57 protein-coding genes and 1 riboswitch (2 of these 58 cut by a window edge) are annotated in these 55472 nt (G+C 74.7%); of the genes, 29 read left to right on the top strand and 28 right to left on the bottom strand.

What is annotated here, in order from left to right; translation table 11 throughout:
- Positions 1-814, top strand: partial view of a CocE/NonD family hydrolase gene (locus CRP29_RS14715; protein ID WP_097195811.1) — the final stretch only. It extends 869 nt beyond the left edge of the window; 814 of the gene's 1683 nt are visible here — the last part of the coding sequence; its start codon lies off the left edge, out of view; its stop codon occupies positions 812-814.
- Here CRP29_RS14715 and CRP29_RS14710 read toward each other — a convergent pair.
- The 6 genes from CRP29_RS14710 to CRP29_RS14685 form a co-directional block, all read right to left on the bottom strand.
- The gene (locus tag CRP29_RS14710; RefSeq protein WP_097195810.1) at positions 795-2228 is read right to left on the bottom strand and encodes a patatin-like phospholipase family protein; all 1434 of its coding nucleotides are present in this window, start codon (positions 2226-2228) and stop codon (positions 795-797) included. The two genes, CRP29_RS14715 and CRP29_RS14710, sit on opposite strands and share 20 nt — an antisense overlap.
- A gap of 1 nt (position 2229) precedes the next feature.
- Positions 2230-3291 (bottom strand): ComEC/Rec2 family competence protein, encoded by a 1062-nt coding sequence (locus CRP29_RS14705; protein WP_097195809.1) that lies wholly within the window; start codon positions 3289-3291, stop codon positions 2230-2232.
- Between the two features lie 3 nt (positions 3292-3294).
- Positions 3295-5511, bottom strand: coding sequence for a hypothetical protein (locus tag CRP29_RS14700; RefSeq protein WP_097195808.1), 2217 nt, complete (start codon positions 5509-5511; stop codon positions 3295-3297).
- Positions 5512-5658: 147 nt separating this feature from the next.
- The gene (locus CRP29_RS14695; RefSeq protein ID WP_097195807.1) at positions 5659-6180 is read right to left on the bottom strand and encodes an HAD domain-containing protein; all 522 of its coding nucleotides are present in this window, start codon (positions 6178-6180) and stop codon (positions 5659-5661) included.
- 43 nt (positions 6181-6223) lie between these two features.
- Positions 6224-6565 carry a WhiB family transcriptional regulator gene (locus tag CRP29_RS14690; protein ID WP_425427091.1) on the bottom strand — a complete coding sequence of 114 codons (342 nt, stop codon included), beginning with the start codon at positions 6563-6565 and terminating at the stop codon, positions 6224-6226.
- 217 nt (positions 6566-6782) lie between these two features.
- Complete coding sequence (locus CRP29_RS14685; RefSeq protein WP_097195805.1) at positions 6783-7313, bottom strand: C40 family peptidase; 531 nt, start codon at positions 7311-7313, stop codon at positions 6783-6785.
- 15 nt (positions 7314-7328) lie between these two features.
- Positions 7329-7485: riboswitch (cyclic di-AMP (ydaO/yuaA leader) on the bottom strand.
- Between the two features lie 379 nt (positions 7486-7864).
- Here CRP29_RS14685 and CRP29_RS22800 point away from each other — a divergent pair.
- Complete coding sequence (locus tag CRP29_RS22800) at positions 7865-8008, top strand: hypothetical protein (RefSeq protein ID WP_176522981.1); 144 nt, start codon at positions 7865-7867, stop codon at positions 8006-8008.
- Positions 8009-8109: 101 nt separating this feature from the next.
- Positions 8110-9063, top strand: a complete 954-nt coding sequence (locus CRP29_RS14680; RefSeq protein WP_097195804.1) for a D-2-hydroxyacid dehydrogenase family protein — start codon at positions 8110-8112, stop codon at positions 9061-9063.
- Between the two features lie 93 nt (positions 9064-9156).
- Here CRP29_RS14680 and ilvA read toward each other — a convergent pair whose 3' ends face one another.
- On the bottom strand, positions 9157-10428 hold the full coding sequence (ilvA, locus tag CRP29_RS14675) for a threonine ammonia-lyase IlvA (protein ID WP_097196008.1): 1272 nt from the start codon (positions 10426-10428) through the stop codon (positions 9157-9159).
- 46 nt (positions 10429-10474) lie between these two features.
- Positions 10475-10900 (bottom strand): ATP-binding protein, encoded by a 426-nt coding sequence (locus CRP29_RS14670; protein WP_097195803.1) that lies wholly within the window; start codon positions 10898-10900, stop codon positions 10475-10477.
- 69 nt (positions 10901-10969) lie between these two features.
- On the opposite strand from CRP29_RS14670, the gene CRP29_RS14665 reads away from it, so the two are divergent.
- The 4 genes from CRP29_RS14665 to CRP29_RS14650 all read left to right on the top strand — a co-directional run bounded on the left by CRP29_RS14665 (position 10970) and on the right by CRP29_RS14650 (position 15297).
- Positions 10970-11335, top strand: a complete 366-nt coding sequence (locus CRP29_RS14665; protein ID WP_176522980.1) for an STAS domain-containing protein — start codon at positions 10970-10972, stop codon at positions 11333-11335.
- Entirely contained in the window at positions 11332-13521 is a 2190-nt protein-coding gene (locus CRP29_RS14660; RefSeq protein ID WP_097195801.1) for a SpoIIE family protein phosphatase, read from the top strand. Before CRP29_RS14665 ends, CRP29_RS14660 begins: the two co-directional genes overlap by 4 nt.
- A gap of 66 nt (positions 13522-13587) precedes the next feature.
- Positions 13588-14643, top strand: a complete 1056-nt coding sequence (locus tag CRP29_RS14655) for a DUF3048 domain-containing protein (RefSeq protein ID WP_217991607.1) — start codon at positions 13588-13590, stop codon at positions 14641-14643.
- 27 nt (positions 14644-14670) lie between these two features.
- Positions 14671-15297, top strand: coding sequence for a maleylpyruvate isomerase family mycothiol-dependent enzyme (locus tag CRP29_RS14650; protein ID WP_097195800.1), 627 nt, complete (start codon positions 14671-14673; stop codon positions 15295-15297).
- Positions 15298-15345: 48 nt separating this feature from the next.
- Here the strand turns inward: CRP29_RS14650 and CRP29_RS14645 are convergent, their stop codons facing one another.
- Positions 15346-16509, bottom strand: a complete 1164-nt coding sequence (locus tag CRP29_RS14645; RefSeq protein ID WP_097195799.1) for an RtcB family protein — start codon at positions 16507-16509, stop codon at positions 15346-15348.
- Positions 16510-16702: 193 nt separating this feature from the next.
- Entirely contained in the window at positions 16703-22636 is a 5934-nt protein-coding gene (locus CRP29_RS14640) for a DUF4011 domain-containing protein (protein ID WP_097195798.1), read from the bottom strand.
- Positions 22637-22819: 183 nt separating this feature from the next.
- Between CRP29_RS14640 and CRP29_RS14635 the strand changes: the two genes are divergently transcribed.
- Positions 22820-23278 carry a DUF1707 SHOCT-like domain-containing protein gene (locus CRP29_RS14635; protein ID WP_217991606.1) on the top strand — a complete coding sequence of 153 codons (459 nt, stop codon included), beginning with the start codon at positions 22820-22822 and terminating at the stop codon, positions 23276-23278.
- 9 nt (positions 23279-23287) lie between these two features.
- On the opposite strand, the gene CRP29_RS14630 is transcribed toward CRP29_RS14635, so the two are convergent.
- Together CRP29_RS14630 and CRP29_RS14625 are read right to left on the bottom strand one after the other, a co-directional pair.
- Positions 23288-23911, bottom strand: a complete 624-nt coding sequence (locus CRP29_RS14630; RefSeq protein ID WP_097195797.1) for a maleylpyruvate isomerase family mycothiol-dependent enzyme — start codon at positions 23909-23911, stop codon at positions 23288-23290.
- A gap of 75 nt (positions 23912-23986) precedes the next feature.
- The gene (locus CRP29_RS14625; RefSeq protein WP_097195796.1) at positions 23987-24274 is read right to left on the bottom strand and encodes a DUF2695 domain-containing protein; all 288 of its coding nucleotides are present in this window, start codon (positions 24272-24274) and stop codon (positions 23987-23989) included.
- A 138-nt stretch (positions 24275-24412) separates the two neighbouring features.
- Here CRP29_RS14625 and CRP29_RS14620 point away from each other — a divergent pair, with 138 nt between their 5' ends.
- From CRP29_RS14620 to CRP29_RS14580, 9 genes are all read left to right on the top strand, one after another.
- Positions 24413-25663, top strand: coding sequence for an HNH endonuclease signature motif containing protein (locus tag CRP29_RS14620; protein WP_097195795.1), 1251 nt, complete (start codon positions 24413-24415; stop codon positions 25661-25663).
- Positions 25664-25744: 81 nt separating this feature from the next.
- Complete coding sequence (locus tag CRP29_RS14615) at positions 25745-26539, top strand: enoyl-CoA hydratase/isomerase family protein (protein WP_097195794.1); 795 nt, start codon at positions 25745-25747, stop codon at positions 26537-26539.
- Between the two features lie 175 nt (positions 26540-26714).
- Positions 26715-27203 (top strand): DUF4234 domain-containing protein, encoded by a 489-nt coding sequence (locus CRP29_RS14610; protein WP_245852830.1) that lies wholly within the window; start codon positions 26715-26717, stop codon positions 27201-27203.
- A gap of 143 nt (positions 27204-27346) precedes the next feature.
- The gene (locus tag CRP29_RS14605) at positions 27347-27940 is read left to right on the top strand and encodes a DUF4234 domain-containing protein (RefSeq protein WP_245852829.1); all 594 of its coding nucleotides are present in this window, start codon (positions 27347-27349) and stop codon (positions 27938-27940) included.
- A 24-nt stretch (positions 27941-27964) separates the two neighbouring features.
- Complete coding sequence (locus CRP29_RS14600) at positions 27965-28441, top strand: NUDIX hydrolase (RefSeq protein ID WP_097195793.1); 477 nt, start codon at positions 27965-27967, stop codon at positions 28439-28441.
- 147 nt (positions 28442-28588) lie between these two features.
- Positions 28589-28792, top strand: a complete 204-nt coding sequence (locus CRP29_RS14595) for a hypothetical protein (protein WP_097195792.1) — start codon at positions 28589-28591, stop codon at positions 28790-28792.
- A 125-nt stretch (positions 28793-28917) separates the two neighbouring features.
- The gene (locus CRP29_RS14590) at positions 28918-29892 is read left to right on the top strand and encodes a hypothetical protein (protein WP_097195791.1); all 975 of its coding nucleotides are present in this window, start codon (positions 28918-28920) and stop codon (positions 29890-29892) included.
- A 141-nt stretch (positions 29893-30033) separates the two neighbouring features.
- Positions 30034-30441, top strand: a complete 408-nt coding sequence (locus CRP29_RS14585) for a hypothetical protein (RefSeq protein ID WP_097195790.1) — start codon at positions 30034-30036, stop codon at positions 30439-30441.
- 575 nt (positions 30442-31016) lie between these two features.
- The gene (locus CRP29_RS14580; protein ID WP_097195789.1) at positions 31017-31514 is read left to right on the top strand and encodes an LppU/SCO3897 family protein; all 498 of its coding nucleotides are present in this window, start codon (positions 31017-31019) and stop codon (positions 31512-31514) included.
- A 62-nt stretch (positions 31515-31576) separates the two neighbouring features.
- Here CRP29_RS14580 and CRP29_RS14575 read toward each other — a convergent pair whose 3' ends face one another.
- Both CRP29_RS14575 and CRP29_RS14570 read right to left on the bottom strand, forming a co-directional pair.
- Entirely contained in the window at positions 31577-31768 is a 192-nt protein-coding gene (locus CRP29_RS14575) for an acyl-CoA thioesterase domain-containing protein (protein ID WP_097195788.1), read from the bottom strand.
- Positions 31769-31824: 56 nt separating this feature from the next.
- Positions 31825-32337: a DUF421 domain-containing protein gene (locus CRP29_RS14570; protein ID WP_097195787.1), complete on the bottom strand. Its 513-nt coding sequence runs from the start codon at positions 32335-32337 to the stop codon at positions 31825-31827.
- Positions 32338-32393: 56 nt separating this feature from the next.
- On the opposite strand from CRP29_RS14570, the gene CRP29_RS14565 reads away from it, so the two are divergent.
- On the top strand, positions 32394-33278 hold the full coding sequence (locus tag CRP29_RS14565; protein WP_097195786.1) for a potassium channel family protein: 885 nt from the start codon (positions 32394-32396) through the stop codon (positions 33276-33278).
- On the opposite strand, the gene CRP29_RS14560 is transcribed toward CRP29_RS14565, so the two are convergent.
- Together CRP29_RS14560 and CRP29_RS14555 are read right to left on the bottom strand one after the other, a co-directional pair.
- Positions 33269-34495 carry a cation:proton antiporter domain-containing protein gene (locus tag CRP29_RS14560; RefSeq protein ID WP_097195785.1) on the bottom strand — a complete coding sequence of 409 codons (1227 nt, stop codon included), beginning with the start codon at positions 34493-34495 and terminating at the stop codon, positions 33269-33271. The two genes, CRP29_RS14565 and CRP29_RS14560, sit on opposite strands and share 10 nt — an antisense overlap.
- Before the next feature lie 29 nt (positions 34496-34524).
- Positions 34525-35223: a hypothetical protein gene (locus tag CRP29_RS14555; RefSeq protein ID WP_097195784.1), complete on the bottom strand. Its 699-nt coding sequence runs from the start codon at positions 35221-35223 to the stop codon at positions 34525-34527.
- A 148-nt stretch (positions 35224-35371) separates the two neighbouring features.
- Between CRP29_RS14555 and CRP29_RS14550 the strand changes: the two genes are divergently transcribed.
- The 8 genes from CRP29_RS14550 to CRP29_RS14515 all read left to right on the top strand — a co-directional run bounded on the left by CRP29_RS14550 (position 35372) and on the right by CRP29_RS14515 (position 43280).
- On the top strand, positions 35372-35797 hold the full coding sequence (locus CRP29_RS14550) for a YciI family protein (RefSeq protein WP_097195783.1): 426 nt from the start codon (positions 35372-35374) through the stop codon (positions 35795-35797).
- Complete coding sequence (locus CRP29_RS14545; RefSeq protein ID WP_245852828.1) at positions 35794-37101, top strand: RNA polymerase sigma factor; 1308 nt, start codon at positions 35794-35796, stop codon at positions 37099-37101. The genes CRP29_RS14550 and CRP29_RS14545 overlap by 4 nt, the downstream gene beginning before the upstream one ends.
- Before the next feature lie 95 nt (positions 37102-37196).
- A complete protein-coding gene (locus CRP29_RS14540; RefSeq protein WP_097195782.1) occupies positions 37197-38219 on the top strand; it encodes an iron ABC transporter substrate-binding protein in 1023 nt (340 codons plus the stop codon).
- A gap of 89 nt (positions 38220-38308) precedes the next feature.
- On the top strand, positions 38309-39808 hold the full coding sequence (locus CRP29_RS14535) for an ABC transporter permease (RefSeq protein WP_097195781.1): 1500 nt from the start codon (positions 38309-38311) through the stop codon (positions 39806-39808).
- Positions 39805-40887, top strand: a complete 1083-nt coding sequence (locus CRP29_RS23585) for an ABC transporter ATP-binding protein (RefSeq protein ID WP_097195780.1) — start codon at positions 39805-39807, stop codon at positions 40885-40887. The genes CRP29_RS14535 and CRP29_RS23585 overlap by 4 nt, the downstream gene beginning before the upstream one ends.
- Positions 40888-40954: 67 nt before the next feature.
- Entirely contained in the window at positions 40955-41752 is a 798-nt protein-coding gene (locus tag CRP29_RS14525) for a beta/alpha barrel domain-containing protein (RefSeq protein WP_097195779.1), read from the top strand.
- Complete coding sequence (locus CRP29_RS14520) at positions 41749-42600, top strand: NAD-dependent epimerase/dehydratase family protein (protein WP_097195778.1); 852 nt, start codon at positions 41749-41751, stop codon at positions 42598-42600. The genes CRP29_RS14525 and CRP29_RS14520 overlap by 4 nt, the downstream gene beginning before the upstream one ends.
- Entirely contained in the window at positions 42585-43280 is a 696-nt protein-coding gene (locus CRP29_RS14515; protein ID WP_245852827.1) for a glycosyltransferase, read from the top strand. The genes CRP29_RS14520 and CRP29_RS14515 overlap by 16 nt, the downstream gene beginning before the upstream one ends.
- 9 nt (positions 43281-43289) lie before the next feature.
- Here CRP29_RS14515 and CRP29_RS14510 read toward each other — a convergent pair whose 3' ends face one another.
- From CRP29_RS14510 to CRP29_RS14480, 7 genes are all read right to left on the bottom strand, one after another.
- The gene (locus tag CRP29_RS14510) at positions 43290-44756 is read right to left on the bottom strand and encodes an ArnT family glycosyltransferase (protein ID WP_097195777.1); all 1467 of its coding nucleotides are present in this window, start codon (positions 44754-44756) and stop codon (positions 43290-43292) included.
- 61 nt (positions 44757-44817) lie between these two features.
- Complete coding sequence (locus CRP29_RS14505) at positions 44818-45123, bottom strand: hypothetical protein (RefSeq protein WP_097195776.1); 306 nt, start codon at positions 45121-45123, stop codon at positions 44818-44820.
- A gap of 72 nt (positions 45124-45195) precedes the next feature.
- Positions 45196-45639, bottom strand: coding sequence for a GNAT family N-acetyltransferase (locus tag CRP29_RS14500; RefSeq protein WP_176522979.1), 444 nt, complete (start codon positions 45637-45639; stop codon positions 45196-45198).
- Positions 45640-45684: 45 nt separating this feature from the next.
- A complete protein-coding gene (locus CRP29_RS14495) occupies positions 45685-46164 on the bottom strand; it encodes a DUF6328 family protein (RefSeq protein WP_097195775.1) in 480 nt (159 codons plus the stop codon).
- Positions 46165-46265: 101 nt separating this feature from the next.
- Positions 46266-46718, bottom strand: coding sequence for a PGPGW domain-containing protein (locus tag CRP29_RS14490; RefSeq protein WP_176522978.1), 453 nt, complete (start codon positions 46716-46718; stop codon positions 46266-46268).
- An 80-nt stretch (positions 46719-46798) separates the two neighbouring features.
- On the bottom strand, positions 46799-47068 hold the full coding sequence (locus CRP29_RS14485; RefSeq protein ID WP_097195773.1) for a DUF2277 domain-containing protein: 270 nt from the start codon (positions 47066-47068) through the stop codon (positions 46799-46801).
- Positions 47069-47092: 24 nt separating this feature from the next.
- Positions 47093-47734: a hypothetical protein gene (locus tag CRP29_RS14480; RefSeq protein WP_097195772.1), complete on the bottom strand. Its 642-nt coding sequence runs from the start codon at positions 47732-47734 to the stop codon at positions 47093-47095.
- A 142-nt stretch (positions 47735-47876) separates the two neighbouring features.
- Here CRP29_RS14480 and CRP29_RS14475 point away from each other — a divergent pair, with 142 nt between their 5' ends.
- Positions 47877-48284 (top strand): hypothetical protein, encoded by a 408-nt coding sequence (locus CRP29_RS14475; protein WP_097195771.1) that lies wholly within the window; start codon positions 47877-47879, stop codon positions 48282-48284.
- A 65-nt stretch (positions 48285-48349) separates the two neighbouring features.
- On the top strand, positions 48350-49246 hold the full coding sequence (locus CRP29_RS14470; protein ID WP_097195770.1) for an SDR family NAD(P)-dependent oxidoreductase: 897 nt from the start codon (positions 48350-48352) through the stop codon (positions 49244-49246).
- Between the two features lie 16 nt (positions 49247-49262).
- On the opposite strand, the gene CRP29_RS14465 is transcribed toward CRP29_RS14470, so the two are convergent.
- Positions 49263-49499: a hypothetical protein gene (locus CRP29_RS14465; protein ID WP_097195769.1), complete on the bottom strand. Its 237-nt coding sequence runs from the start codon at positions 49497-49499 to the stop codon at positions 49263-49265.
- Between the two features lie 19 nt (positions 49500-49518).
- Here CRP29_RS14465 and CRP29_RS14460 point away from each other — a divergent pair, with 19 nt between their 5' ends.
- Positions 49519-50148 (top strand): hypothetical protein, encoded by a 630-nt coding sequence (locus tag CRP29_RS14460; RefSeq protein WP_097195768.1) that lies wholly within the window; start codon positions 49519-49521, stop codon positions 50146-50148.
- 1 nt (position 50149) lies between these two features.
- Here the strand turns inward: CRP29_RS14460 and CRP29_RS14455 are convergent, their stop codons facing one another.
- The 4 genes in view from CRP29_RS14455 to CRP29_RS14440 are tightly spaced (at most 30 nt apart) and all read right to left on the bottom strand, a layout consistent with a single transcriptional unit that may run on beyond the window.
- The gene (locus CRP29_RS14455) at positions 50150-50707 is read right to left on the bottom strand and encodes a dihydrofolate reductase family protein (protein ID WP_097195767.1); all 558 of its coding nucleotides are present in this window, start codon (positions 50705-50707) and stop codon (positions 50150-50152) included.
- 30 nt (positions 50708-50737) lie between these two features.
- Positions 50738-54070: a thiol reductant ABC exporter subunit CydC gene (cydC, locus tag CRP29_RS14450; protein ID WP_097195766.1), complete on the bottom strand. Its 3333-nt coding sequence runs from the start codon at positions 54068-54070 to the stop codon at positions 50738-50740.
- Entirely contained in the window at positions 54067-55086 is a 1020-nt protein-coding gene (gene cydB, locus CRP29_RS14445; protein ID WP_097195765.1) for a cytochrome d ubiquinol oxidase subunit II, read from the bottom strand. Before cydB ends, cydC begins: the two co-directional genes overlap by 4 nt.
- A gap of 13 nt (positions 55087-55099) precedes the next feature.
- Positions 55100-55472, bottom strand: partial view of a cytochrome ubiquinol oxidase subunit I gene (locus CRP29_RS14440; protein WP_245852826.1) — the final stretch only. The gene runs 1199 nt beyond the window's last position; 373 of the gene's 1572 nt are visible here — the last part of the coding sequence; the start codon falls outside the window, past its right edge; it ends in the stop codon at positions 55100-55102.

Here is a 55472-nt window from a genome sequence, read left to right as displayed (position 1 = left end):
CCTGCGCGACCGCGGCGTGGACGTCGCGCTGACCGTCGGCCCCTGGGCGCACCTGGGCATCGATCCGGCGGTGACGGTGCCGGAGAGCCTCGCCTGGCTGAACACCCACCTGCCCGTGGACGGCGCCCCGCCGGCACCGGAGCGGCCGGACCGGGTGCGCGTGCACGTCACCGGCGCCCGCACCTGGCGGACGATGCCCGACTGGCCACCGGCCGCCATCGAGCGCACCTTCTTCCTGGCCCCGGACGGGCGGCTGGACGACGACCCGCCCGCCCCGACCGAGGCCACGACGTTCACCTACGACCCGATGGACCCCACCCCGTCGGTCGGTGGGCGGGTGCTCGCCGGCAGCGCGGGGCAGCGGGACAACCGCGAGCTGGAGGCCCGCGACGACGTCCGCACCTTCACCACGCCCGCGCTGCGGAATCCGGTCGAGGTGCAGGGCGGGGTGCGCGTGCGGCTCGTCGTCGAGTCGGACAACCCCTACGCGGACCTCTTCGTCCGGCTCTGCGACGTCCAGCCGAACGGGACGTCGATCAACGTCACCGACCGGCTCGTGCGGCTCGACCCGGCGCCGGGGGAGGAGCCGGTCGCCGGGCAGCGGACGGTCGAGACGACGCTGCCCGACACCGCGCACCGCTTCCGCGCCGGGCACCGCATCCGCCTCCAGGTCTCCGGCGGCGCGCACCCGCGGTACGCCCGCAACCTGGGCACCGGGGAGCCGCTCGGCCAGGCCACGCACGGCGTCCCGGTCATGCACCGGATCTGCGCCGGCGGGGCGACGCCGTCGTCGCTCACGCTGCCGACGGTCTGACCCGCTCGGCCCTCCGCTGGACGCCGGTGTCGCCGAGCAGCCGGGCGAACCGGTCGCGGCCCGGCAGCTCCGTCAGCGGGAGGCCGAGCAGCACGTGCAGGTTGCACATCGCCAGCACGTAGGAGTGCTCGAGCAGGTCCAGCGTCGTCGCGCGGCCCAGCGCGCGCAGCACGGTGGGGACGCCGCTGCTCGCCTCGGCGCGGGCCGTCCAGGCGGCGCGGTTCTCCGCGGTGTCGCCGAGCAGGTCGAGCACGGCCCGCGCCCGCGCCGCGCGCTCCGGCCACTCCGCCGAGTCGCGGAACGCGTCGGCCACGGTGAACGGGGACTGCGAGATCTGCACCAGCGCTCCCCGCTGGCCAGCGCCGGTGCGCGCGGCGGCGTCCCAGGCGCGCACGTTCGCATGCCGCCGGCGCTCGGTCCCGACCTGGTACATCACGCTCTTCACCCGGAGCAGCGTCGTCAGCTCGCCGACGAGCAGCACCCGGGACCGGGGCATCCGCTCGCCGCTCGGCGCGCTGCTGTTCACCACGACGACGTCCTCGACCGAGCGCGCCTGCACCGGCAGCCCGGGCAGCCGGGCCACCCGGTCGGCCAGGCCGACCGGCCACTGGTCGGCCATGTTGTCGTAGACGCCGCCGTCGGTGAGCAGCAGATCCCGGGCCGGGTCGCGGGGGAGCCCGCGCACGTCCCGCGCCGTCGTCGGATCGAACCGGTGCGGAGCGCTCGGCAACCGCCGCGGGGAGAAGGCGCCGGGCAGGCAGGCCGAGGCCTGGACAGCCGTCGACAGGCGCAGGCCGGCCGGCTCGCCGACGCCGAACTCGTAGGAGTAGACGAACCCCGGCGAGAAGTAGAAGTGCCCCCCGGACTGGAGCTCGGTGGCGCAGAAGACGTGGTCCAGGCTGCGCCCGACGTCGGCGAGGCGGGTCGGCCGGCCGCCGGTCGAGTAGTGCGCCCCGGCCAGCGCCGAGTCGACGACGTCGGACCGCCGCTCGGCCCACCAGGCGGTGAGCGCCAGCAGGGCCGCGGCCGCGAGCAGGGGAACACCGGCCGCCCAGGTCAGGCCGTCACGGCACACGATGACGACGCCGGTGACGAGCGCGACGACGCCGGCGAGGAGCCCGCCGACCACGCTCAGCACGTACCGGTTCGTGCTCGGGCCCCAGAAGAACAGCCCGGTGTCGGCGACGTGCCGCACGAGCGGCACGGTCGCGGCGTCGACCGCGGCGGCGTCTGCCGTCCGGTAGTCGAGCTCGTGGGCGAGGACGCCGTTCGTGATCGAGCCGCCGGAGACCGAGGAGATCGCCGCCACGTCGCGGTTGGCGCCCACGTCGGCCAGGTAGAGCAGCGTGCCGAGCCCCCAGGCGCTGGCCCGGTGCCCGCCGCCGGACAGGGCGACGCCGATCGATCGGGGCATGTCAGACCTCCACGAGCGCGCCCGTGCCGTCCGGTGCGGGCGGGACCGGGGTGTAGCCGTACCGCTGGGCTGTCGAGCGCTTCAGCCAGCGCGCCGTCGTCGGGGCGGCGTAGTTGAAGACCAGTTCGAGCGACCGTGGGCGTTGCGGGTGATCGAGCACCTGCAGCAGCGCGGGCCGGTCCGGGTGCTCGTACCGGGCGCCGTTGGTGGAGACGAGGTAGCGCTCGGTCTCGACCAGGGCCAGCAGCTCGTCGGTGAGGTTCCCGCGGCTGCCGTGGTGTGGCAGCTTGAACGCACCGACCGGGAGGCGGGCCTGCCCGCGCTCGGCGAGCAGGCGGGTGATCCCGGAGACCAGCGGCGCGCTGTGGCTGTCGCCGGTCAGCAGCAGCGACCGGCCGTCGTGCTCGACCAGCAGGGAGATGCTGCTCAGGTTGGCCACGCTGTTGTCGGGCTTCGCGCGCCCGCCGAGGACGTCCACGCCGTCCAGGTCCGTGCGTCTGTCCAGTCGCTCCAGTGCCTCGTCGGCGCGGCCGGGCGTGACACCGGCGTCGGTCAGCACCTTCGTCCACGTCGACCGGAGCCTGAGCAGCTCCGGCTCGCCGGGGCCGAGCACGGTGACCGATGCCCCGCCGGGCAGCTCGACGCGGGGGAGGGGCGCCGGCGCTGCCGGCACCTGCACCGGGCCGCCGTCGAAGCTGGTGTTCCACGGGATGCCGTCCCGGTGCAGCAGCGCGCCCACCATCTCGCCGTAGTCGGCGCCCAGCAGGTCGCGCTGCGGGAGCTGCGGCCAGCCGTTGAACCACACCTCGCCGATGCGCAGACCCAGGGCGGCGCGGTCCTGCAGCAGCCGGATCACGCCCTCGATGTGGTCGCCGTCGACGTGGGTGACGACGAGGAGGTCCAGCTCCGGCGGATCGCCGAGCGCGGCGATGCGGTCGTGGACGGTCCGGTAGGTGCCCAGCGGTCCGGCGTCGACGAGCATCCGGTGCGGGTCGCCGTCGGTGCCCCAGGTGACCAGCAGCGCGTCGCCGTGCGCGGCGGGCAGCATCTCCAGGCGCAGCACCGGTCAGCCCGCCTCGGGCAGGCGCCAGCCGGTCTCGCCGAAGGCGACCAGCGACATGCCCAGGGTCGCGCCACCGGCCACCGCACCCCGGCGGAGGAGCTGCACCAGCTCGCCGATGGTCTCGGGCGTCTCGTGCCCGGATCCCCACATCAGCTGGGCGACGTGCCGGGCCAGCGGGGCGGCCTGGCGGCCGAGGATCTGCACGAGGGTGCCGATCACGACGCTGGCCCCGCGCCGGCGGAAGGCGGCCACCGCCGACTGCCACGGGATGTCGGTCACCGCCGTGTTGCAGCCCAGCAGCATCACCACGGGGCCGGCGCCACCTCCGGGGCCGACGACGTAGTCGTCGGTCATGGACTCGACCTCCCGGATGCTGGCGCGGCCGATCTGCAGCGCGACGAGGCCGTGGACCTGCTCGGTGTGCGGCAGCGACAGCAGCACGCTCGGCCGGTGCTCCCGCACGGCCCGGTGCCAGGCCCGCCAGGACTGCACCTCGACCGCCCCCTCGCCGAGGCACTCCTGCAGCAGCTCGACGGTGCGCCGGCGCTCGCCGGGGTTGAACTTGTCCACCTTGTCGCTGGCGGCGAACAGGATCCGGTCCAGCGGCGGCAGCGTCTGGCGTGTCGGGCTCATCTGCCCGGGTGACGGGTCGCCGCCGAGGGCGACCGCGGTGGTGCTCGCCACCTGGCGCTCGATGACGAAGCGGAGCCCCCAGAAGCCGAGCGGGCACACCGTGTTGACCGGGCCGGACCGCGGGCGGCAGCGGCACCGCCCGGTGGCCAGCGCGTCGAGCCAGTGGCGGCAGAGCCGGGCGGTGGGCCGGGGAAGGCCGAAGTCGTAGACGAACTCCAGCGGCACCACCTGGTCCTCGGGGGAGAGCAGCTGGATGCGCGGGCCGATCGTCGCGCCCTCCAGCTGGGGCTCCAGCACCTGGTAGAGGGTGTGTCCCTGGCGGGCCAGATCGCGCAGCAGCTCGACCTGCTGCTCGCTGCCCGGCTGGTTGCCGTGGACGTAGTCGGCGTCCACCGCGGCCCCGAGCGTCGTGATGAGCCCGTCGCGGAAGCGGTCCAGCTCCGGGAGGTGCAGCAGTCGGCCGGCGCGGTCCGGCTCGACGAGCAGCGCGTCGCCCCGGCCTCCGACGTGGAACGACAGCGAGGCGTCGACCTCCCGAGCGGGCGGTGCGACGTCCGGGGTGATCTCGGCGTCCGTCTCCAGCCGGATGCCGACGCCGTCCCGGGCCTCGTCGTCGTCGCCGACCGGGCCGCGCAGCTGGGCCGACAGCAGGACCGTCGCCCGCTGCAGCACCAGGACGGCGCCGCACACCTCCACCGCGTCGGCGGGCACCTCGACCGGCACCTGCACCTCGGTGCTCGCCCCCTGCGGTGGGAGGAACAGCGTGCGGTGCAGGGAGACGGTGCTGTCCGGCTGCTCGAGGACGACGACGACGGTGAGCTCGGCGCCGACGGCCGGATCGAAGGTGATCGACTCCTCGCGCAGCACGCTGGCGGTGACGATGCCGGTCGTGCCGGGGGCGATGCTCAGCGCGACCGTGTTCCGCTGACCGGGGGCGAAGGCGTGCCACCGGGGGCGGCCGGCGGCGTCGGTGACGGTGGCGTGCAGCCGGCGCGGTTCGCGGGTGGACGGCGACTCCGGGGCGCGAGGCCGGCGCGGGCGTCGTGGGCGGCGCGGGCGGGGGCGCTCGGGTGGGGCACCGGTGATCCCTGCGGCCGCCTTGAATCGGCGGTCGTCGAACGGATGGCCAAGGTCCAGGTCACGGTGCCGGTACCGGTGCAGGTCCAGGTCCAGGTCCAGGTCCGCGAGGACCGGCGCCGAGGGCGGCGGCGGGGGCGCCATCAGCGGGAGGACGATCCGGAGCAGCGGCTCGGCCCCCTCGGCGCTGAACTCCGTCACGGGGACGACCCGACCGGACTCCGGATCCGCCCATGCGGGCAGTTCCTCGGCGCGACCGCCGGGGAGGACCACCGGCACGATCGTGTGCCGATCGGTGTGGATCCGGGCGCTCAGCTCCGCGAAGCCAGGGGACGCCACCACGAGCACCCAGTGGACGGTGTCGTCGTCGAGCAGGGCCTGGAGCTCGCCCGCTCCGCCGGCCGTCACGAGTTCGAGCCAGGCCTCGACGCCGTGGAGCCCGAGGAAGGCGCAGAAGGCCCGCGCCTGCTCGCGGCCCTCGGCGGAGGTGGGCGCGGCCAGCACCAGCACGCGGCTGCACGGGCTCTCGGTTCGGTTCGGTGCAGTTCCGGCGTCCACGGTTCCCCCTGCGGCCCTCCGTGCGAAGGAGAGCGTGGCACCGCGCCGGCCGGCTGGACAGGGTCTTCGTCGCGGCCGGCAACGCGGTCGCGTAAGAGGTCAGCCGGCGTCGGCGAGCCAGCTCTCGATCCGGTCGAGCTCGGCGTGGGTGAGCCCGGTGGAGTAGTCCGGCGCGACGACCAGCACCTGGCCGTGGGCGGCGATCCACTCGCTGGTGTCCTGGGCCTGGTCGGCGAGGTCGTCGTCGATCCAGACGATGCGCCGGTCCGGTTCGGCCTCGGCGACGGACCGGGCCGCGGTGAGCTTCCACCAGCCCGCGACGCCGCCCAGCGAGCCGCCGAAGCCGGTCGGCAGCACGTCACGGCCGTGCGTGCGCAGCCCGCGGGGGAGTCCCAGTGGCTCGGCCAGCAGCCGGTCGGCCAGCTGGGTCCAGGTGGTCAGCCATTGCAGTTCCACCCGGTCGGACTCGTGCATCGCGCGCAGCCGCGCCACCACGGAGGGATCCCAGGAGAGCACGTAGCCGTTGAAGCGGCCGCGCTGCCAGCCCTCGGGGAGGTCGTTCCGGACGGCGTTGAGCACGCCGTCGACGTCGAGCAGCAGGACCGGCGGGGGAGGCGTCACGCAGGTCGTCCTACCCGGGCTGCCCGGTTCGATCGCGACCGGGTCAGGCGGTGATGGCGTCCCGGCGAGCGAGGCGCAGGCGACGGCGCTCGCGCTCGGACAGCCCGCCCCAGATGCCGAAGCGCTCGTCGTTGCTCAGGGCGAACTCGAGGCACTCCGCCCGCACGTCGCAGCCGGTGCAGACGCGCTTGGCATCCCGGGTGGAGCCGCCCTTCTCCGGGAAGAACGCCTCCGGGTCGGTCTCGCCGCACAGCGCCGACAGTCGCCACGACTCGTCGTCCGCGGCCGGGGGTGCCGTCCACGGGGTGCTCCACGACAGGTCGTCGGTCGTCTCGGCGGGGGCATCGGTGACCAGGGAGAGGAACGGGCGGTAGGACGAGGACACGGGAAGCTCCAGGGGAAGTGGCTGCAGGTGACGGACCGGTACGGGCCGACGTCTCTCCGTCACGTTATCCGCGCGTGACCTCGCGCGGCTCCGGCGCATTCATCCCGAAACGGGTCCGTCCGGTTGTCGCATTGTGTGGACTTGTCGAGGCGTCGCCATGTCGCCGAGTCGACACCGGGCCGGCGACGGCCCGGTGTCGACGTCGTGGCGCGCGGACTCAGGCGACGCGACGGGTGCTGTGGTACCCGGGCACCGAGTCGACCCGCACGACCGAGACCGGCTGGCCGTAGGTCGAGGAGTGCACCATCATCCCGTTGCCGATGGCCATGCCCACGTGCCCGACCGGGTCGTAGAAGAAGATCAGGTCACCCGGCTGCATCGCGTACCAGGGGATGTCGACGCCCGCGGTGGACTGCGCCCGCGAGGTGCGCGGCAGCTGCACGCCGGCCGCCTGGTAGGCGGAGTAGGTGAGGCCCGAGCAGTCGTAGCCGCCGGGGCCCGTGCCGCCGTAGACGTAGGGCTTGCCCTGCTGGGCGAGCGCCGCGCGTACGGCGACGTGTGCGTTCCAGCTCCCGCTCGGAGCGTTCCAGCTGACACTCGAGATCGGAGCGGTGGTGAGGACCGCCGGCGCGGCGGAGGCGGTGGAAGCGGTCAGCGGAGTGAGCGCGATGCCGGCTCCGGTGAGGAGCGCGAGCGACGCCGCCCGGAAGGAACGGCGACTGAACGTGGACGTGCGGGAAGTCGTCATGGACGACGCGTTCTCCTGTTCTCCATCAACCGCCTACCGAGTTAGCTGACGGGTTCGGGCGGGGAGATCGCCCGGCGGGTACCGGCAGGGCCGGTCGCGCTTCACCCCAGAACTGCGGTTGGGTCCCCGGTCCGGCGCCGACATGACGGCGCCGGTTCGGCGGTGTCCGGCCGGGTGCCACCGGAGGCGGTGGCGACAGGGCCTCGGCCGGACCGCGACGACGCTAGGTCGGTCGATCGGAGGCCACAAAAGGGCGCCGCACCCCGGTGGCGGCCGCCGCGAGGGGTCGCCACGCCCGGGTGCTCGGAACGCGACTCGCGGCCCGACCTCGCCAGTCCGTGGCGCAGTTCGCCCCTGCGCGTGGAGACACTTAGCGGAACGTGATCGACCGTTTACTTCCCCTCCGACGGCGCGGCGTCACCCGTCGCCACCCGGTGACCCGGCTCCGCAGCGCCTACCGCACCTCGTCCGGTCGACGGGCGGCCGTCCTGCGGTTGGCGGACGTCCTTCCGGGGCACGGTGCGAGTCAGTCCACAGCTGAGGAGGCGAACATGGCCGGAATGATCCGGAAGCTCATCGCGTCCGGGGTCGCCGCACGGGTGATCCAGGAAGCGCGCAAGCCGCAGAACCAGGCGAAGCTCAAGAAGATGGTCGCCGACTTCCAGAACAAGAACGGTGGGACCAAGCGCCGCTGATCTCCGCGCACGCCTCGACGGCCCCCGATCGCATCCCGCGGTCGGGGGCCGTCGGCGTCCGCGCCCGACCTCTGACGCGCGCGGTGTAGTAGACCGGGGGCGTGCACCGCATCGCCGTCCTCGACGACTACCAGTCCGCCGCCGCCGACTTCTGCGACTGGTCCCGCGTGCCCGGCCCGGTCCGCGTCGTGGAGTTCCACGACGCCGTCTCCGACGTCGACGCCCTCGCCGCGCGGCTCGAGCCGTTCGACGTCGTGGTCGCCATGCGCGAGCGCACCGAGTTCCAGCGCGACCTGCTCGCGCGGCTCCCCAACCTGCGGCTGCTGGTCACCACCGGCATGCGCAACCGGGCCATCGACGTCGCCGCCGCGACCGAGCTCGGCATCACCGTCTGCGGCACGGGGGCGAGTGCGGCGGCAACCGCCGAGCTCACCTGGGGGCTGATCCTCGCCACGCTCAGGCAGATCCCGCGCGAGGACGCCTCGGTCCGCGCCGGCGGCTGGCAGCAGACCCTCGGCGGCGACCTCGACGGCGCCCGGCTCGGCGTCGTCGGCCTGGGCCGGCTCGGCAGCCGGGTCGCGCGGGTCGGTCAGGCGTTCGGCATGGACGTCGTCGCCTGGAGCCAGAACCTCACCGACGAGCGGGCCGCGGAGGTCGGCGTCCGCAGGGTGGAGCGCGACGAGCTCTTCGCCACCGCCGACGTCGTCACGTTGCACCTGTTGCTGTCGCGTCGCACCCGCGGGCTGATCGGCGCCGACGACCTCGCCCGGATGAAGCCGACCGCCGTCCTGGTGAACACCAGCCGCGGGCCGATCGTCGACCAGCAGGCGCTGCTCGAGGCCCTGCACGCCGGCCGGATCGCCGGCGCCGGGCTGGACGTGTTCGAGACCGAGCCGCTGCCCCGCGACCACCCGCTGCGCACCGCGCCCCGCACCGTGCTCACCCCACACCTGGGCTACGTCACCCGCGGCACCTACGAGGTGTTCTACGGCGAGGCCGTCGAGGACGTCGCCGCGTGGGTGGCCGGCGAGCCGGTGCGGGTGCTGGAGAAGTAGGTCCGCGGACAGTCGGGCTCTGCCCACGTGGGGTGGGCAGAGCCCGACTGTCCGCAGACCAATCTGTCGTGGGGAGGGTCGGCTCGACGGGCGCTAGACGAGGAAGCGGTACGCCGTCGATCCCGGCGTGAGGTGCTCGATGCGCAGCGGGCTGCGCTCGACGCGCTCCAGCAGCTCCGGCAGGCCCTCGACCCGGCCGAGCCCGATACCGGTCAGCGCCGCACCGGTCTCGCGGTTGTCGCGCTTGACGTACTCGAACCGCACGATGTCGTCGTCCGGGCCGAGCACCTCGTCGAGGAAGCGGCGCAGCGCTCCGGGCTCCTGCGGGAACTCGACGAGGAAGTAGTGCTTGAGCCCCCGGTGCACCAGCGACCGCTCGATCACCTCGGCGTACCGGCTGACGTCGTTGTTGCCGCCGGAGAGCACGCAGACCACGGTCTGCCCGGGCTCCAGCGTCACCAGCCCACCGCTCAGCGCCGACGACGCCAGCGCCCCCGCGGGCTCGGCGATGATCCCGTCGGCCTGGTACAGGTCCAGCATCTCGGTGCAGATCTGCCCCTCCGGGACGGCGATCAGCTCCGCACCCGAGTCGCGCACCATCGGATAGGTCACGGCACCGGCCCGGCGCACGGCGGCGCCGTCGACGAAGGTGTCCATCTCGGCCAGGTCGACCGGCCCGCCGGCGGCCAGCGCCGCGGCCATGTTCGCCGCCCCGGCCGGTTCCACGCCGACCAGCCGGGTGGTGGGGGAGTGCGCGCGCAGCCAGGTGCCGGCGCCGGCCAGCAGGCCGCCGCCACCCACCGGGAGGACGACGAGGTCCGGCGGCTCGGGCAGCTGGTCGAGGATCTCCACCGCCACGGTCGCCTGCCCGGCCACCGTCGCGGGTGAGTCGAACGCCGGCACCAGCGTCGCCCCGGACGTCGCCGCGAACTGCGCCGCCGCGGCCGCAGCCTCGTCGTAGGAGTCGCCGGCGATGACCAGCTCGACCATGTCACCGCCGAGCGCGGCGATCCGCTCGCGCTTCTGCCGCGGCGTCGTCCCGGGGACGAAGACGCGCCCGCGCACCTGCAGCGCCCGGCAGGCGTAGGCGAGGCCCTGCCCGTGGTTGCCGGCGCTGGCGCAGACCACGCCCGCCGCGCGCTCGGCCTCGGACAGCGCCGAGATCATCGTGTACGCGCCGCGGATCTTGTACGAGCGGCCGAGCTGCAGATCCTCGCGCTTGAGCCACACGTCCGCGCCGGTCAGCGCCGACAGCCGCGCGTTCCGCTGCAGCGGCGTCCGCTCGGCCACGCCCTCCAGCCGGCGGACGGCGTCCTCCACCTGTGCGGCGAACCGATCGGGGGAGTCGTCGACCGCAGCGCTCACGCCGTCATCGTCGTCCACGCCGCCGGCGTGCCCGCAGGGAGGCCCGTCAGGACTGGAGCAGGCGCAGCTTCGGCTCGGCGCGGAGCCGCTTCTCCAGCGCGACGCGGTGCCGGCCGTCGTCGGAGCGGACGAACTGGAGGTCGTCGACCAGCGCCTTCATGAGCACGAGCCCGCGCCCGGCCTCGAGCGGCGAGCCCTCGGGTGCCGACGCCCGCTCGAAGTCGAAGCCCTGGCCGTCGTCGAGCACGCTGACCCGGCAGACGTCGTCGGTGATGGCGACGTCGACCTGGTACTCCTCGTGCTCGCCGGCGTGCTGCACGACGTTCGCGCAGGCCTCGGTGAGCGCCAGGACGATCTCCTCGATCGCCTGCGTGGAGACGTCCAGGTGCTCGAGCGCCTGCCGTAGGAGCCCGCGCATCAGGGGCAGGCTCCGGGCATCGCGCGGCAGCCGGACGCTGAACGAGATGTCCATGGCAGGAATGATCCCCTCGGCACCGATGTCCTACTCTCGACGGGACGACGAGGTGAGAGGGGCGGTGCAGTGCAGTTCGTTGTGGAGCGACGGACGGTCGCGGGCCGTGCGGCTCTCACCGTACGTGGTGAGCTCGATCTGTCGACCACGCCACAGCTCGAAGCGGCCGCCGACGAGGCCGTCGCCGGGCCGGACGCGGAGCTGGTCGTCGACCTCACGCACACCACGTTCCTCGACTCCTCCGGTGCCCGCACCCTGCTCGGCATCACCCGCAAGGCTGCCGCCGGCGGCGTCCGCCTGTACGTGCTGGCCCCCCGGTCCAACGGCCCCGTGCGGCTGACCATCGACCTGCTCGACCTCGGCGCCTACGTGCCGCTCGTCGCCTCGGCCGGAGAGATCCGCAGCACCGTCGCCGACCGCGACGCGGGACGGTGACCGCCGGACCGGTGGACGACGAGGCCCTCGCGCGCTGCGCCGACGAGCCGATCGCGATCCCCGGGGCCATCCAGCCGCACGGCGTGCTGCTCGCCGTCACCGAACCGGGTCTCGACGTCGTCGTCGCCTCGGCCAACGCGACCGAGCTGTTCGGGCGAGCCGCCACCGACCTGGCCGACCTGCTGGACGACGCCGACCTCGCCCGCCTCCGCGACGGCCTGGCCGGCGACCTCGCCGAGGTGAACCCCCTGCGGGTGACCGTGGGCGGCGCGGAGATCGACCTCGTCCTGCACCGCGCCGACGGTCTGCTGCTCACCGAGTGGGAGCCGGTCGCCGGCGCCGAGCAGGCCGGTGCTGCGTGGCACCGCCGGCTGCCCAGCGTGCTGCAGCGGCTGGCGGCGTCCACCACGCTCGAGCAGCTCAGCGCGACCCTGGCCCGCGACGTCCGGACGGTCACCGGCTTCGACCGGGTGATGGTCTACCGCTTCGACGCCGAGTGGAACGGCGAGGTGATCGCCGAGGCGCGTCGCGACGACCTCGAGCCGTTCCTCGACCTGCGCTTCCCGGCGAGCGACATCCCCGCCCAGGCCCGCGCGCTGTACACGACCAACTGGATGCGGCTGATCCCCGACGCCGCGTACGGGCGCGTGCCGCTCGAGCCCGCCGTGCACCCGTCGACCGGCCGCCCGCTCGACCTCTCGGGCGCCATGCTGCGCAGCGTCTCGCCGGTGCACTTGGAGTACCTGGCCAACATGGGCGTCGTCTCCTCGATGTCGGTGTCGCTGATCGACCGCGGCCGGCTGTGGGGCCTCATCTCCTGCCACCACTACGCGGGCCCGCACCGCCCGTCCTACGCCGACCGCACCGCCGCGGAGTTCCTCGGCCGAACCGCCTCGCTCCTGCTGCACACCGTCGTCGCGGAGAGCGAGCTGGACGGGGTCGTCGAGGTCGCCGAGCGCGCCGCCGAGCTGGCCGCGGCCGTCGGGCGGACGCCCCGCGCGCTCGGAGCGGCGCTCACCGAGCAGGGCGTCACTGCGCTGGACCTGCTGCCCGCGGCCGGTGCCGCAGTGCGGCTGGGCGGGCAGCTCCGGCTGCTGGGGACGACGCCGCCCGCGGACCGGGTGGGCGAGGTCGTCGGCGCGCTGCTCGCCGCGGGCGTGAGCGCCACCGACTCCGCCTCGGCCCTGGTGCCGGGGGCCGCCGATCTCCTCGACACGGCCAGCGGCGTGCTCGCCGTCCCGGTCGGCGGCGGGGACTTCCTGGCCTGGTTCCGGCCGGAGACGCTGCGCGAGGTGACCTGGGGCGGCAACCCGTACGAGTCGAAGGTCGCGCAGACCGACGACGGGCCGCGGTTGAGCCCGCGCCGCTCGTTCTCGGCCTGGAGCGAGATCGTCCGCGGCACCTCGCGTCCGTGGCGGGAGCACGAGGTGGCGGCGGCGCGTGCGCTGGCCGGGCACCTGGCGGCCGCCTCGCTGAACCGTTCGGAGGAGGACAACCGGCTGGCCGGGGCGCTGCAGCGGACCCTGCTGCTGGAGGAGCTGCCCAAGGTGCCCGGCGTCGCGATGGCCGCCCGGTACGTGCCGAGCGCCGAGGACGTCGTCGGCGGCGACTGGTACGACCTCATCCTGCTGCCGGGCGGGAAGCTGGCCGTGGTCCTCGGGGACGTCGCGGGGCACGGGCTGGCCGCGGCGTCGGTCACCGCCCAGCTGCGGCACGCGCTGCGGGCGCACCTGCTGCGCGCGGCCGGGCCTGCTGCCGCGCTGGCGCTGATCAACGAGGTCACCGGTGCGCTGCTGCCCGGCGAGATGGCGACGGTCGTGGTCGCCGAGCTCGATCCGCAGACCGGCGACGTCGTCGTCGCCAGTGCCGGGCACCTGCCGGTGCTGCACGCGCACGACGGCGGCGCCGAGTACGTCGTGGGCGGGCGCGGCCCGGCGCTCGGCGTGCTGGACGCGCCCACCTACGCGGAGGCCCGGCTGACCCTGGCCGGCGACGACCGGCTCGTGCTGTTCAGCGACGGCCTGGTCGAGCGGGGGCGCGGCGGGCTGGAACGCGGGCTGGGCGCGCTCCGCGAGGCGGTCGTCGCCGGGCCGACGGACCCGGAACCCCTTCTCGAGTCCCTGCTGGGCGCGCTCGCGCCGCCCGGCACCGACGACGTCACCGTGCTGGCCCTGACGCGGACCTGAGCCTCACCCGTCCCAACCGGAGTGGCGTCACGCGTCGTGACCATCGTGGCGTCTTAGCGTGAGCCAATGCCCTCCCGGATGTTCACCCGCCGGCGCCTCGCCCGGACCGCAGGGATGCTGACCCTCATCGGCGCGCTGGTGCTCACCGCCGGCTGTGGTCCGGACGAGAGCGAGACGGCGAGCAGCCCCGCGCCCGAGACGCCCCCCGCGCCGGTGCTGGTGCCCTGGCCGCTGACCGGGATCGAGCTCGAGGCGCCGCCGCAGCGCCCGGCGCTCGCGGTGAAGATCGAGAACTCGGTCGCCGCTCGCCCGCAGACCGGGCTGAACAGCGCCGACGTGGTGTGGGAGGAGGTCGTCGAAGGCGGCATCACCCGCTTCGTCGCCGTCTTCCACTCGAACGTGCCGCCGGAGATCGGACCGATCCGCTCGGTGCGCCCGATGGACGCCGCCATCGCCGGCCCGCTGCACGGCCTGTTCGCGTTCTCCGGTGGTGGTCCGGACTTCGTGCGGGCGATCAGCGACGCCGGGATGCAGGTACTCAGCCAGGACGCCGGCGCCGACGGCTTCTTCCGGTTGGCCACCCGGTCCGCGCCGCACAACGTGTACGCCGACCCGGCGACGTTCCTGGCCCAGGCCGATGCGGGGCACCTGGCGCCGCCGGCGCCCGAGTTCCAGTTCGCCCCGGCCGGCCAGCCGCCCACAGCGGTCGCGATGGGCGCGCCCGCGGCGCTGGTGCAGCTCAAGCTCTCCGGCAGTGGCCGCCCGAGCTGGACGTGGAGCGCGCCCGACAGCGGCTGGCTGCGGGCCGAGGGCGACACCCCCGCGACCGGTGCCGACGGCGCCCGGCTGCGGGCGGCGAACGTCGTCGTCCTGCGGGTGCAGGTGGTGAACACCGCCTTCCGCGACCCGGCCGGGAACCCGGTGCCGGAGACGGTGATGGTCGGTGGGGGAGAGGCGCTCGTCGCCAGCGGCGGGAGCACGATCGCCGCCACCTGGTCCAAGGCGTCGGAGACCGCGCCCGTCGTCCTCACCGGTCCGGGTGGCGCGCCGGTGCAGCTGGCGCCCGGCAACACCTGGGTCGAGCTCGTCCCCGACGGCAGCGGCTCGGTGACGCTGGGCTGAGGCCCGATCTCCTGCCAGGGTGCCCCCGTGGACACCTTCGCGGAGATCGCCGACGAGCGGCGCGGCCTGGCCGACCTGCTGTCCGGACTGACGCCCGAGCAGCAGGCGACGCAGAGCCTGTGCAGCGAGTGGCGCGTGCACGACGTGGTCGCGCACCTCGTCGTCCCGCTGGAAGTCGGGATCCCGAGGTTCGCCCTGGCCATGCTGGTGAGCCGCGGGGACTTCGACCGGGCGAACGTCCGGCTGGCGCGGGAGCAAGGGCGCCGGCCCTTCGGCGAGCTGCTCGAGGTGCTGCGCCGCAAGGCGGACTCCCGGTTCACGCCGCCCGGGGCCGGGCCCGAGGCGCCGCTCACCGACGTCCTCGTGCACGGCCTCGACATCCGGTGGCCGCTGGGCCTGCCGCGGGTCATCCCCGAGCAGCGCCTGCGCACGTCGTTGAGCTACGTGACCGACCCGGCGAGTCGGAGCGTCGTCCCGAAGGGCGCGCTGGACGGGCTGCGCTTCGAGGCGGACGACATCGACTGGACGTACGGCAGCGGCCCGGTCGTGGGCGGATCCGGCGAGGCGCTCCTGCTGGCCCTGACCGGTCGCACGGCCGCGCTCGACCACCTCACCGGGGACGGCGTGCCGACGCTGCGGAGCCGGCTGGGCTGACCGGACCCTGCCCGGGCCGGCGCTCCGTGTGGAACGCCGACCCGGCGATCAGTCGCCCTTGACGTTGACGATCTGACGCAGCGTGTGCCGGACCTCGACCAGGTCGGCGGCGTCGGCCATCACCTGGTCGATCGGCTTGTACGCGTCGGGGTGCTCGTCGAGGAACGCGTCCGAGTGGCCCCAGGCGATGCCGGTCATCCGCTCATCCAGATCCTTCCGCGTGAACCGCTTCCGGGCCGCCGAACGGGAGAAGTTCCGGCCGGCGCCGTGCGGCGACGACATCAGCGACGGCACGTTGCCCTTCCCGACGACGACGTAGGACGCCGCCCCCATCGAGCCGGGGATCAGGCCGAGCTGTCCCTCCCGCGCCGAGATCGCGCCCTTCCGCGACAGCCACACCTCGCGCCCGAAGTGGGTCTCGCGCTCGGTGTAGTTGTGGTGGCAGTTCACCGTCTCGTGCCGCTCGACCTCGGTCCCGAGGAACCGCCCCAGCTGGTCGACGCAGCGGTCCATCATCTCCTCGCGGTTGAGGTAGGCGAACCGCTGCGCCCAGCGGAGCGCCTCGACGTACCGGTCGAACTCCGGCTCGCCCTCCACGAGGTAGGCCAGATCGCGGTCGGGCAGCTGGATGTGCCGACGCGCGCACTGCTCCCGCGCGACCTTGATGTGCTTCTGCGCGAGCCGGTTGCCGACGCCGCGGGACCCCGAGTGCAGGAACAGCCACACCCGGTCCGCTTCGTCGAGCGAGACCTCGGCGAAGTGATTCCCCGAGCCGAGCGTGCCCAGCTGCTGCGGCCAGTGCTGCGCCTCGGCGTCGGCCTGTCCGGAGCCCGGCGTCTCGCGCAGCTCGGCGATCCGCGGCTCGGCGCTGGCCCGGATCTTCGCGTTCCGGCCACCCGCCGACAGCGGGATCGAGCGGGAGATCTGTCCGTGCAGCACGTCCAGCGGGCGGCCGGCGACGTCGTCAGCCGTGAACTGGGTGCGGACGGCGATCATGCCGCAGCCGATGTCCACGCCGACCGCGGCCGGAATGATCGCGCCGTCGGTCGGGATGACCGAGCCGACGGTCGCGCCCATGCCCAGGTGGGCGTCGGGCATGAGGGCCAGGTGCGGGTGGATGAACGGCATCCGCGCGGTGCGCTCGGCCTGTTCCCGGGTGTTGTCCTCCAGGATCGACGCCCAGTTGAGCAGGCGTGCGTTGATCTTCTCCATCGTCCTTTCGATTCGCTCCGAGTGCGGTCAGGGGTGCTGCGCAGCCGGTGCAGTCAACACGGGGAGGGCGGGCGGCGCAGCCCCATTGACCTGGTGAGCAGTAGGGCTCTGCCCACGGGTGTGGGCAGAGCCCTACTACCCGGACGTCGGTCTCTGCCCACCCCGCCGGGGCGGAGACCGACGTGTCGTGAGGTCAGGGGGTGAGCAGGCCGTTCGGCTGCTCGGTGACCCGGCCGCGGTCGATCGCCGCGGCGAGCGCCTTCTCGAGCACCGCCGTCACGGCCGCCGAGCGGCGCTTGTGCCCGAACACCGCCGCCGTCTGCGTGAGCAGCTCGTCGCGGCGCATCCCGGCCGCGGCCCGGCACAGCGCGCGCATGGCGTTGGCGATCTCCTCGGGAGCCACCTGGTCGATGGGTCGGTCGGTGCTCGACACCTGCCTGCGGAAGCCCTCGTAGCTCTCTGGCGTGACGCCCTCGGGCCACAGGTGCGCGCCCTGCACCGCGGACGGCGGCAGCAGCGAGAGCAGCGTCGACTTCCGCGACTCGGTCGCCCGGTTCAGCCCGAACGCACCGACGGTGAGCTTGGCCAGCCGGTCGACGTGGATCGGCCCCTCGGCCTTGATGCCGGCGGCCATCACCCGGCGGACGGCCCGCGCCGCCTTGGACGCCGGCAGCTCGTCGAGCACCGACTTCTCGCCGGCGACCTTCGGGATCCACGGCACGAAGGCGGTCTCGCCCTCCATGACCACCGGGCCGGCGGGCTTGCGGACGGCGGCGGGCTTGGCGGCGGGCTTCGCCGGCGACGTCGTGGGCACCGCGAGCGATGCGGTCACCGACGAGCGCAGCGCGGCCACGCCCTTGAACGACTCGAGCGCCGCCGTCGGCAGGGGGATGGGGGCGGGGAGCGCCGGCGCAGAGGGAGCCGTGTCGACGGCCTCGACCAGCCGGTCGACCACGGGCGCAGGGTCGCCCAGCCACGACGGCAGCCACACCCGCTCGACCACCGGCCAGCGCAGCAGCCCGCCGAGCACCTCGATCGGGAGGCCGTCGCGGTCGCCGACCGTGCCCCGGCGCGCCCACGACGGGCCGTCCAGCAGCACCGCGGCCACCGGTGTCTCCGGGTCGACAGGTCGGGAGATCGACAGGTCGACCCGGAACTCCGAGAGCCCGACGTCGGTGCGCACCACGAGGCCGCGCTCGCGCAGGGCGGTGGCGATCTCCTCGCGATGCCGGTCGACGACGGCGACCGACCGCGGCGAGCGCGGCAGCACGTCGGTGCCCCGCTCGGCCATGTCCAGGTAGGCGCGCAGGTGCTTGATGCCGACCGAGCTCGTCTCCTCGGCCCGCAGCTGCTCCGGGTCGAAGGACGAGAAGACGACGACCTGCCGCCGCGCGCGGGTGATCGCGACGTTGAGCCGCCGCTCGCCACCGCTGCGGTTCAGGGGGCCGAAGTTCAGCGGCAGCGTGCCGTCGGCGGTGGGGGAGAAGCCGGTGGAGAAGAAGACGACGTCGCGCTCGTCGCCCTGCACGTTCTCCAGGTTCTTGACGAACAGACCTTCGCCGTCGGTGCGGTCCAGGGCGGCGGCCAGCCGCTCGTCGTCGGCGTCGCGCAGCAGCGACTCGATGTAGGAGCGCTGCTGGGCGTTGAAGGTGACCACGCCGATCGAGGGCACCGCGTCGACGCCGTCCCACTTGGGCACCGCGTCGAACCGGCGGCGGATCTCGGCGACGATCGCCTTGGCCTCGATCGGGTTGGTGCGCAGCAGCCGCCCGGCGCCGGCCCGGTGGAACGTGCCCGGCACCCGCACCAGCGAGACGCCGCGGCCGTCCGGCTCGGCCGACGCCCGGCCGTGGGTGGGCGCGGGGAACGACGACAGCCGGTTCTCGTAGTACTGGGCGTTGGAGAACGCGATGAGCGACTCGTCCTGGCTGCGGTAGTGCCACGACAGCCAGTGCCGCGGCACCCGTGCCTGCACGCACTCGCTGAGGATCGACTCCTCGTCCTCGACCGCGGTCTCCACCTCGACGACGTCGTCGGACACCGAGGCGGTCGGCTCGAGGAAGGACGTCGGCGGCATCTGCTTGGAGTCACCGACGACGACGGCGGCCTTCGCGCGGCCCAGTGCACCGACCGCGTCGGCCACCCGGATCTGCGAGGCCTCGTCGAACACGACCAGGTCGAACTGGGCGGAGGCGGCCGGGAAGAACCGCGCCACCGAGTCGGGGGACACCAGCACGCACGGCATCACGGAGGTGATCAGCTCGCCGTACTGGGCCAGCAGCTGTCGGACGCCGAGCCCGCGGCGCTGCTTGGCCAGCTCGCGCTGCAGCGCGCCGACCTGACCGGCGCCCGAGGCGGCGTCGAAGGGGCGGGAGGCGAGCACCGAGGCAGGGAGGGATGCGGTCAGGTGCTCCCGGACGGCGCGCGAGGCGGCGGTGAACCGCTCGATCGCCTTGCCGTGCAGCCCCTCGTCGAACATGTCCAGGCCGGTCGCGTCCAGCCGCTCGGTCACCGAGGCCATCGCCAGGCCGCGGTCCAGCGCGCGGACGGCGTCGTCGGCGGGGATCGCGCCGGTGACCAGGAGCCGCCGGGCGTCGAACAGCCCGGCGTAGCGCAGCGGCTCGAGGGTGTCGAGGAAGGTGACCCACCGGCGCAGCGACATGAGCACCGAGCCGTCGGTGCCGCGCTCGGGACGGGTCATCGACCAGCGGAGGGTGAAGCCGTCGTCGCCGGTCCAGGCGGCGAGCTGGTCGGCGCTCGCGCCGCCGACCTGCAGCAGCGTGATGACCGAGTCGTGCAGCCGGGCGACCGCCCCGGCGGACTCCGGGCCGACGGGCATCCCGGCGACGATCAGCTTGCGCAGCTGCACGTGGAAGGACGACGACCCGTCGACGGCCTGCCCGGCACGGCGCAGCCAGGTGACCTGGCGCTCGAGCAGCTGCGGGTCGACGAACGGGTTCCAGCCCTCGGGCACGGTCATGCCCGGCAGTGCGGCGACGCGGCCGGCGATCTGCGCCACCGCCGTCTGCACCCGCCACAGGTTCTCGACCAGCGCCGGGACGTCCTTGGGCTTGACCTTGGCGTCGGGCCGCAGGTGCGGGGCGAGCCGCTCGCGCACGGCGACCAGCCGGCGCCGGCGACCCCACCAGGACGACGCCGCGGCGGTCTGCGCGGCCACGTAGATCTCCGCCAGGGGCAGTCCGAGCACCTCGGGAGCGACCAGGTCCATGCCGGGGTGCCGGAAGGCGAGGAAGGCCGCGACCTCGCCGAGCACGGCGCCGGTCGCCGTCGTCCAGCGGCCGGAGAACGTCTCGTCGAGCACGTCGATGCCGACGGCCGGGCCGCCGAGCAGGTGGCCGAGCGCGGCGAAGTCCTCCGGGGTGCGGGCGTGCCGCAGCACCTGGGTCAGCTCGGGGAGTCCGGCGACCGCGCGCACGGCGGCGTCGACCTCGGTGGCCGCGGCCTGGGCGGCGGGGAGGTCGATGGCGGGGGAGTCGACGAACGCCCACGGGTGGCGCAGCGAGGGCCGGGTGAGGTCGGCGATCTCGGGCAGCAGGGCCAGGGCGCGCCGCACCTGGGTGAGCACCTCGGCGGGGGCGTTCGCCACGAACGGCAGCGGGATCGGCAGCGGCTGCACGTCGGTGCCTGCGGTCAGCTCCGCGGTGCGCGCGGTGTACAGCGAGAGCCCGGCGGCGTTCTCGGTGTGCAGCCGGTCGGCGTAGCGGGCCAGCAGCCGGCGGGCCGAGCGCAGGTTCTCCGAGTCGGCGGCCAGGCCCTGCTCGTCGACGGAGACGGCGTGCTCCAGCGCGAGCCGGATCTGCGCGCGCACCATCGAGGCGCGGCTGCCCTTGTCGTGCAGGTCCAGGGCGAACATGCCCATGCCGACCGCGTCCAGCCGGCGGGCGACGACGTCCAGGGCCGCGCGCTTCTCGGCGACGAACAGCACTCGCTTGCCCTCGGCGACCGCCCGCGTGAGCAGGTTGGTGATCGTCTGCGACTTGCCGGTGCCGGGCGGGCCCTCCAGCACGAAGGTGCGCCCGGCGGAGGCCTCGGCGATCGCCCGCAGCTGCGAGGAGTCGGCGGCGACGGGGAGCTGCCCGGCGAGGTCGTCGAGGTCGGCGTAGGCGCCGGTGTCCAGCGCCGGGTCGGCGAAGGGCTCGGTCGGCTCGTGCACCAGGTGGGAGACCAGCGGGTTCTCCGCGAAGTCGGCCCAGTGCTCGTCGAGGTCCTTCCACAGCCGGTACTTCGCGAACTGGAGGACGGCGAGGTCCGCCGTCGCCTCGACGCGATAGGGCAGGCCGTGGCCGACCAGCGCGACCCGCATGGCCTCGAGCGAGGCCTCGACGTCCATCGTGCCGTCGGCGGTCTCGGTCAGGGTCGGGATGCTCAGCCCGTGCAGCTGGCGCAGCTTCTCCAGCAGGCAGTAGTTCGGCGCGGTGCTGCCCGACTCGTCGAGGGCCAGGCGGTAGGAGCCGGTGCGGCTCAGCGGGGTCAGCGTGACCGGGATGAGCACCAGTGGTGAGCGCAGCGGCCGGCCGTCGAGCTCCCAGACCAGCGAGCCGAGCGCCAGGTACAGGTTGTTCGCGCCGGTCTCCTCCTGCACGGTCTTCGCCCGGTAGGCGAGGTTGCGCAGGCGCGGGAGGTACCCGCCGGTGGTGACGTCGGCGTGCACCTCGCGGCGCTCGACCAGCAGGTCGGCCAGCTGGGTCGCGGGCAGGTCGGCGGCCCCGCCGAGGCCGCGCTCGGTCTGGACGGCGGCCAGCTTGTCCCCGGGCAGCAGGGTGATCGGCGTGCCGTCGTGGACGAACCGCTCCAGCGCCGGCAGTGCGACGTCCGGGACGGTCAGCGCCAGGCCGGTCCGCTCGGTGTAGTTGATCAGCCGGTTGCGCAGGCTGAGGTCGAGCAGGGCGTTCTTCCACTGCTGGACCCGTGCCGGCGCCTCGGGCCGGGGTGCCGACGGCGTCGCCCCCTCCGGCGGAGCCGGGGCGCTGTGCACCGCGGCCCGGTACTCGACGATCTGCAGGACGCCGGCCTCGTCGCGGGCGCGGGCCGGCAGCGGCACGATGCCGTCCCGGCGGGCGCGGTGGACGTCGGTGACGCCGACGATCCGGTCGAGCTCGCCGGTGAGCCAGCCGTCGTAGGCGGGGCGGTGCAGGTCGGCGCCGGCCTCGCCCATGCCCGTGAGCAGGGTGGTCTCGACCAGGCGGATCAGCCCGAGGTCGACCAGATTCACCAGACCCGCAGCGTCGGTGGTGGCTGCGGACTCCGCGCTCCGCTCCTCGCGCCAGTAGCCGAGGAACGCGTGTGATCCCCCCTCCCTCCCGCCGATGCCCTCGGCGAGCCACAGCAGCGGCCGGATCCCGGCCTGCTCCAGCGCGGCGGCGAGCAGGACCACGGTGTCGAGCGGGGTGCCCACCTTCCAGGTCAGGACGTCGCCGGGGGTGCGGACCTGCTGGCCGACGTCGGACCAGGTGGCCGGCGGCTCGCTGTACCTCAAGCCCCGGCCGCGCAGCGTCTCGGCGATCGCGGCGACCACCTCGTCGACCCGCTCGGCGGTCGCGGCGTAGCCGACCAGCGCGCCGCTGCCGGTGGTGGACTCCAGGTGGTCGGTCGCCTCGGCGACCAGCGCGGTGACCGCCGGGTGGTTGGGCATGACGTGCGCGGCGAGCATCTCCAGCGCCAGCGGCAGAGGAGAGGCCAGCCACTGGTTGGCGGCCAGCACCTGCACCGACCGGGACGCCTCGCCGGCGAGCACCGGGCCGCCCTCGGCGACGTCGTCCACCCAGACCTCGACGTCGATGACGCCGGGGCGCTGCTCCTCGACCTGCAGCATCGCGGCCGGGTCCATGACCAGGCCGACGTCGGTGAGGACGGTGCTGCGCCCGGCGTCGAGGTCGGCGAGGAGCTCGACCGGGCGGGCGATCGGGCCCTCGGCATCGCGCACCGACAGCCGGACGGTGGCGCCGCGGACGGTGCTCTCCGAGGTCAGGGCGAGCCGGGGGATGACCGGGATGCCGTTGTGCGCGAGCGCGTAGCTGAGCACCGGCGTGGAGGTGATCTCGATGGAGACAGCCACCGTCCGCGGCGCCACGGCGTCGCGGAGGTCGAATTCGGCAGTGCTCTCCATGTCACCTGTCTACCGGGTAGGACGGAATGGTCCCTCCATGCTCCCCGACGGGTGGGGCAGGTGTGACACGTGCGTCGAGAAGCCGGTGGGAATCACAGGACTGGCACCGTGACGGCTCGGATCGTTCCGCTCTCCGGGTCCCCGGTGCGACGATGCCCGGGACGTCCCCCAGCCGGAGGTGGCATGGCCCACGCACCCGAACTGCGGGCGGGCGACGCCGACCGGCAGGCGGCGGCCGACCGCCTGCGCGCCGCCCACGACGACGGCCGGCTCGACCTGCACGAGTACGACCGGCGGCTGGCCGAGGCGTACGCGGCGGTGACCTACGGCGACCTCGAGCGGCTGTTCACCGACCTGCCGCTCCGGTCGACTGCGCCCGCGCCGGTGCACTCGGTGGCGTCGGCGGCGGCCGTGGGCCGGGCCGCGGGTGCATCGGTGGTCGGGCGGCCGGCCGGGTTCCCGCTGGCGCTGACGATCCTCTGGACGGCGTGGGCCGCCGTGGTGGCGATCAACGTGACCGTGTGGCTGCTGGTCAGCCTCGGCACCGGGACGACGTACTTCTGGCCGATGTGGCTGGCGGTGCCGGGCGTGGTGCTGGGCATCGGCACGACGATCACGATGCGGGTCCGCAACTCCCGCTGACCTCCCCGGTCAGCGGCGGGGGAGCGCGCGACCGTCCGGGAGCGTGCGGGCGCTCAGCAGGGCCACCAGTGCGCCGGTGTCTGCGCGGGTCGGTTCGCCGTCGCCCCAGGTGTGGGCGGAGCCGGTGGCCTCGAGGCGGATGCCGGTGAGGTCGACCCCGAAGAACGCGCCCTCGGCGGCAACGAGGTGGTCGAGGACGGCGGAGATGGCCCCGGGTGGAGCGACCGGCGGCCGGCCGAGCGCGACCGTGACGTCGAGCGAGTGGATGACGGCGTGGCTGAGGGCGCCCATCGCGCCACCGCCCGGCGGCTGCCACGCGTGCAGCGCGGGGGAGCGGAGAGCGCTCAGGAGTTCGGTGGTGGGCAGGGTGGCGTCGCGGGCGGCCACGGTGTCCGAGAGGACGCCGAAGTCGCCGCCGGCCGCCGCCATCTCGGCGCCGAACTGCTCGGGGGTGAGCCGGGCCGGCATCGTCACGTGCGCGACGACGTGCCGGGCCTGCCAGCCCGCGCAGAGTGTCGATGTGTCCCAGACGTCGGCGGGAGCATCGGCGAGCAGGTCCGCGAGGCCGTCGTAGGTGGCCGCGGTCCACCGCTGTAGGAGTTGCTCGTCCACGTGGTTGCTGGTTCCGGTCATGGGGCTGCCTCTCGCTCCGGGTTTCGTGCGTGGACGTGTACAGCAGGACGCTCGTCCCTGGTGGAACTCATCGCGTCACGACCGTCCGGGCTGCCGAGGGAGCGTGAGCACTTCGTCGGCGTCCACGTTCATGAGCACCTCGCAGTCGCAGAAGCCGCCGTACCTCTGCAGGGCTTGTCGCAGGCGCTCGACGTCGAGGCCACGCCGTCTCGCCCACGCCTCGGTGGCGTTCAGGGTGTGGTCGCAGCCGTCGGTCAGGACGGCGTCGTCGACGTGGTCCAGCAGCTCTTCCAGCTGTGCGGCATCGAGCGGCATCCGGGCGGCGCGCACCGCCGGGTGGTCCTTCTGGTTCTCGTTCGCCATGGGGTCTCTCCTGTTCGGGTGGAGTGATCCGAGCCGACGCCCGAGGCGTACGTCAACGAGTCCGAGAAGATCTGTGGACAGGGTGCTGACCTGGGGAAACAGGTGGCCTGCCGGTCGGGCGAGCGGTACTATTCGTACATGTGTTCGACGGACTGCGAGACGCCGACGGAGTGCCTGAGCGGCGCTCTGCAGGCGCTGGCCGGTGAGCGGATCGAGGGCTGGTTCGGGCCGGCGCTGCTGGAGCGCGAGGCGCCGCTCGTAACCGCTGCGAACAGGCTCGCGGCCGAGCTGGCTCGCACGACCCGGCAGTGCGAGGTGTCCGGTGCGGCCGAGCACGACGGCAAGGCCACGATGGCGTCCTGGCTGCGCGGGCACCACCGGCTCTCCCAGGGTGGGGCGAGCCGGCTGGTGCGCAACGGCCGCACCCTGGATCGACTGCCGGTGCTGGCCGCCGCGGCCTCGGCGGGTGCGGTGGGCGCGGAGGCCGTGTCGGTGCTCGCGCCGGTGGTGTCGGATGTCAACCTGGCCCGCGCCGAAGCGCAGGGCGTGGACGTGGCAGCGATCGACGCGCTGCTGACCGAGGTCGCCACGTCCTCCTCGCACGCCGACCTGCGCCAGGCCGTCGGGCACTATCTGGCCCGGCTGGACCCAGACGGCACCGAACCCGATCCGACCGAGCAGCGGTCGCTGTCGTTCACCAGGCACACCGACGGGACGGTGTCCTTCCACGGCACCCTGGATGCGGTGGGTGGGGAGAAGTTCCAGGCTGCGGTCGAGTCGATCCAGCAGGCCTCCCGCCCCGCCGGTGACACCCGCAGCCGCGCCCAGCAGGCCGGTGACGCGCTCGTGCAGTTGTGCGACAACGCCCTCGCTTCAGGGGCGTTGCCGATCCTCCGCGGTCACAAGCCCCAGGTGCTCGTGACCATCGATCTCGAGGACCTCATGGACACCTCGCCCGGCGCCGGGGTCGGCGCCGGGGCGGGACTCACCGGGTTCGGCGGCATCATCTCCGCGGCCAAGGCCCGCTGGCTCGCGTGCGACGGCAACGTCACCCGCATCGTCATCGGCCCCGAGGGCCAACCGCTGGACGTAGGTCAGACCAAGCGGCTCTTCCCACCGCACCTCCGCCGGGCCATCGAGGTGCGCGACCGGCACTGCGTGTTCGCCGGCTGCGATGCGCCGTCCTACTGGTGCGACGTCCACCACGTCATCCACTGGATCGACGGCGGGGACACCTGCCTGGACAACGGCGCCCTCCTCTGCGAACGCCACCACACCAAGGTGCATCACGGCTTCCGGATCGAGCGACAACCCGACGGACGATGGCGCACCTGGCGCCCCGACGGCACCGAGATCCTGATCGGCGAACCCTTCCTCGTCTCCGCCTGAACAGAGTCCGGAGCGGCCCCCGGTGATCCTCACCGCGGGGCCCGCTGCGCTGCCCGCGGCCGGGACCGGTACGAATGGCCCGTGAGCGAATCGCAGCGGTACGAGTCGGGCCTGGTCGTCGAGAACCGCGGGCACGTCCGCGTGCTCACCCTCGACCGGCCGGAGCGGCGCAACGCGCTCTCCACCGACATCCAGGCCGACCTGGTCGAGGAACTCCTCGACGCGGCGGAGGGCGGCACGGTCCGCGCCATCGTGCTCACCGGCAACGGCCCGGCTTTCTGCGCCGGGTTCGACCTCAAGGAGATCCGCGCGCAGGACGAGCGCGGGGAGCGGTTCCGGCCGCCGATGGGCCGGCCCGGACGGTCGATCTTCGAGGTCGTCACCGAGACGCCGGTGCCCATCGTCGCCGCGCTGCAGGGGCACGCCGTGGCCGGCGGGTTCGAACTGGCCCTGGCCTGCGACCTCCGCGTCGCAGCCCCCGGCATCAAGTTCGGCCTGCCCGAGGCCACCATCGGCATGGGTGCCAACTTCGGCTCCGTCGTCCTGCCCAAGCGCATCCCCATGGGCATCGCCCTGGAGATGCTGCTGGTCGGGGAGTACATCAGCAGCGAGGACGCCGAACGCTGGGGCCTGGTCAACCGCATCGTCGACGCGGACGCCGTGCTGGCCACCGCCCTCGACCTCGCCGAGCGCATCGCCGCCAACGCGCCGATCAGCGTTCGCCGGATGAAGGAGACCGCGGTCAAGGGCGTCGAACTGCCGCTGTGGCAGGCGCTGCGCCTCGACGTCGGGCCCAACCCCTACCTCAGCGAGGACCGCCGCGAGGGCATCGCCGCCTACCTCGAGAAGCGCCGTCCGGAGTGGCGCGGCCGGTAGGCCCGCCGGGCGTCCCGGGCCCGAACGGGCTGGTCGGCTGGGGCAGGAGGTGCAGCGCGAGCCCCCTGGGACGACCGCGCGAGACCCCGCGTCGGTTCCCCGCCGGAGCGGCCGGTCGCTGCCCTAGGTTCCGCGCGGAGCCGGACCGACCGGCTCGTCGACAGGAAGCAGGCGCATGTCCACGCCAGGTAGTTCCCCCGCTCAGGAGTACGGCCAGCCCTACCCGACCGCGCCGTCCGGCGGTCAGGGCCTCCAGCCCATGCCGGTCGCACCGGGGTACGCCCAGTACGCCGAGCCGCGGGGCCCCGTGGGCAAGATCCGCCCGACCGGCATCGCGATCCTGCTGGCCATCGTCACGTTCGGCATCTACACCCTGTACTGGTACTTCGCGACGCACGACGAGATGAAGAAGCACACCGGTGAGGGCCTCGGCGGCGTGGTGGCGCTGCTGCTCGCGATCTTCGTCGGCGTCGCCTCGCCGTACCTGCACAGCCACGAGGTGGGCAACCTCTACGAGCGCCGCGGCCAGGAGAAGCCGGTCAGCGCGCTCACCGGTCTCTGGTACTTCCCCGGAATCTTCATCCTCGTCGGGCCGATCGTCTGGTTCGTGAAGACCAACGGCGCCCTGAACGCCTACTGGCGCAGCGTCGGCGCCCAGGGCTGACCCGCCCGCAGCACCTCGACCGGCCGTGTCGTCGCCTCGCGACGCACGGCCGGTCCGCGTTCTCCGCCGCACGCACGGGTTGCCCCCACGCGCCGCCGCGCGGGTCCAGACTGCGGTCCTGCGCCCAGTCCAGGAGGAGTCGGATGTCCACGCCCGATCACGAGTCACCGACGTCGCCACTGCCCGACGACCGCGGAGCCGACGGGCCCCAGCCCCAGGGCGCGCCCCCGCCAGCGCCGCCGGAGTACGGCCAGCCGGAGTCTGGCCAGCAGGATCACGGCCAGCCGGAGTACGGCCAGCAGGGCTACCCGGCCCAGCCGATGCCCGGCCCGCCGCCGTGGGCGCAGTACAGCCAGCCCACCGGCGCGCTCGGCACCATGCGCCCGACCGGGATGATCATCCTGCTGTTCTTCGTCACCCTCGGCATCTGGGGTTTCGTCTACTACTTCCAGACCCACGAGGAGATGAAGCGGCACACCGGTGAGGGCCTCGGCGGCATCATCGCCCTGCTGATCGCGGTGATCTTCGGGATCGTCTCGCCGTTCCTGCTCAGCAACGAGGTGGGCAAGCTCTACGAGCGGCGCGGGCAGGCGCCCCCGGTCACCGCACTGACCGGGCTGTGGTTCTTCCCCGGCATCTTCATCCTCGTCGGGCCCTTCATCTGGTTCGTCCGCACCAACAACGCCCTCAACGAGTACTGGCGCAGCCAGGGCGTCACCCGCACCAGCCTGGTCTGAGCCCGGCGGGGCAGAATCGCCGGCGTGCCGAGGACCAGCGCCGGGATCCTGCTGCACCGGCTCGGCCCGGATGGCCGGGAGGTGCTGATCGGCCACATGGGCGGACCCTTCTGGGCCCGCAAGGACGACCGTGCGTGGTCCCTCCCCAAGGGCGAGCACGGCCCGGACGAGGATCCGCTGGCCGTCGCGCACCGCGAGTTCGAGGAGGAACTCGGCTCGCCGGTGCCGGCCACCGACCTCGTGCCGCTCGGTCGGCTGCGCGCCTCGGGGAAGGTGCTCACCGTCTGGGCGGCCGAGGGCGACCTCGACGCCGCGGCCTGCACCAGCAACACCTTCGAGCTCGAGTGGCCACCGCGGTCCGGCCGCATCCAGGAGTTCCCCGAGATCGACCGGGCCGCCTGGTTCCCCCTCGACGAGGCGCGCACGAAGCTGGTCGCGGGCCAGGTGCCCTTCCTCGACCGGCTCGCCGAGCATCTCGCCGGATCCGATCCCACTGGGTGAGCACGACGATCCCGAGACGTGGATGACGGTTGGGTGACATGTCGTCCCACCGAACTCCGGGCGACCCGGACGGGGCCCGAGGTCTGCCACTGTCCAGACGTCCGGATCCACCGGGCAGCGGCTCCACCAGCCCTCGGGGAGGCATCCATGACGTGCACTCAGTGCGACGCGGTCGCGCAGCGCGGCCGGTTCTGCGTCGGCTGCGGCAAGCGCCTGCCGCCGTCCCCGCTGCCGGTGCGCCGGCCCCGCCTGGCGCCGCAGCACCTGCGCGACGACGACACCCAGCCGGTGCTCCGCTTCGGCGTGACGCCGCGGACCCTGCTGGACCGCTCGCAGGACGCGCTCGTCTGATCCGTGCGGCCGGCCGTGACCGGCCTCACTGCTAGCAATCTGCTTGCAGGAGTTAGCACTCCCCGGGATCGGGGCATGACCAGAACCGTCAGGTCATCCCCGATCCCACGGAGTTGTTACTCGTCATGACCGACAACAACAGCAAGCTGATCAACCAGCTGCGCGCCCTCGTCCTGCTCACGCAGACCGAGGAGCAGGTCGCACGCACCCGGATCTCCCAGGCCCGCACCGATGCCGTGCGCCGCGAGCTCACCCAGAACGCCGACAACGCCGCCGCTCGCTCGTTCGAGATCACCGAGCAGCTGCGCGCCATCGGTGGCGTGCCGGACGTCGTCACCCCGGCGGTGGGCCGCCTGTCGGCCACGCTGAAGGCGACCTTCGAGCAGGCGGCCCCCTTCGAGGAGGCGCTGCTCACCGACCTGGCCCTCGAGCACCAGCTGCGCGACCGCGCCACCTACGTGAAGGTCCTCGCCGACCAGGCCGACGAGACCACGGTCCGTCGGCTCGCCGAGAAGCTCATCGAGGCCCACACGGCGACCATCGAGTGGCTGACCGTCGTCCTGGCCGAGGAGGCCATGGGCGGTCCCGCCGCCCTGGTGGCCACGCCGGTGCAGAAGGTTGCCGGCGGCGTCGCCCGCGCGGTCAACGCCCCCGTGCGCTTCTGGGCGAACACCGTGAACAACGCGGTCGACACGGTCAAGCACGCCGGCGAGGAGACCTCTGACCGGTTCAGTGCCGTCACCGACCGCGCGGCCGCCCTGACCGGCGCCGTCCGCGAGAGCCTCACCGCCGGCCGCGGCGCCACGCTGCGCCGCGCGGAGCAGATCGCCAACCGCGAGGGCAACAAGGGCGCGGCCAAGGCCGCCCGTTCCGCCCGCGAGGAGCTCGGTGACGTCTCCGCCGACGAGCTGCCGATCAAGAACTTCGACAACCTCGCGGTCGGCGACGCCATCAAGGCGATCAAGGGCCTCACGGAGGCGCGCGACATCCGCGTGATCATCTCCTACGAGGAGGCTCACAAGGGTCGGGCGAACGTGGTCAGCGCCGCGCAGACCCAGCTCGCCTCGCTCGCGAAGGAAGCCGTCGGCGTCAACAGCTGACGGTCAGCACTGCCCGAGGGCCCGCATCCCGTACCGGGGTGCGGGCCCTCGCTCGTGCGCGGAGCGTGAACACCGACGCCGGACGGGTGAGATGCGTCCCCACCGGTTTGCCACGCCCGAGCGGCGGGGGACACCTCCGGCATGAGCATCACCCCCGAGGGCCTGGCTGCGGAGTTCTCGCTGCCCACGGCCGCGACCCGACTCGACTTCCTCAGTCGCCGCGACAACGGCGACACCGCGCTCAACACCGTCCGCGACGACGACGACCACTGGGCCGCCCTCAAGGCCACCGACACCCAGCTCGACGTGCACGAGTCCCTCGAGCTGCTCGCCCTCGGCGAGGTCGTGGCGCGCAAGGCCCATGACAGCCGACTGGTCGGCATCCGCGCCGCGCTGCGCGGCGGCGCCGGCTGGGATCAGATCGCCACCGCGCTGGGGGTCACCCCGGAGCAGGCCTGGGAGACCTTCCTGGCCTCGATCGACGACCAGCTGGGCACCGAGGCCGCGGCGGCCGCCCGCGAGCTGGCCGGAGCGCGCCCCGGCCGCTGACGGGTCGGCTCCCCGCTACCAGCGCAGCGGCTGGATGGAGCGGGAGTCGGCGGTGTGGCAGGGGCGGCAGTGACCCCACGTCACGATCTGCAGGGGGGTGGCCGGGCCGCCGCACTCGGGGCACTCGACCTGCTCACCCGCCTTGGCGCGGGCCTCGGTGATCTCCGCGGCGCGCTCCTGGTGGATGTTCGCGTCCCCCCGGCAGGGGCAGCCGAGGTGCGCGTCGGCGCATCGTCCATGCTGAGCGGGAACGGGGTGCCTCCTGGACGCCGGCCGCAGCGGAGAACCGTGCGGGCTCCCTCAGGTTAGCCGTCCCTGGGCGACGGCGGGATCCCTCCCCAGGAGTGTTTCTGCAGGCAGGCTCTCCGATCCGTACCCCGAACGGGGGACCGGCCCGGGGTGCAGCAACTCGACGAGGCGACGGCGTGCCCTGGGGCGGCTGGGTCGGGCGAGTCGATCCGGAACGCATCGTTACCGCGTCGAGTCCGAGCGCGCGGTGGCGAACTGCCTGGTCAGCGGGCCGTGAGGCAAGCTCTCCCGCGACTGCACCACTTCCGGAGCACCCAGGAGAACCCATGACCGTCCCCGGCCCCGACGCCCCCGGCCCCACCGGCCCGAACGACCCGAACGTCCCCGGCCCCGGCGCCCACGTCCCCGGCTACGACCCCGCCGCCCAGTACCCGGCGCCCCAGGGTCCCCCGCCTCAGGGCCCGACGCCGCCGGCCGGGCAGGGCACGTCCTCGAAGAAGAAGTGGTTCGGCATCGCCGGTGGCCTCGTCGTCGCCGGTGCGGTGGGCGCCGGTGCGCTCGGCCTGTTCGGTGGCGGCGCCTCCGAGGTCGGCGACTGCATCACGACGACCAGCGAGACCGACTACGAGACGGTCGACTGCGGCTCCGACGAGGCCCAGTTCAAGATCATCGGCATCGACGACCAGGAGATGACCTACAAGGACTTCGAGGACGCTCCCGTCGAGGACATCTGCGTGGACTTCGCCGACAAGACGGAGTACGCCCTCTGGGAGGGCGAGATGGTGACCGAGCCCGGCACCATCTACTGCGCCGGCCCGGTCTGATCGGTCCGGGCTGCCCGTCGGCTCCGGCCGTCCGGGCAGCCCGGAACCTCCTCCGCCCGTCGTCAGGTGTGCAGCAGCGCGAAGGTGGCGACGGCGTGCCCGATGGGCTTCCCGGCCTGCTCCACCTCGGCCTCGCAGACGGTGAGGTGCTCGCCGCGCGTGCGCACCCGGGCGGTGACCGACAGCGGACCCGTCCGGCCCGGCCGCAGGTAGGTGACGGTGAGCTGGCTGGTCGCAGGCACGTCGTCAGCCATGCAGTCGCGGCTACCCGGACGCCGTGCCGGCACACGTGCGCTCCTCGACGGACCGGCTACGACGCCCGGCGCACTCCCTCGAGCGCCGAGCGGTCTCCGGCCTGCGACGTGGAGATGACGCTGAACGATCCGTCGGACTCCCGGACGACGGCGGCGACGCTGCCCAGGTCCCCGGTACCGGTGGCCCGCACCGCCTGTCGGATCTCGTCCTCGGTCACGCGCTGTTCCCGCAGCGCCCCGGGCAGGATCCTGCCCTCCTCCAGCAGCAGGGTGGGTCGCGCCGTGAGCACCGACCGGCCGCCCGGGAGGTGGGTGGTCGTCCAGGCGACGGCGAACTGGAGACACGCGAGCAGCGCCAGGGCGGTGGCCCCCTCGGCCCAGGAGACGTCGCTGCTCAGCAGGATGGTGGCCAGGGTGGAGCCCAGCGCCACGCTCACCACCCAGTCGAAGGCGTTGAGCTTGCTGAGCGTGCGCTTGCCGGTCACCCGCAGGACCACGATCACGGTCACGTAGGCGGCGGCGCCCACGGCGAGCACACGGGCGATGTCGGACCAGGAGTCGAACCACATGGGAAGGCCCCTACCCCGGGGAGCCCGATCATCCGATCTCTGCCAGGCTGGCGGGGATGGCATGGCTGGACTGGGCGATCACCGCGGCGGGCGTCCTCGTGGTCCTCGCCGCGCTGCGGGACATCTTCCACACGCTGTGGCACCCCAGTGGCCGCGGCTCCCTCAGCACGCAGGTGATGCGCGCGGTGTGGTGGGCGGGGCGGCGGCGTCGCAACCGCAGCGGCGGCCTGACCGGTCCCGGCGGGCTGGGGCTGGTCATCCTCCTGTGGCTCGCGATGCTGATCGCCGGCGGCGCCCTCGTCTACGTGCCCCACCTGCCCGAGGCCTTCTCCTTCTCGAGCGGCCTGGACGTGAGCGAGCGCAGTGACGTCCTCGACGCCGTCTACCTGTCCACCGTCACCCTCGCGACGCTCGGCTTCGGTGACGTCGTGCCGGTCGATGGCTGGCTCCGGATCGCCGTGCCCGTGCAGGCGCTGGTCGGCTTCGGCCTGCTCACCGCGTCGGTCACCTGGGTGCTGCAGATCTACCCGGCCCTCGTCCGGCGGCGGTCACTCGCCGTCCGGCTGGCGGTGCTCCGGGCGGTGGCTCCCGAGGACCTTCTGCACGACGCCGGCTCGACGCTGGCCGCGCCCCTGCTGGAGAGTCTCGCGGGCGCGCTGGTCCAGGCGCGGGTCGACGTCACCCAGTACGCCGAGACGTACTACTTCCGGGACGGGGACGAGGAGGCCGCGCTGCCGGCGATGATCCGGGTCGCGACCGCGCTGGCGGAGAGCGGGCGGTCCGCGCCGCGCCTCGACGTCCGGGTCGCCGCCGCACTCCTGGACAGGGCTGTCGACGACTTCGCCCGGGTCCTCGACGACCAGTTCCTGCACACCGGCGGTGCGAAGGACGAGATCCTGGCCGCCTACGCGGAGGCGCACCACCGCACGGGTCAGGACTGAGCGGCGGTCTCCTGCCGGTCGGTCGCCCGGCGGTACAGGACCCGCCCGGGCGCCGCGGTGACGCCGTGCGCCAGCGTGCTCGCCGCGACGACCAGGGTCCCGGCGGCCAGCACGGTGGGATCGGCGCCCAGTCGCTCGGCCTCCATCCCGAGGTAGAACAGCGCGGAGACGCCGATGGGCCCGAACCAGCCCAGGTGGACCGCGTCGGGGAGCCCCAGGCGCAGCGGTCGGCGCAGCAGGAGCAGCACGGGGAGCCGGCGGAGCAGCAGGATCGCGACGGCCAGCGCAGGCCCCTGCCAGCCGAGGTCGGCCCACGCGGACCAGGGGAGCGCCGCCCCGACGGCGATGAACAGCGGGATGACGAGGAACCGGTTGATCGCCTCGTCGATGGGTGCGTCGGTGGTCCGGTCGGACCCGCTGGCGACCAGGTTGAACGCCAGCCCGCAGACGAAGACCGCGAGCACGCCGTCGACCTCGATGATCCCCGAGAGCCCGAGCGCCGCGAAGGCCAGCACGACGGTGAACAGGGCGAGGGGCCCGTGGTCGGTGGAGCCGTGCTCCTCGCCGGCGCGCAGGGCCCGCCCGCCCAGCCAGCCCAGGGCGGCGCCCACCACCACGGCCCCGGTGACCTGCCAGAGCGACTCGAGGAGGGCGTCGCCGGTGGTCAGGGGACCGGCGAGGGCGACGGCGACCAGGACCAGCGGGAGGGCCAGCCCGTCGTTGGCGCCCGACTCCAGGGACAGGATCTGCCGGTCCCGGGCGGGGAGGTCCTCCTCGGCGGGCGCGCCGGTCACGACGTTGGAGGCGAGCACCGGATCGGTCGGGCACAGCGCTGCGCCCAGCAGCGCGGCCGCCCCCAGCCCGACGCCGAGGAAGGCGACGGAGAGCCCCGCGGTCACCAGCGCCATGGCCGGCATCGCGACCGCCAGGAGCAGCAGCACCGGCCGCAACCGGGACCGCGCATCCCCGAACGGGTACCGGAGCGCCACGGACATGACGGAGATCGCCAGGAGCAGACGGGTGGCCGTGTGCAGCCAGGTCTGGTCCTCGGTCATCGGCGCCACGGGGAGCACGTCGAGCACCGCCGGCCCGATCAGCACGCCGATCACCAGTCCGATGAGCGGCTCGGACACGGGGAGCCGGCGCAGCCGGCCCGACAGCGCCGCGACGCCGATGGCCAGCAGCCCGCCGGTGAGCAGCAGCACGTCGATGGTCATCGGACCGCACTGCCCGGACCGTCAGCCGATCATGCGGGAGCGTCGCCGGGTCGGTCACCGGGACGTGCGACCACGTCATCGTGGCCGGTCCGGTTGCGGTCGAGGAAGTACGCACCCAGGGCGCCGGCCACGGTGGCGAAGACGGCCACCGAGTAGACGGCGAGCACCACGTCGAGGACGCGGGCCAGGGCGCTGTCGGCCGAGAGCGGTTCGCCGCTGACCGTGGCGAGGGCGGCGTCGTACAGCGCCGGGCCGTAGTCGTCGTAGTCGCCCAGGACGTACAGCAGCTGGCTGGCCGCCAGCGCGACGACGCCGGTCACGGCCGCCAGCCAGCCGATCCGGCTGGACAGCAGGCGGCCGGCCGACCGCGAACCCCGGACCGCCGCCGACAGGACGCCGCCGACACGGGCCACCCGCAGCAGGGCCAGCGCGCGGACGAACCGGAGGAAGGGCAGCGCCAGGAAGATCAGCTGCCACCAGTTCCTGGCCCAGAACGCCCGTCGGTCCGTCGCGGTCGCCGCACGGTGGGCGAACTCGCCGACGAACACGGCCCAGCACAGCCAGCCGACGACGCCGAGCGTGGTGACCAGCCACGTCTCCCGGGCCAGGCTCTGGCCCAGGACCACGAGGACGAAGACCAGGCCCAGGATCCCCATCGGCCGGTCCAGCCGGCGGGCCAGCCCCTCCACCTCAGGGGGCGGGGCGGCGGTTGCTCCGGACGTCGTCATGGAGCACGCCTACCCGCAGGGCGTGGATCGGGAAAAGAATGTCCTCCCGACGTGTCGATTCCGGCGCAGCCCGTTCGACGGGAAGGTAGAGCGGAGCCTCCGCCGGCCGACCGGGACCGGCCTCCGCCTCCACGACAGGGAGAGTCCGATGCGCTTCATGGTGATCGTCAAGGCGACCGAGGACAGCGAGAAGGGCGCGATGCCCAGCCAGGAGATGCTGGCGGCGATGGGCGCCTACAACGAGGAGCTGGTCAAGGCCGGCGTCATGCTCGACGGCGACGGGCTGCGGCCGAGTTCCCACGGCGCCCGCGTCCGGTTCGACGACGAGGGCGACGCCACCGTCATCGACGGCCCGTTCACCGAGACCAAGGAACTCGTCTCCGGTTACTGGGTCTTCGAGGTCTCCTCCAAGGAGGAGGCGGTCGAGTGGGCCCGCAAGGCCCCCTTCCGCGGCGGCGAGCTGGAGATCCGGCCCTTCTCGGTCCCCGAGGACTTCGGCGAGGCGTTCACGCCCGAGCTGCAGGCCAAGGAGGACGAGCTCCGGGACGTGCTCACCGCCCAGCGCGAGGCGTGACCACCCCTCCGGCCCGGACGGCGTCGACGGCGGACCTGCACCGCGTCGTCGACGCCGTCTGGCGCATGGAGTCGGCCCGGATCGTCGGCGCGCTGGCCCGGGTCACCGGCGACGTCGGGCTCGCGGAGGAGCTCGCGCAGGACGCGCTGGTCGCCGCACTCGAGCAGTGGCCGGCGTCGGGGGTGCCGGCCAGGCCCGGCGCGTGGCTCATGGCCACCGCCAAGCACCGGGCGATCGACTCCTTCCGCCGGGCGCAGAACCTGCGGCGCAAGACCGAGGAGCTGGGCCACTCACTGGTCCAGGCCGAGGGGCTCGAGGAGGACTGGGCCGCCGCGCTCGACGAGGTCGTGGAGGACGACGTCCTGCGGCTGGTGTTCATCGCCTGCCACCCCGTGCTCGCCCGCGAGGCCCGGGTGGCGCTCACCCTCCGGCTGGTGGGCGGGCTGGCCACCGACGAGATCGCCCGCGCCTTCCTCGTGCCGGAGAAGACGCTGGCGCAGCGGATCGTGCGGGCCAAGCGCACCCTCACCGCCGCCCGCGTGCCGTTCGAGACGCCCACCGGCGCGGACTTCACCACCCGGCTGTCCTCGGTGCTCGAGGTTCTCTACCTGGTCTTCAACGAGGGCTACTCGGCCACTGCGGGGGAGGACCTCACCCGGCCGGCGCTGTGCCAGGAGGCCATGCGGCTCGGGCGCATCCTCGCCGGGCTCGTGCCGGGGGAGTCCGAGGTGCACGGCCTGGTCGCGCTGATGGAGTTGCAGGCCTCCCGGCTGGCCGCCCGCCTCGGGCCGGACGGCGAGTCGGTGCTGCTCGCCGACCAGGACCGGAGCCGCTGGGACCGCGTCCTGGTGAACCGCGGCCTGGCGGCGCTGGCCCGGGCCGAGCAGACCGCCGCGGGGGCGCTCGGCCCGTACGCGCTGCAGGCGGGGATCGCCGCCTGCCATGCACGCGCCCGCAGCGTCGAGGGGACCGACTGGGCGGCGATCGCCGCGGGGTACGAGGCGCTGGCTGCGCTGACGCCGTCCCCGGTGGTGGAGCTCAACCGCGCCGTCGCGGTGTCGCGCGCCTACGGAGCGGCGGCCGGGCTGGAGGTCGTGGACGGGCTGCGCGACGCGCCCGCCCTGCAGAGCTACCACCTGCTCCCGGCGGTGCGCGGCGACCTGCTCGCCCTGCTCGGTCGTCACGCCGAGGCGGCGGCGGAGTTCCGGCGGGCCGCCGGCCTCACCCGCAACGAGCGGGAGCGGGCGCTGCTGCTCGGACGGGCCGGCGACTGCGCGGGACCGGCCGGGATCGCCGCTCCCTGACGGGCGGGCGGGGCGCGCCCGAAGCATGCCTATAGTTAGGTGTGCCTTGCCTTCTGGTGGGGTTCTGACCGCCCCGTCGCAGGAGGACTTCGCACGTGAACACGCCGCGCCGGGCGACCACCGGGCTCCTGACCGCCACCGCCCTCGCCGCCGCCCTCGCCGGCTGCGGTGACTCGGGCTCGGCCGACGGCGAGACGCTCACCGTCTACAGCGCGCAGCACGAGAGCCTGGTCCGCACGATGCTCGAGGGCTTCACCGACGAGACCGGCATCGAGCTGGAGTTCCGTGACGCCAGCGACTCCGAGCTGGCCAACCAGATCGTGCAGGAGGGCAAGGCTTCGCCGGCCGACGTCTTCCTCACCGAGAACAGCCCGTCGATCGACGTCGTCGACCAGGCCGGGCTGCTCGCGCCGGTGGACGACGCGACCCTGGAGCAGGTGGGGGAGCAGTTCCGCCCCGCGTCCGGCAACTGGGTCGGCTTCGCCGCGCGGTCGACCACGCTGATCCACAACCCGGAGCAGATCCCGGAGGACCAGCTCCCCGCCTCGCTCCTCGACCTCGCCGACCCGGCGTGGAAGGGACGGGTGGCGATCGCCGCTGGCGGCCCGGACTTCCAGGCCATCGTCAGCGCCGTCCTCTCGCTCGAGGGCGAGGACGCGACCCGGCAGTGGCTCACCGGCCTGGCGGCCAACGCCGAGGTGTACGCGAGCAACACCGCGATCATGAAGGCCGTCGACGAGGGCGAGGTCCCGGTCGGCATCACCTACCACTACTACTGGTTCCGCGACCAGGCGCAGAACGGCCTCATCGGCGACGACGCCGCGCTGCACTTCTTCCGCAACCAGGATCCGGGGGCGTTCGTCAGCGTCTCCGGAGCGGGGGTGCTCGCCTCCTCCGACCAGAAGGACGACGCCCAGCGCCTGGTCCAGTGGCTCACCGCCCGGGGTGCGCAGGAGAAGCTCGCCGACAGCAGCGCCCTGGAGTACGCCGTCGGCGTCGGGGTGGACTCCGCGCCCGCGCTGCCGCCGCTGGACGGCCTGCAGGCGCCCCCCGTCGACCCCGGCTCGCTCGACGCCGCGCTGGTCACCGAGCTGATGCAGGAGGCGGGGCTGCTCTGACGACCACGCTGCCGCTGGACCCGGCACCCGGTGCGCCCCCGGCGGACCGGGTCCCCGGCGCGCCCGCGCGCAGCCTGCGCCGCCACCCGGTGACCGTGGCGCTCGCCGTGGCCGTGGCCGCCCTGGCGCTCCTGCCGCTGGGCTACATCGTCTGGTACGCGTTCGACCTCGGCTGGTCCGGCATCCAGGAGCTCGTCTTCCGGCCCCGCGTGGGCGAGCTGCTCTGGAACACCACCCGGCTGGTGCTCGGCACGGTGGTGGCCTGCTGCGTCCTGGGGGTCGGGGCCGCATGGCTGGTGGAGCGCACCTCGGTGCCGGGACGCCGGATCTGGCACGTGCTGCTGGTGGCGCCGCTGGCCGTGCCGGCGTTCGTGCACAGCTTCGCCTGGATCTCCCTGCTGCCCGGCCTGGACACCTACGCCGGTGCGCTCCTGGTCGTCACGCTCTCCTACTTCCCGTTCGTCTACCTGCCGGTGGTCGCCGCCTTCCGGGGACTGGACCCGGCGCTCGAGGACACCGCCCGCGGCCTGGGCCTCTCCACCTGGGCGGTCTTCCGCCGGGTCCAGCTGCCGCAGCTGCGCGTGGCCCTGCTGGGCGGCAGCCTGCTGGTGGCCCTGCACCTGCTCGCCGAGTTCGGCGCTCTGCAGATGCTGCGCTATCCGACGTTCACGACCGCCATCTACGACCAGTACCAGGCCACCTTCAACGGGCCGGGCGCCACCACGCTGGCCGGCGTGCTCGTGCTGCTCTGCCTGGTGCTGCTGCTGGCCGAGATCCGGCTGCGCGGCCGGCGGACGTACGCCCGCGGCACCCGCGGAGCGACGCGCCCGGTCCGGCCGGTGGCCCTCCGCGGGCTCACCGCACCGGCGCTGCTCGGGCTGGCCGTCCTCGTGGGGCTGTCGCTGGCGGTGCCGCTGGGCAGCCTCGGCTACTGGATGGCGCGCGGCGCGTCCGCGCTGGACTGGAACCTGCTGACCTCCACCACCGGCACCACGCTCGGGCTCGGGGCCACCGCGGCGGTGCTGACGACGGCGATGGCGCTGCCCGCCGGCTGGCTGGCGGTGCGCGCCCGCGGCCGGACGACCACGCTGCTGGAGCGCAGCACGTACCTGGGCAGCTCCGTGCCCGGCATCGTCGTGGCCCTGGCGCTGGTCACGATCAGCATCCGGGCGACGCCGTGGCTCTACCAGACGGTGCCGGTGCTGCTGGCCGCCTACGCGATCCTCTTCCTGCCGCGCGCCGTGGTCACGGTGCGCTCGGCGGTCGAGCAGGCGCCGCCGCTGTTCGACGACGTCGCGGCGTCCCTGGGCTCCTCCGCGCTCGACCGGCTGCGCCGCATCACCCTGCCGCTGCTGGCTCCCGGCATCGGCGCCGGTGCCGCCCTGGTCTTCCTGGCCGTCGTCACCGAGCTGACCGCCACCCTGCTGCTCGCGCCCACGGGAACACGGACCCTGGCCACGGCCTTCTGGTCGGCCAGCAGCTCCCTGGACTACGGCGCGGCGGCCCCCTACGCCGTGGTCATGGTGCTGCTCGCCGCACCTGCCACCGTCCTGCTGTCCCGAGATGCCCGACGAGGTCTGACGACATGAGCTCCCTGACCGTGACCGGCGTGACCCGGTCCTTCGGCGCCGGCACCCCGGTGCTGCGCGGGGTGGACCTGCACGTGCCCAGCGGGAGCTTCACCGCGCTGCTGGGCCCGTCGGGCTGCGGCAAGACCACGCTGCTCCGGATCGTCGCCGGGTTCGACGAGCCCGACGCCGGCACCGTGGCGCTCGGCGACCGGGTGGTCGCCGGCGGCCCGGGGCGCAGCGTCCCGGCCCGCCGACGTGGGATCGGCTTCGTGCCGCAGGAGGGCGGCCTGTTCCCGCACCTCACCGTGGCCGGCAACATCAGCTTCGGCCTGCCCCGCCGGCAGCGCCGCGACGGCGGCCGGGTGCGCGAGCTGCTCGAGCTGGTCGGGCTCGACGCCGCGCTCGCCGGCAGGTCGCCGCACCAGCTCTCCGGCGGGCAGCAGCAGCGGGTCGCCGTCGCCCGCGCGCTGGCCCCCGCGCCGTCCCTGGTGCTCCTGGACGAGCCCTTCTCCTCCCTCGACGCCGCGCTGCGGGAGGAGACCCGCACCGCCGTCTCCGCCGCGCTGGCCGCCACCGGGGCGACCGCGGTGCTGGTCACCCACGACCAGGCCGAGGCGCTCTCGATGGCCGACCAGGTGGCGGTCATGCGCCACGGCCGGCTCGTGCAGCTGACCGACCCGCGCACCCTCTACCGCAGCCCCCAGGACCTCGACGTCGCCACGTTCGTGGGCGAGGCCGTCGTCCTCGACGCCGACGTCCGCGGTGGCACGGCGCACTGCGCACTCGGGGCGGTGCCGGTGGACGGCGGGTACCCCGACGGCCCCGCGCGGGTGCTCCTGCGTCCCGAGCAGCTGCGCCTCTCCACGCCCGGTTCGGCGCCCGGTGAGGTGGTCGCGCGGGTGGACGGCGTCGACTTCTTCGGGCACGACGCCCGCGTCCGGCTGGCCCTGCCGACCGCGGGAACCGTCAGCGCGCGGCTCGAGGGCGGCGAGCTGCCCACGACCGGTGCGGACGTCGCCGTGACCGTGCGCGGCACGGCGCTGGTCTTCCCCGTCGCAGCGACCGGCGTCCCGGCGCCGCTGCAGCCCCTCGGCTGAACGGTCCGGCGCATCCCGCCGGACCCCTGCCGGCAGCGCGGATTAGGACAGCCTAAGCTCATCCTCCGTGGACCTTCTCCTCTTCACCGTGGACCCGTCCTGGGGGCGCGACGTCGTCGCCGCCGGAGCAGCGGGCATCGTCGTCGACTGGGAACGGCGGGGGAAGGCGCGGCGTCAGGAGGGTGAGAACACCCAGATCAACGACGACACCCCCGAGGACCTGTCGCGCATGCGGGCGGCCGTCGACGGGCGGCTGGTGTGCCGGATCAACGGCTACGGCCCCTGGACGCCGTCGGAGGTGGCCGACGCCGTCGCCCGGGGGGCCGACGAGATCCTGCTGCCCATGGTCCGCACCGAGGAGGAGGTGGACCGGACCCTCGACCTGGCCGCGGGCCGGTGCGGCGTCGGGATCCTCGTGGAGACGCAGGACGCGGTCGACCGGTCGGTCGCCCTGGCCCGCCGGCCGCTGTCGCGGATCTACGTGGGCTTGAACGACCTGCGCATCGACCGCCGCTCGACCGAGCTGTTCCGCCCCCTGGTGGACGGGACCGTGGACGCCGTGCGCGCGACGGTCGACCAGCCGTTCGGGGTGGGCGGACTGACCTTGCCCGGCGGTGGCTCCCCGGTCAGCGCCGACCTGCTGGCCGCCGAACTGGTCCGGATGGGCACCGACTTCACCTTCCTGCGCCGGTCCTTCACCGCCGACATGGCCGACCGGGACCCGTTCACCGAGGTCCCGCGGCTGCTGGACTCCCTGGCCGCGCTCCGGCGCAGCGAGCCGGCCGTGGTGGCGGAGAACCGGGCCCGGTTCGTCGAGGCCGTGACCGGGCGGCCGGTCGCGGTGGCGGCGACGCAGCCGGCGTGAGGGCGCTCGTCACCGGTGCCGGCGGCTTCGTCGGCCGGCACCTGGTGCGGCGGCTCGGTACCGAGGGCTGGGACGTCGTGCCGCTGGGCCGGAACGAGGTGGACCTCGCCGATCCCGTCGCCGCCGCGGCCGCGGTGCGCGCGGCCGATCCGGACGTCGTGTTCTCCCTCGCCGCCGGGCGCGCGAAGGCGACACCCGCGGAGCGGGCCGCGACGGTGGCGGTGAACACCAGTCCCTGGCTGGTGGACGCGCTGCCCGACCGGTGCCGCACCGTCGTCCGGCTCGGGTCCTCGACCGAGTACGCGGCGTCCACCGCCCCGCTCACCGAGCAGGCGGCGCTGGAGCCGAGGGGGTTCTTCGGGGCCACCAAGGCCGCCGGGTCGCTGCTGCTCCAGGCCGCGGCCGCCGAACGCGGCGTCCGGTCGGCGGTCCTCCGGGCGTTCCAGGTCTACGGCCCCGGCGACCACCCGACACGGCTGGTCCCGGTCGTCCTCGAGGCGGCGCGCACCGGCGGCACCGTCGCCCTGCCCGCGCGGATCAGCCGGCGCGACTGGGTCTGGGTGGGCGACGTCGTCGAGGCCTGCCTCCGCGCAGCCGTCGACGACGGGCTGGCGCCGGGCGTGGTGCTCAACATCGGCACCGGCGTGCAGACCAGCACCGAGGAGCTCGTCGAGACCGCCGCCCGGGTCACCGGCCGGCCGATCGCCACGGCACCCGGGGCCCATCCGGGCCGGGACTGGGACGCCGCGAACTGGGTGTGCGACCCCTCGGCCGCCCGCCGGGTGCTCGGGTGGGCGCCCACCGTCGACCTGGCCGAGGGGCTCGCCCGCACGTGGGCGCGGTCGTGAGCCCGCGGATCGCCGTCGTCGTCCCGGTGTACGCGAACGAGGCCACCCTGCGGCCGCTCGCGCAGCGGCTGGCCGCGGCCCTCGAGGACCGGGACTGGCGGCTGCGCCTGGTCATCGACGCCTCCCCGGACGGCAGCGCCGCCGTCGCCGCCGCCCTGGCGGCGCAGGACCACCGGATCGCGGTCAGCGGCCTTCCGGTCAACGGCGGGCAGCACGCCGCCCTCGCGCACGGCCTCGCGGCCGAGCCGGACGCCGACGTGTGGGTCTGCCTCGACGCGGATCTGCAGGACCCGCCGGAAGCCGTGCCGGTGCTGCTCGACCGCCTGGCCCGCGGCGACGTGGGCGCGGTCTTCGCCGGGCGGCGGGGGCGGTACGAGTCGGCGGCGCGGCGGCTCACCGGCGGCCTGCACCGCCGGCTGGCCGCGCGGCTGACCGGCTTGCCGGCCGATGCGGGCGCCTTCCTCGCGATGGGAGCGGCGGTGCGCGACGCCGTCGTCACCGCGGTGCGCGACGAGGGTGCGCCCAGCGTCGTGCTGGCGGTGGCGCGCGCTGGTCGGCCGGTCGTCAGCGTCCCCGTGGAGCGGGATCAGCGGCCGGAGGGGCGGTCGGCCTGGACCGCCCGGGCCCGGTTGCGGCAGTCCCTGTCGTCCCTGGCCTGGGCGCTGCGCGCCCGTCGCTGATCCAGCGGTTCAGCCGCCGGCCTCCCAGCGCTGCAGCACCAGCCGGGTCTGGGTGCCGCGGAACGCCCGCTCCTCGACCAGTTGGAGGCCGGCCTCCAGCAGGATCTCGTCGTCGTCGGTCGGCTCGGGCACCCCGTCGATCAGCCGCCGGACCAGCCACACCCGGTCCGCGTCGGCCGGTGCGTCGTCCGGGGGCAGGACCAGGTCGGCCCGCAGTCGCGGAGCCAGAACGCGTACGTAGTGGTCCAGCCCGATCGCCGAGCGCTGGTCGGCGGCCACGACCGGCTCCCCGGCCACCTGGACGTCGGCCAGCGTGCGCACGAGGTCGTCGGCGCGCTCCCGGGGCTCCCGTTCGGCGAGGGGGCTGCTGCTGAGCAGGGCGCAGGCCACCAGCAGCCCCGCCAGCGGAGCCCGTGCCGGGCGCGGCACCGCGAGCGCGCCGGCCGCGGCGAGGACGCCGAGCCCGAGCAGCCCGGCGAGGAGATACCTCGGGTGGTAGACCGGCCGGAGCAGCTCGGCGCCCACCAGGAGCAGCAGGGGGACGCAGGTCCAGGTCAGCCCGAGCACCCGCAGGTCGCGCCCGCGGCCGCCGCCACCCCGCACCGCCCCCACGACCGCCAGCCCCACGGCCAGCCACAGCAGGGGTGTGCGCCCACCGGCCCAGGCCTCCACGGCGTAGCCGAGCATGCGGCCGTCGGTGTCGCGCAGGTGCTCGGCGTTGCGCGCACCGGTGCCGTTGAGCAGGTTCAGCCCCACCAGCAGGCAGGCGGGCAGCGCGGCGGCGGCCCCGACGAGGACGACCGGCAGGGCGCGGCGGCCGCGCAGCACCGCCGCGGCGACGACGAAGGCCGCCAGGACGGTGACCGCGTACCAGTGACCCAGCCCCATCCCCGCGCCCGCGAGACCGAAGAGCACCAGCCCCCGGGGCGGCTCCTGCAGCCAGCGCACCAGGCCGAGCGCCGTCGCCCCGGTCGCCAGGACCGTGAGCCCGTAGCTGCGGGCCTCGACCGACTGCTGGAGCAGCAGCGGGCTCGCCGCCAGGACCAGCCCGGCGAGGACGCCGGTCGCCGTGCCGCCGAGCCGGGCGACGGCGCGGGTGACCAGCGCGAGGCCGCCGGCGGTCGCCAGGAGGGAGAGGACGCGGAGCGACGTGTCGCCGCCCAGCCCCGGCACCGACATCCAGGCGTGCACGACGACGTAGTACGGCGCGTTGTACGAGGGCGGGACACCCGCGAGGTAGCTGGTGACCCCCTCGCCGTCCCGGATCGCCGACAGGATCTCGCCGAGCGGCCGGCGGCCGACCTCCGCGGTGAACAGCTCGTCGAACCACAGCCCGTGCCCGGGGAGCAGGAGCACGGTCCCGAGCACCAGCGCCAGCACCGGGGGGAGGAGCTCGGCCGGGGACCAGCGCGTCGGCCGGCCCCGCCCGGATGCCGGGGACGTCGTGGGCACGAGGTCCGCCCGGGTCGCCGTCACGCCCCGAGGCTAGGCGACCACCGCTCGTGCGCCGGTGGGGGACGGCGGTGGCGCGGCGCGCTCAGGGCAGCCGGTCGAGGAGCGCCCGGGCCAGCACCACGGCCGCGGGATCGGGGTCGGCCTGTGCTGCGGCGGCACGGAGCAGCGCCACCAGCGGCCCGGCGAGCGCGGGGGAGAAGGCGGTGACCCACGCACCCGACGCCGCCCTCGCTTCGGCCACGTGCTCGGTGCCGCCGTCGGCGCGGTGCGCCACCACCTCGGGGCGGGAGGCGAGCAGACCGGCGGTCCGCCAGTCGCCCGGCGTGGTGCGGGCCGCCAGTCGCTCGATCCGGTCGGCGGCGGTGAGGAGTGCGAGGGCGTCGTCCACCCCGGCATGGTGGCGGGTGGGCGTTGCGTCCACGGCCCCGGGGTGGACGGCGCGGATGCCCGCCGCGACCCCTCAGGCGGGATCGCGGCGCATGGGCACGTGCGGGATGCCGTCCTCGTCGTAGCCCGGGCCGCTGCGCCGGAAGCCGAACTGCTCGTACCAGCCCTCCAGGTGGGCCTGGGCGCCCAGGGTGAGCGGGCCGTCGCCGTGGTCGGCGACGGCCAGCTCGATCAGCCGGGCCGCCAGCCCCTGGCCGCGGAAGGCAGGCGCGGTGACGACCCGGCCGATCGCCCGGCTCTCCCGGTTCTCCAGCACCCGGATGAGCGCGGCCACCTCGCCGTCGGCCTCGAACCACAGGTGCTCGGTCGTCGGCTCCAGGTCCCGGCCGTCCAGCTCCGGGTACGGGCAGGCCTGCTCGACCACGAACACGTCCACCCGGAGCCGGCACAGCCGGTACACCTCGAAGGGGGAGAGGTCGGCGAAGCGGGCGCGGCGCAGGACAGGGCTGACGGTCACGCGTCCTTCGTACCCGAGGCCCCCAGCTGATCGGTGGCAGCCGGCTCAGTCGTCCGGGTGGACCTGCTCCTTCCGGGAACGCAGCCAGAGCGGAACGGCGAGCCACCACCACGCCAGGACCGCCGCGACCCCGGAGGCGACCGTCCAGGCGAGCACCCGGTCGAACAGCACGTCCACGACCAGCAGCAGCGCCGAGCAGACCGCGACGGCGAGGACCACCAGCCCGGCGAAGGCCGAACGGTTGCTGCGGTGGAGCAGCGCCTCCTTGTCCTTCTGGCGGAACAGCACCCGGTGCTGCGCGGCGGGCGCGATGAGCAGGGCGGTGGCGATCGCCGCGGCGAGGAGGGCCACCAGGTAGACGCCGCGCTGGAAGTCGGTCAGCTCGTCGACGCCCTGGGAGAACGGCACGACCAGCAGGAAGGCGAAGAGGAACTGCACACCGGGCAGCGCCACCCGGAGCTCGTTGAGCAGCTCCATCAGTTCGCGATTGACGCGCTCCTGCCGGGTCTCACCGTGCTCGGCCACCTGTCCTCCTCGCGCCGTCGGGCGGGGGACATGCCCGCACGGGACGCCGGCATCACATCCGACACCGCGGAGGCACACGTTCGGGGGAGCGCTGGTCCCGGCTACAGACCCAGGGCCGTCGTCGCCTGGTCGACCAACTGGAAGTGGCCGACCGCCCAGAACGCCACCCCGGCGGCGGCCAGGCCGCCGCCGGTGACCGCCAGGGAGCTGGCGGGGTGCGCACGGGCGTGCTCCCAGGCGTCGCGGGCCTTCCGGCTGAAGCTGGTGAAGATGCGACGGGCCCACTCGAACTCCGTCGACCACACCCACAGGCCCAGCAGCACCGGCGGGATGGTGAGCGGGCCGGGCAGCACGGCCAGCGCCACGCCGAGGGCCACGCACAGCAGGCCGACGGCGAAGACGCCGATCCGCCAGGCCAGGGCGACCTCGCGCTTGCGGTGCACCCGCTCGCGGAAGGACCCCGGGCGCAGCTCCCGGGGTCGGCCGAGGCCGTCGGTGCAGTCAGGGCAGCGGGTCGACCCGCCGAGGGCGGCGGACGCGGTGGAAGTGGTCACGGGGGACCGCAGTACCCGACCCCGTGGCGGTCACTCCCGTTGTGCGCAATCGATCGGCCTGCCTCATCCCCTGTCCCTGTTCAGGTGCCGTAGCGCAGCGCCGCCCGCTCGCGGGCCTTCGCGGCCTCGACCTCGCGGTCCTTGGGCGGCGCCGTCGTCACCAGGGCGTCGAGCAGCCGCGCGGAGATCTCGGCGATCTCGTCGACGGCGCGGTCGAACGCCTCGGTGTTGGCCCGCGACGGCTTCGTCGTCCCGCTGATCTTCCGCACGTACTGCAGGGCGGCGGCATGCACCTCCTCGGAGGTCGCCGGCGGCTCGAAGTTGGAGAGCGGACGGATGTTCCGGCACATGGCCGCGAGCGTAGGAGCGCCGGGTCAGGCGGGGAAGCCCGCGCGGTCCACCTTCCGGTGGTAGCGGTCGCCCACCTTGCCGCCCAGCATCGCGCCGAGCAGCGTGGCCAGCAGGACCGCGGCGAGGGTGATCAGCCCACCGGTGGTGGCGGTGCCCTCGTCGACCGGGATGCGCGGCAGGTCGAGCTCCTGCAGCACGTTGTACTGCGCGCCCGCGACGGCGCCGGCGGCAGCCAGCACGAGGACGACGACCAGTCCGATGACCCACACCGCGAGGCCCTGGCGGACGCCGTCGAAGCGCGCCATCCGGCCCGCGACGTACCCGCCGGCCAGGTAGGCGACGAACAGCACGACGAGCGCGGCGATCGCGCCACCGAGCCCGATCGTCTCGGCTTGCGCGGCGGCCTCGTCGGCGGAGTCGACCCCCTGAGCGAGGCCGAAGGCGACCCCGGCGGCGCCGAGGACGGCGATCAGGAGGACGGCGAGGCCGTTGGCCGACAGCCAGCCGAAGAACGCCGCACCCCACCGGATGCCACCGAAGGAGGCGCGCTGGGCGGCGACGGCGGCGCGTGCGGTCGGAGGTGCTGCGTGCCGGGCGGTCGGCGAGTCGGCCACGGCGGGCTGCACGATGGTCTGGTCGTTGTCGGTGGATCCGGTGCCGGCCATGATGGCTCCTTCGGTTGCGGACGCGTCCGCGTCGGTCCCCCCGGGCAGTCGCGGTTGGTCAGTTCCCGCCTCCCACCTGGGCACACGCCGTGTCGCCCGGTCGGGCGAACGGAAGCGTTCCGGCCGGCGAGGAGGGGACGGCGTGACGGTGCTCCTGGTCGACGCGGCGAACGTGGTGGGTTCCCGCCCTGACGGCTGGTGGCGCGACCGGGCGGGCGCCGCGACCCGGCTGCTGGAACGGCTCGCCGGGCTCGTCGGCGCCACCCTCGCCGGGCCGGACGGCGAGCCGCTGACCTGCACGGCGGTCATCGCCGTGGTGGAGGGGCGGGCGCGTGCGGTGACCGCGCCGGAGGACGTCGGCGTGGTGCGCGCGACCGGCAGCGGGGACGACGCCCTGGTGGCCGAGGCGGAGCGGCTGACCACTGCCGGGCAGGAGCTGCTCGTGGTGACCGCCGACCGCGGGCTGCGTGCCCGGCTGCCCGCCGGGGCCGGGACGGCGGGGCCCGGTTGGCTGCTCGCCCGGCTGGACGAGCTGCCACCCCCGGGTTGACCCGGCCGGCGCGGGGGTAGGCCTGCGCGGTCGCACCAGCCCAGTCGAGGAGCTGAACCGCCCCCATGCCGATCCCTCCCCACGACGGACCGCTGACCGTCCTGGTCACCGGAGCCTCCAGCGGCATCGGCCGCGCCACCGGCCTGGAGCTGGCCGGCCGCGGCGCGCAGCTCGTGCTGATGTCCCGCGACCGGAGCTCGCTGGAGGAGGCCGCCGCCGAGATGCGGGCGGCCGGCGCGGCGGAGGTGGTGGTCTGCGCCGGCGACGTCACCGACGAGGACCAGGTGCGGGCCGCCGTCAGCGCCGCGACCGGGCGCTTCGGCCGGCTCGACGTGGTGGTGCACTCCGCGCAGGTCATGGCCTACGGGCGGATCGAGGACGTGCCGCGCGAGGTGTACGAGACGGTGGTCGACACCGCACTGCACGGCACCGCGAACGTCGCCCGCGTCGTGCTGCCGGTCTTCCGCGCGCAGCACGCCGGCCACCTGACCGTCGTCAACTCGCTGCTCGGCAACGTCACCGCGCCCACGATGGGCAGCTACGTCGCCGCCAAGTGGGGGCAGCTCGGCCTGGTGCGGACCCTGCAGGTGGAGACCCGCGACGAGCCCGGCATCTCGATCTCGATCGTGCAGCCCGGCGGGGTGAACACCCCCATCTACAGCCAGGCGGCATCGTGGACCGGCAACACCGGCCGGCCGCCACCGCCGGTGTACTCGCCGTTCCGGGTCGCCCGCCGGGTGCTCTCGACGCTGGACCGGCCGCGCCGGGTGGTGCAGGCCGGCATCCTCAACCACGTGGTCACGGCCGGCTTCCGGATCGTCCCGGGCGTCTACGACGTCCTGGTCGGCCCGCTGCTGCAGCAGCTCGCGGTGTCGAAGGACGAGACGCCGCCGACCGCCGGGAACGTGATCGAGTCGAAGCCCGCGGGCAACGCCACCGAGGGGCCCTGGCGCAGCATCTGAGCGCGACCGCGCTGGGTCAGCGCCGCCGGAGCAGCCGGGCGACCCGGTGTCCGCGGCCGGCGACCAGCTCCGCGGTCGTGGGCCGCGGGTCCGGGTCCGGGACGGCGTCGAGCGCGGCGTGCCGCTCGTGCAGCCGGGCCCGCACGTCGTCGGGCGTCAGCGCCCGGCGCTGGCGCTCGCTGCGGGCCAGGACCGCACCGGTCGCGGCGACACCGGCGAGGCCGGCCAGTCCGAGCAGCTTCCAGGGGCGCACGTCCGTAACGTAGCGCCCCGTGCCTCCGCTCCCGCTCGACGACGCGGTCGACCTGACCCGCACCGGTGACGTCTGGATCTTCCGTGGCGTCTCGGTCGCCGACCGCGCGATCCAGACGGTGACCAACGCGCCGGTCAACCACGTCGGGATGGCGGTGGTGCTGGACGACCTGCCACCGCTGCTCTGGCACGCCGAGCTGGGGCGGTCGCTGCCCGACGTCTGGACCGGCGAGCACCAGCGCGGGGTGCAGCTGCACGACCTGCGCGACGCCGTCACCACCTGGCGGCGGAAGTACGGCCAGCAGGCCTGGCTCCGGCAGCTGATCGGCCCGGCCGACGACGGCGGCGTGCCCCCGGAGATGGAGGACGCCGTGCTGCGGACCGTGGCGCGGCTGGACGGCAAGCCGTTCCCGACCACGCGGGGCCTGGCCAGCGGGTGGATCAACGGGCGGCTGCGCCGGCACACCTCGGCCGAGGCGGTCTACTGCGCCGAGCTGGTCGCGGCGACGTACACCGCGATGGGGCTGCTGCCCGCCTCCCGCCCGCACAACTGGTACGACCCGGGCAAGTTCTGGTCCGAGGACCGCCTCGAGCTGCTGCAGGGCGCGAAGCTGGGCGAGGAGATCGCGGTGGACGTGCCCGCGGCCTGACTCACCGCCGCACGAGGTAGCTGCTCTGCACCATGCCGCCGGGGAACGTAGAAGTGCGGACGTGCTCCAGCGGGATGTCCGCGGGGAACTCCCCGAAGGGCGTGTGCCCGGTACCGATGAGCACCGGCACGCGCGACAGCGTCAGCTCGCCGACCAGCCCCGCGGCGAGGAACTGGTGCACGGTGCGGCCGCCGTCCACGTAGACCCGGCGGTAGCCGGCCGCGGACAGCGCCTGCACCGCCTCCTCGAAGGAGCGGTGCACGGCGGTGACGCGCGCGTCGCCGTCTGCCGGCAGGGTCCTGCTCAGCACGTGCACCGGCCGGCCCTGGTAGGGCCACTCGGCGAACGGGGCGATCACCTCGTAGGTGGACCGGCCCATGACCAGCGCGTCGATGCCGGACACGAACTCGGCGAACCCGAAGTCGCCGCCCGCGCCGTCGTCCGGCGGGCCGCCCGCCTCGTCGGCGCCGGTGAGCCAGGAGAGGTCGTGGTCGAGCCGGGCGATGAACCCGTCGACGCTCATGCCGAGGAAGACAGCTCCGGTGAAGGTCGCATCCATGCGGGCAGCGTGCCGCAGGGGTACGACAGATCAGGCGGTCGCGCGCGCGGCCGCCTCGCCGAGGTGCACGACGGTGTCGCCGGCCTGCTGCACGTCGGGGTCGTGGGTCACGCAGACCACGACCCGGCCGGCGAGCGCGGCGCGCAGGTCGGCGACGAGCGCGCGGGCGGTGGGCGGGTCCAGGTGCGCGGTCGGCTCGTCGAGCAGGACGACGTCGCGGTCGGCGAGCAGGGCGCGGGCCGTCGCCAGCCGGCGGCGCTCGCCGCCGGAGAGCGCCGTGCCGCCGGCACCCACCGGGGTGTCCAGCCCGTCGGGGAGCGCGGCCAGCAGGCGGCCGAGTCCGGCCGCGGTGAGCGCGGCGGTCATCCGCGCCTCGCCGTCGGGCCCGGCGAGCACGCCGCGCGGGGCGGCCGCCGCGAGGTTGGCCCGGATGCTCGAGGCGAAGACGTGCGCCTCCTGCGGCAGCCAGGCGATGCGGGACCGGATGGCCTCGCCGGTCAGCCGCCCGGTGTCGACGTCGTCGAGCGCCCAGCGGCCGGCGCGCGGGCGGAGCGCGGCCATGAGCACCGCGAGGAGCGTCGACTTGCCCGCGCCCGACGGACCGCGCAGCACCAGCCAGCCGTCCCCGGCGCGCGCCGAGGCGGTCAGGTCGTGGAGCACGTCCGGCCCGCCGGGCCAGCCCGCGGTGAGCCGCTCGACGGCGAGGTCGTGCACGCCGTCAGGGGCGGGCAGGGGAGCGGCCGGCTCGGCGGGGAGCGCCGCCGCGACGACGGCGTCCAGCCGGGCCTGTGCATCGGCCAGCGCGCCGCGCCGCTGGAGCGCGGGGACCAGCCCGGAGAGCGGCTCGGCCAGCGCGAGCGGGGCCAGCGCCAGGACCGCGAGCACGGGACCGGCCACTCCACCGGCGACGGCGACCGAGGTGGCCAGCACGGCGGCGAGCCCCGTGCCGAGGACGACCAGACCCGTGCCGACCGCCGCGGCCCGGTCCCCGGTGCGCGTGACGGCGGCCTGCCGGTCGGCGACCGCGGCGAGGTCGGCGGCGGTGTGCGCGGCCAGCCCGTGGGCCCGGAGGTCGGCGGCGCCGTCGAGCGCGGTGGTGGTCGCCTGCAGCGCCTGCACCTGCAGCGTGCGTCCGGCGCGCGCCGCCCCGGCGTCCAGCCGGCGGTGCACGGCGACGACTCCGGCGACAGTGAGCGCGAGAACTGCGGCGACCGTCGCGGCCGCGGGGAGGTGCACCAGGGCCAGGACGGCGACGGTCGCGGTCGGCACGGCGCCGGCGACGACGAGCACCGGGCGCACCCGCACGGTCAGTTCCTGGACCACGCCGACGTCCCCGACGACCCGGGCCAGCGCGGCGCCGGGGGAGCGGTCGGCGGCCAGCCCCTGCGCGGCCAGCGCCCGCCAGACGCGGACGCGGGTCCGCGCCGCCAGGCGGAGGGCGGCGTCGTGCGCGGCGAGCCGTTCCAGCCAGCGCAGCGCCGCCCGGCCGATGCCGAAGAACCGGACCCCCGCGGTGGCGACCAGCAGGGTGAGCACCGGCGGCATCTCCGCGGCCCGCACGATCAGCCAGCCGGAGACGGCCGTGAGCGCGACGCCGGCACCCGCGGCGAGGGCGCCCAGCAGGCCGGCCCGCGCCACCGCACCGCGCACCGGCGCCGGCTCCGGCACCTCCGGACTTTCTGCACCGAAAGTCCGGGGAGGGGGCGGACTTTCTGCACCGAAAGTCCGGGGAGGGACGGCGGGGGTGGCGGGCAGGGCGACGGCGCGGTCGGCGAGCGCGGCGAGCACCGGCTCGTGGGTCACCATCAGCACGGTGACGGCGCCGCGGAGCCCGCGCAGGATCTCCGCGACCGTCGAGCCGGCCGCGTCGTCGAGGTGCGCGGTGGGTTCGTCCAGCAGCAGCAGCGAGGCGCCGCGGCGGATCCGCACCAGCGCCCGGGCCAGCGCCACCCGCTGCAGCTGGCCGGGGGAGAGGGACTCCGGCGCGCGGCCGGCGAGGTCGGTCGCGCCGACCCGCGCCAGCGCCTCGACGACGAACGCCTCGCCGACGATCGCGTCCGCGCCGGGTGCCGAGCCCGCGTGCCGGCGCAGCTCGTCGGCGACGGTGGCGCCGGTGGTGCGCGGGAACTGCGGCACGTAGGCGAGCTGCCCGGTGCCGGTGACCGAGCCGCCCTCGACGGCGTCGGCACCGAGCACGCCGGCCAGCGCGGCGAGCAGCGTCGACTTGCCCGATCCGCTCGGCCCGGTGAGCGCGACCAGCTCGCCCGGGCGGACGACGAGGTCCGTCGGGGGCAGCGCCGCGGCCCCTCGGCCGGGGTAGCGCACGGTGAGCCCGCTGACGGCGACGTCGGCACCGCGCGGGTCGTCGTCGACGGCCGGTGCCGGCAGGGGAGCGTCCGGCGCGGCGAGCACCGCCCGGGCCTCCGCGGCGGCGAGCGCGGCGTCCTCGGCGGCGTGGTGCGCCGAGCCGAGGGAGCGCAGCGGCGCGAACGCCTCGGGCGCGAGCAGCAGCGCGGTGAGCCCGAGCGCCAGCGGCAGGTCGCCGTGCACCAGCCGCAGGCCGACCGTGACCGCGACCAGCGCCACGGACAGCGTCGCGATCAGCTCGAGCACCAGCGCGGAGAGGAAGGCGACCCGCAGCGTGGCCATCGTGCGGGCGCGGTGCGCCTCGCCGAGCCGGGCGAGTGCCGCGGCCTGGTCGGCGGCGCGGCCGAGGCCGACGAGCACGGGCAGCCCGCGCACCAGCTCGGCGACGTGCGCGGCGATCCGGTCCAGCGCCCGGGCGGAGTCGGCGGTGGCGCTCTGCGTGTACTTCCCGACCAGCACCATGAACACCGGGACCAGCGGCAGGGTGACCGCGACCAGCGCCGCCGACAGCAGGTCGGTCGCGGCGAGCACCAGCAGCAGCGCCGGTGGCACCACGACGGTCCGTGCCAGCGCCGGGAGGTAGGTCGCCAGCGCGGGCCCGAGGTCGTGCAGCCGCGTCGTCGCCAGCACCGCGGCGGGGCCGGGCCCGCCGGCGGCGGCGACCGCGGCGGAGGAGGCGGCCAGCCGGTCGAGCAGCGCCCGCCGCAGCCGGTCCTCCGCCCGGCCTGCGTCCCGGGCGGCCAGCGCCTCGCCGACGCTGCCGGCGACCGAGCGCAGCGCGACCCCGGCGGCGGCCACCACCAGCGGACCGGTCGCGGACCCCTCGGTCAGCCCCGAGCCGCGGGCCACCGCGTGCGCCAGGCCCGCGGCCAGCAGCACCAGTCCGGCGGTCTGCGCCAGGGCGGCGAGCGCGGCGCGGACCAGTGCGCCGGTCAGCCCCGGGATCCCGGCCAGCGCGCCGAGCGGACCTCTACCGGCGTCCGTCCCGGTGCTCATGCGGGCACGACCTCGGTCGGCTCCTCCTGCACCGGCTCGGTGGTCAGCCGCTTCCGGAACACCCAGTAGGTCCAGGTCTGGTAGCCCAGGACCACGGGCAGCCCGACGCCGGCGGCCCAGGTCATGATCATCAGCGTGTAGTCGCTGACCGAGGCGTCGGCGACCGTCACGTCGAAGGCGACGTCGACCGTCGAGGGGACGACGACGGGGTAGGCCGCGCCGAAGATCGTCGCGGCCGAGGCCACGAGCAGCACCGCCCACGCCGCGAACGCCGCCCCCTCGCGGTCCAGCCGGATCCGGGTCCACGCCACGACGACCGCCAGCGCCGCGACCAGCCAGAGCACCCCGGTCACCGGCGTCCCGTAGCGCAGGTGCGTGATGCCCGCCCACGCCAGGAGCGGCAGTGCGGCGACCGGCGACCAGCGCAGCGCGAACGCCCGGGCGCGCAGCCGCACGTCGCCGTCCACCTTGAGCGCGAGGAACAGCGCGCCGTGGACCAGCGAGAACCCGAGCACGGCGAGCGCGCCCAGCAGCGCCGACCAGCTCAGCCCGGCGAACGCGCCACCGACGCGGGTGCCGTCGGCGTCGATCGGCAGGCCGAGGGTGGTCGCGCCCAGGGCGGCGCCGATGCCCAGGGCGGCGATCAGCGAGCCGGCGGTGATGATGCGGGTCCACGTCGCGTCCCACGCCTCGGTGTGGTGCGAGTGCCGCCACTCGAAGGCCACCGCCCGGATGATCAGGCCGAAGAGCACGAGCACGAACGGCAGGTAGAGCGCCGGCAGCCAGGTGGCGTACCAGCCCGGGAAGGCGGCGAACACCGCGCCGACGGCGGTGATCAGCCAGACCTCGTTGCCGTCCCAGAGCGGGCCGATGCTGCGCAGCATGAGGTGCCGGTCGGCGGGCTTGCGGCCCAGCACGGGCAGCAGTGCTGCGACGCCGAAGTCGAACCCCTCGAGCAGCAGGAAGCCGGTCCACAGCACCGCGACGGCGGCGAACCAGAGGGTCTGCAGGTCCACAGGTGCTCCTGACTCAGTAGGCGAACTGGAGGACGTCGTCGTCGCGGTCGCGCCGCGGTGCGCCGTCGTCCTCGTCGTCCGGAGGTTCCGGGCTGAACCCGGGGGTGGCATGGCCGTCACCGCTGGTGACCCCGGCGCGGACGAACCGGCCGATGAGCCACAGCTCCACGACGGCGAGCGCGCCGTAGACGACGGTCAGCGCGATGAGCGACGTCCAGACCTCGGCGGCGCTGATGCCGGGGGAGACCGCCTGGGCGGTGAAGAAGTACACCTGGTCCTCGACCGGCACGTCGGGGTTCGGGTAGACGACGAAGGGCTGTCGGCCCATCTCGGTGAAGATCCAGCCCGAGGCGTTCGCGACGAACGGGGCCCCGACGGCGAGCAGC

The sequence above is a fragment of the Blastococcus aggregatus genome, from assembly GCF_900221005.1.
In the GTDB taxonomy this organism is placed as follows: domain Bacteria; phylum Actinomycetota; class Actinomycetes; order Mycobacteriales; family Geodermatophilaceae; genus Blastococcus; species Blastococcus aggregatus.
The sequence above is the reverse complement of the archived record's forward strand: the minus strand, read 5'-3'. Positions and strand labels throughout refer to the sequence as shown.

Excerpts from the sequence above, each read along its gene's own strand:
- CRP29_RS14710 (WP_097195810.1), bottom strand. The coding sequence starts at position 2,228 with ATGCCCCGATCGATCGGCGTCGCCCTGTCCGGCGGCGGGCACCGGGCC.
- CRP29_RS14685 (WP_097195805.1), bottom strand. The coding sequence starts at position 7,313 with ATGACGACTTCCCGCACGTCCACGTTCAGTCGCCGTTCCTTCCGGGCG.
- CRP29_RS22800 (WP_176522981.1), top strand. The coding sequence starts at position 7,865 with ATGGCCGGAATGATCCGGAAGCTCATCGCGTCCGGGGTCGCCGCACGG.
- CRP29_RS14670 (WP_097195803.1), bottom strand. The coding sequence starts at position 10,900 with ATGGACATCTCGTTCAGCGTCCGGCTGCCGCGCGATGCCCGGAGCCTG.
- CRP29_RS14655 (WP_217991607.1), top strand. The coding sequence starts at position 13,588 with ATGCCCTCCCGGATGTTCACCCGCCGGCGCCTCGCCCGGACCGCAGGG.
- CRP29_RS14645 (WP_097195799.1), bottom strand. The coding sequence starts at position 16,509 with ATGGAGAAGATCAACGCACGCCTGCTCAACTGGGCGTCGATCCTGGAG.
- CRP29_RS14640 (WP_097195798.1), bottom strand. The coding sequence starts at position 22,636 with ATGGAGAGCACTGCCGAATTCGACCTCCGCGACGCCGTGGCGCCGCGG.
- CRP29_RS14635 (WP_217991606.1), top strand. The coding sequence starts at position 22,820 with ATGGCCCACGCACCCGAACTGCGGGCGGGCGACGCCGACCGGCAGGCG.
- CRP29_RS14630 (WP_097195797.1), bottom strand. The coding sequence starts at position 23,911 with ATGACCGGAACCAGCAACCACGTGGACGAGCAACTCCTACAGCGGTGG.
- CRP29_RS14625 (WP_097195796.1), bottom strand. The coding sequence starts at position 24,274 with ATGGCGAACGAGAACCAGAAGGACCACCCGGCGGTGCGCGCCGCCCGG.
- CRP29_RS14620 (WP_097195795.1), top strand. The coding sequence starts at position 24,413 with ATGTGTTCGACGGACTGCGAGACGCCGACGGAGTGCCTGAGCGGCGCT.
- CRP29_RS14610 (WP_245852830.1), top strand. The coding sequence starts at position 26,715 with ATGTCCACGCCAGGTAGTTCCCCCGCTCAGGAGTACGGCCAGCCCTAC.
- CRP29_RS14605 (WP_245852829.1), top strand. The coding sequence starts at position 27,347 with ATGTCCACGCCCGATCACGAGTCACCGACGTCGCCACTGCCCGACGAC.
- CRP29_RS14595 (WP_097195792.1), top strand. The coding sequence starts at position 28,589 with ATGACGTGCACTCAGTGCGACGCGGTCGCGCAGCGCGGCCGGTTCTGC.
- CRP29_RS14590 (WP_097195791.1), top strand. The coding sequence starts at position 28,918 with ATGACCGACAACAACAGCAAGCTGATCAACCAGCTGCGCGCCCTCGTC.
- CRP29_RS14585 (WP_097195790.1), top strand. The coding sequence starts at position 30,034 with ATGAGCATCACCCCCGAGGGCCTGGCTGCGGAGTTCTCGCTGCCCACG.
- CRP29_RS14580 (WP_097195789.1), top strand. The coding sequence starts at position 31,017 with ATGACCGTCCCCGGCCCCGACGCCCCCGGCCCCACCGGCCCGAACGAC.
- CRP29_RS14575 (WP_097195788.1), bottom strand. The coding sequence starts at position 31,768 with ATGGCTGACGACGTGCCTGCGACCAGCCAGCTCACCGTCACCTACCTG.
- CRP29_RS14570 (WP_097195787.1), bottom strand. The coding sequence starts at position 32,337 with ATGTGGTTCGACTCCTGGTCCGACATCGCCCGTGTGCTCGCCGTGGGC.
- CRP29_RS14565 (WP_097195786.1), top strand. The coding sequence starts at position 32,394 with ATGGCATGGCTGGACTGGGCGATCACCGCGGCGGGCGTCCTCGTGGTC.
- CRP29_RS14560 (WP_097195785.1), bottom strand. The coding sequence starts at position 34,495 with ATGACCATCGACGTGCTGCTGCTCACCGGCGGGCTGCTGGCCATCGGC.
- CRP29_RS14555 (WP_097195784.1), bottom strand. The coding sequence starts at position 35,223 with ATGACGACGTCCGGAGCAACCGCCGCCCCGCCCCCTGAGGTGGAGGGG.
- CRP29_RS14550 (WP_097195783.1), top strand. The coding sequence starts at position 35,372 with ATGCGCTTCATGGTGATCGTCAAGGCGACCGAGGACAGCGAGAAGGGC.
- CRP29_RS23585 (WP_097195780.1), top strand. The coding sequence starts at position 39,805 with ATGAGCTCCCTGACCGTGACCGGCGTGACCCGGTCCTTCGGCGCCGGC.
- CRP29_RS14485 (WP_097195773.1), bottom strand. The coding sequence starts at position 47,068 with ATGTGCCGGAACATCCGTCCGCTCTCCAACTTCGAGCCGCCGGCGACC.
- CRP29_RS14480 (WP_097195772.1), bottom strand. The coding sequence starts at position 47,734 with ATGGCCGGCACCGGATCCACCGACAACGACCAGACCATCGTGCAGCCC.
- CRP29_RS14470 (WP_097195770.1), top strand. The coding sequence starts at position 48,350 with ATGCCGATCCCTCCCCACGACGGACCGCTGACCGTCCTGGTCACCGGA.
- CRP29_RS14455 (WP_097195767.1), bottom strand. The coding sequence starts at position 50,707 with ATGGATGCGACCTTCACCGGAGCTGTCTTCCTCGGCATGAGCGTCGAC.
- cydC (WP_097195766.1), bottom strand. The coding sequence starts at position 54,070 with ATGAGCACCGGGACGGACGCCGGTAGAGGTCCGCTCGGCGCGCTGGCC.